Origin of the sequence: Kitasatospora sp. NPDC051984 (assembly GCF_044593455.1) — a bacterium.
In the GTDB taxonomy this organism is placed as follows: domain Bacteria; phylum Actinomycetota; class Actinomycetes; order Streptomycetales; family Streptomycetaceae; genus Kitasatospora.
This window is the reverse complement of sequence record NZ_JBIUCB010000008.1, coordinates 1-49,547: the sequence shown is the minus strand read 5'-3', so window position 1 is coordinate 49,547 and position 49,547 is coordinate 1. Positions and strand designations below refer to the sequence as shown.

General features: G+C 72.2%; 43 protein-coding genes, 1 rRNA gene, 1 pseudogene and 1 riboswitch. Of the genes and pseudogenes, 15 read left to right on the top strand and 30 right to left on the bottom strand.

The genetic code is table 11. From position 1 onward, the window contains the following. Both ACIHEI_RS17790 and ACIHEI_RS17785 read left to right on the top strand, forming a co-directional pair. Positions 1–1,167: hypothetical protein (locus tag ACIHEI_RS17790; RefSeq protein WP_396607281.1), on the top strand; the 1,167-nt coding region annotated here is incomplete at its 5' end. A gap of 27 nt (positions 1,168–1,194) precedes the next feature. After that, a complete protein-coding gene (locus tag ACIHEI_RS17785) occupies positions 1,195–1,791 on the top strand; it encodes a hypothetical protein (protein WP_396607280.1) in 597 nt (198 codons plus the stop codon). 20 nt (positions 1,792–1,811) lie between these two features. On the opposite strand, the gene ACIHEI_RS17780 is transcribed toward ACIHEI_RS17785, so the two are convergent. The 3 genes from ACIHEI_RS17780 to ACIHEI_RS17770 form a co-directional block, all read right to left on the bottom strand. Further along, positions 1,812–2,348 carry an SMI1/KNR4 family protein gene (locus tag ACIHEI_RS17780; protein ID WP_396607279.1) on the bottom strand — a complete coding sequence of 179 codons (537 nt, stop codon included), beginning with the start codon at positions 2,346–2,348 and terminating at the stop codon, positions 1,812–1,814. Between the two features lie 26 nt (positions 2,349–2,374). Then, a complete protein-coding gene (locus ACIHEI_RS17775; RefSeq protein WP_396607278.1) occupies positions 2,375–3,892 on the bottom strand; it encodes a hypothetical protein in 1,518 nt (505 codons plus the stop codon). Positions 3,893–3,988: 96 nt separating this feature from the next. Beyond that, a complete protein-coding gene (locus tag ACIHEI_RS17770) occupies positions 3,989–5,224 on the bottom strand; it encodes an erythromycin esterase family protein (RefSeq protein WP_396607277.1) in 1,236 nt (411 codons plus the stop codon). Positions 5,225–5,303: 79 nt separating this feature from the next. Between ACIHEI_RS17770 and ACIHEI_RS17765 the strand changes: the two genes are divergently transcribed. Beyond that, the gene (locus ACIHEI_RS17765) at positions 5,304–6,050 is read left to right on the top strand and encodes a MerR family transcriptional regulator (protein WP_396607276.1); all 747 of its coding nucleotides are present in this window, start codon (positions 5,304–5,306) and stop codon (positions 6,048–6,050) included. Here ACIHEI_RS17765 and ACIHEI_RS17760 read toward each other — a convergent pair. Continuing rightward, positions 6,017–6,892: pseudogene (locus ACIHEI_RS17760) on the bottom strand (amidohydrolase family protein); the annotation flags it as partial. The gene ACIHEI_RS17765 and the pseudogene ACIHEI_RS17760 overlap by 34 nt on opposite strands. Before the next feature lie 302 nt (positions 6,893–7,194). On the opposite strand from ACIHEI_RS17760, the gene ACIHEI_RS17755 reads away from it, so the two are divergent. Then, the gene (locus ACIHEI_RS17755) at positions 7,195–8,418 is read left to right on the top strand and encodes a beta-ketoacyl-[acyl-carrier-protein] synthase family protein (RefSeq protein WP_396607443.1); all 1,224 of its coding nucleotides are present in this window, start codon (positions 7,195–7,197) and stop codon (positions 8,416–8,418) included. Between the two features lie 7 nt (positions 8,419–8,425). Here ACIHEI_RS17755 and ACIHEI_RS17750 read toward each other — a convergent pair whose 3' ends face one another. Further along, positions 8,426–9,418, bottom strand: coding sequence for an ADP-ribosylglycohydrolase family protein (locus tag ACIHEI_RS17750; RefSeq protein ID WP_396607275.1), 993 nt, complete (start codon positions 9,416–9,418; stop codon positions 8,426–8,428). Between the two features lie 67 nt (positions 9,419–9,485). Here ACIHEI_RS17750 and ACIHEI_RS17745 point away from each other — a divergent pair, with 67 nt between their 5' ends. Both ACIHEI_RS17745 and ACIHEI_RS17740 read left to right on the top strand, forming a co-directional pair. Beyond that, positions 9,486–10,655 carry a methyltransferase gene (locus ACIHEI_RS17745; protein ID WP_396607274.1) on the top strand — a complete coding sequence of 390 codons (1,170 nt, stop codon included), beginning with the start codon at positions 9,486–9,488 and terminating at the stop codon, positions 10,653–10,655. A gap of 174 nt (positions 10,656–10,829) precedes the next feature. Continuing rightward, positions 10,830–11,774 carry a rhomboid family intramembrane serine protease gene (locus ACIHEI_RS17740; RefSeq protein WP_396607273.1) on the top strand — a complete coding sequence of 315 codons (945 nt, stop codon included), beginning with the start codon at positions 10,830–10,832 and terminating at the stop codon, positions 11,772–11,774. A 51-nt stretch (positions 11,775–11,825) separates the two neighbouring features. Here the strand turns inward: ACIHEI_RS17740 and ACIHEI_RS17735 are convergent, their stop codons facing one another. Continuing rightward, a complete protein-coding gene (locus tag ACIHEI_RS17735) occupies positions 11,826–13,286 on the bottom strand; it encodes a PLP-dependent aminotransferase family protein (RefSeq protein ID WP_396607272.1) in 1,461 nt (486 codons plus the stop codon). Positions 13,287–13,510: 224 nt separating this feature from the next. Between ACIHEI_RS17735 and ACIHEI_RS17730 the strand changes: the two genes are divergently transcribed. From ACIHEI_RS17730 to ACIHEI_RS17720, 3 genes are all read left to right on the top strand, one after another. Next, complete coding sequence (locus ACIHEI_RS17730; RefSeq protein WP_396607271.1) at positions 13,511–14,473, top strand: EamA family transporter; 963 nt, start codon at positions 13,511–13,513, stop codon at positions 14,471–14,473. An 82-nt stretch (positions 14,474–14,555) separates the two neighbouring features. Continuing rightward, a complete protein-coding gene (locus tag ACIHEI_RS17725) occupies positions 14,556–15,392 on the top strand; it encodes a polysaccharide deacetylase family protein (protein ID WP_396607270.1) in 837 nt (278 codons plus the stop codon). A gap of 61 nt (positions 15,393–15,453) precedes the next feature. Next, positions 15,454–16,446, top strand: a complete 993-nt coding sequence (locus ACIHEI_RS17720) for a ketopantoate reductase family protein (RefSeq protein WP_396607269.1) — start codon at positions 15,454–15,456, stop codon at positions 16,444–16,446. A 31-nt stretch (positions 16,447–16,477) separates the two neighbouring features. On the opposite strand, the gene ACIHEI_RS17715 is transcribed toward ACIHEI_RS17720, so the two are convergent. After that, positions 16,478–17,296, bottom strand: a complete 819-nt coding sequence (locus ACIHEI_RS17715) for an SDR family NAD(P)-dependent oxidoreductase (RefSeq protein WP_396607268.1) — start codon at positions 17,294–17,296, stop codon at positions 16,478–16,480. A gap of 239 nt (positions 17,297–17,535) precedes the next feature. On the opposite strand from ACIHEI_RS17715, the gene ACIHEI_RS17710 reads away from it, so the two are divergent. After that, a complete protein-coding gene (locus ACIHEI_RS17710; RefSeq protein ID WP_387643003.1) occupies positions 17,536–18,399 on the top strand; it encodes a 3-hydroxybutyryl-CoA dehydrogenase in 864 nt (287 codons plus the stop codon). Between the two features lie 73 nt (positions 18,400–18,472). On the opposite strand, the gene ACIHEI_RS17705 is transcribed toward ACIHEI_RS17710, so the two are convergent. Together ACIHEI_RS17705 and ACIHEI_RS17700 are read right to left on the bottom strand one after the other, a co-directional pair. Then, positions 18,473–18,859, bottom strand: coding sequence for a hypothetical protein (locus ACIHEI_RS17705; RefSeq protein WP_392954903.1), 387 nt, complete (start codon positions 18,857–18,859; stop codon positions 18,473–18,475). A gap of 205 nt (positions 18,860–19,064) precedes the next feature. Further along, positions 19,065–19,889 (bottom strand): chitosanase, encoded by an 825-nt coding sequence (locus ACIHEI_RS17700; RefSeq protein ID WP_392954905.1) that lies wholly within the window; start codon positions 19,887–19,889, stop codon positions 19,065–19,067. A 190-nt stretch (positions 19,890–20,079) separates the two neighbouring features. On the opposite strand from ACIHEI_RS17700, the gene ACIHEI_RS17695 reads away from it, so the two are divergent. Beyond that, positions 20,080–20,568 carry a GNAT family N-acetyltransferase gene (locus tag ACIHEI_RS17695; RefSeq protein ID WP_396607267.1) on the top strand — a complete coding sequence of 163 codons (489 nt, stop codon included), beginning with the start codon at positions 20,080–20,082 and terminating at the stop codon, positions 20,566–20,568. Here the strand turns inward: ACIHEI_RS17695 and ACIHEI_RS17690 are convergent. Beyond that, entirely contained in the window at positions 20,565–21,797 is a 1,233-nt protein-coding gene (locus ACIHEI_RS17690) for an MFS transporter (RefSeq protein ID WP_396607266.1), read from the bottom strand. The genes ACIHEI_RS17695 and ACIHEI_RS17690 overlap by 4 nt on opposite strands. Positions 21,798–21,949: 152 nt before the next feature. Here ACIHEI_RS17690 and ACIHEI_RS17685 point away from each other — a divergent pair, with 152 nt between their 5' ends. Next, complete coding sequence (locus tag ACIHEI_RS17685) at positions 21,950–22,339, top strand: hypothetical protein (RefSeq protein WP_396607265.1); 390 nt, start codon at positions 21,950–21,952, stop codon at positions 22,337–22,339. A 78-nt stretch (positions 22,340–22,417) separates the two neighbouring features. On the opposite strand, the gene pheT is transcribed toward ACIHEI_RS17685, so the two are convergent. From pheT to infC, 7 genes are all read right to left on the bottom strand, one after another. Then, entirely contained in the window at positions 22,418–24,928 is a 2,511-nt protein-coding gene (gene pheT, locus ACIHEI_RS17680; protein WP_396607264.1) for a phenylalanine--tRNA ligase subunit beta, read from the bottom strand. Beyond that, positions 24,928–26,049 (bottom strand): phenylalanine--tRNA ligase subunit alpha, encoded by a 1,122-nt coding sequence (pheS, locus tag ACIHEI_RS17675; RefSeq protein WP_030464253.1) that lies wholly within the window; start codon positions 26,047–26,049, stop codon positions 24,928–24,930. Before pheS ends, pheT begins: the two co-directional genes overlap by 1 nt. A 148-nt stretch (positions 26,050–26,197) precedes the next feature. Continuing rightward, positions 26,198–27,292, bottom strand: coding sequence for an ATP-binding protein (locus ACIHEI_RS17670; protein ID WP_387643010.1), 1,095 nt, complete (start codon positions 27,290–27,292; stop codon positions 26,198–26,200). Between the two features lie 50 nt (positions 27,293–27,342). Next, positions 27,343–28,203 carry a TrmH family RNA methyltransferase gene (locus ACIHEI_RS17665; RefSeq protein WP_396607263.1) on the bottom strand — a complete coding sequence of 287 codons (861 nt, stop codon included), beginning with the start codon at positions 28,201–28,203 and terminating at the stop codon, positions 27,343–27,345. Between the two features lie 117 nt (positions 28,204–28,320). Beyond that, entirely contained in the window at positions 28,321–28,707 is a 387-nt protein-coding gene (gene rplT / locus ACIHEI_RS17660; RefSeq protein WP_387643012.1) for a 50S ribosomal protein L20, read from the bottom strand. 104 nt (positions 28,708–28,811) lie between these two features. Further along, positions 28,812–29,006, bottom strand: coding sequence for a 50S ribosomal protein L35 (gene rpmI, locus ACIHEI_RS17655; protein ID WP_030268653.1), 195 nt, complete (start codon positions 29,004–29,006; stop codon positions 28,812–28,814). A 133-nt stretch (positions 29,007–29,139) separates the two neighbouring features. Beyond that, positions 29,140–29,850: a translation initiation factor IF-3 gene (infC, locus tag ACIHEI_RS17650; RefSeq protein ID WP_387643047.1), complete on the bottom strand. Its 711-nt coding sequence runs from the start codon at positions 29,848–29,850 to the stop codon at positions 29,140–29,142. A gap of 463 nt (positions 29,851–30,313) precedes the next feature. Between infC and ACIHEI_RS17645 the strand changes: the two genes are divergently transcribed. Continuing rightward, on the top strand, positions 30,314–30,688 hold the full coding sequence (locus ACIHEI_RS17645; protein WP_387643013.1) for a DUF1844 domain-containing protein: 375 nt from the start codon (positions 30,314–30,316) through the stop codon (positions 30,686–30,688). Positions 30,689–31,374: 686 nt separating this feature from the next. Here ACIHEI_RS17645 and gcvP read toward each other — a convergent pair. After that, a complete protein-coding gene (gcvP, locus tag ACIHEI_RS17640; RefSeq protein WP_396607262.1) occupies positions 31,375–34,245 on the bottom strand; it encodes an aminomethyl-transferring glycine dehydrogenase in 2,871 nt (956 codons plus the stop codon). 218 nt (positions 34,246–34,463) lie between these two features. Beyond that, positions 34,464–34,570, bottom strand: a riboswitch (glycine riboswitch). Positions 34,571–34,756: 186 nt separating this feature from the next. Here gcvP and ACIHEI_RS17635 point away from each other — a divergent pair. Beyond that, positions 34,757–35,794, top strand: a complete 1,038-nt coding sequence (locus ACIHEI_RS17635; protein WP_396607261.1) for a PRC and DUF2382 domain-containing protein — start codon at positions 34,757–34,759, stop codon at positions 35,792–35,794. 158 nt (positions 35,795–35,952) lie between these two features. After that, entirely contained in the window at positions 35,953–37,428 is a 1,476-nt protein-coding gene (locus ACIHEI_RS17630) for an MFS transporter (RefSeq protein ID WP_396607260.1), read from the top strand. Between the two features lie 543 nt (positions 37,429–37,971). On the opposite strand, the gene ACIHEI_RS17625 is transcribed toward ACIHEI_RS17630, so the two are convergent. The 12 genes from ACIHEI_RS17625 to rrf form a co-directional block, all read right to left on the bottom strand. Continuing rightward, the gene (locus tag ACIHEI_RS17625; protein WP_396607259.1) at positions 37,972–39,354 is read right to left on the bottom strand and encodes a DNA polymerase IV; all 1,383 of its coding nucleotides are present in this window, start codon (positions 39,352–39,354) and stop codon (positions 37,972–37,974) included. Between the two features lie 106 nt (positions 39,355–39,460). Further along, positions 39,461–40,180, bottom strand: a complete 720-nt coding sequence (locus ACIHEI_RS17620; RefSeq protein ID WP_396607258.1) for a vancomycin high temperature exclusion protein — start codon at positions 40,178–40,180, stop codon at positions 39,461–39,463. Positions 40,181–40,234: 54 nt separating this feature from the next. Then, positions 40,235–40,912 carry a MerR family transcriptional regulator gene (locus ACIHEI_RS17615; protein ID WP_387643019.1) on the bottom strand — a complete coding sequence of 226 codons (678 nt, stop codon included), beginning with the start codon at positions 40,910–40,912 and terminating at the stop codon, positions 40,235–40,237. 313 nt (positions 40,913–41,225) lie between these two features. Further along, complete coding sequence (locus tag ACIHEI_RS17610) at positions 41,226–41,699, bottom strand: bifunctional nuclease family protein (RefSeq protein WP_387643020.1); 474 nt, start codon at positions 41,697–41,699, stop codon at positions 41,226–41,228. Between the two features lie 88 nt (positions 41,700–41,787). After that, a complete protein-coding gene (locus tag ACIHEI_RS17605; protein WP_387643048.1) occupies positions 41,788–42,528 on the bottom strand; it encodes a MerR family transcriptional regulator in 741 nt (246 codons plus the stop codon). Positions 42,529–42,593: 65 nt separating this feature from the next. Further along, complete coding sequence (locus ACIHEI_RS17600) at positions 42,594–43,136, bottom strand: FHA domain-containing protein (protein WP_387643021.1); 543 nt, start codon at positions 43,134–43,136, stop codon at positions 42,594–42,596. Between the two features lie 505 nt (positions 43,137–43,641). Next, positions 43,642–44,601, bottom strand: a complete 960-nt coding sequence (locus ACIHEI_RS17595) for a DUF881 domain-containing protein (RefSeq protein ID WP_396607257.1) — start codon at positions 44,599–44,601, stop codon at positions 43,642–43,644. A 10-nt stretch (positions 44,602–44,611) separates the two neighbouring features. Then, a complete protein-coding gene (locus ACIHEI_RS17590; RefSeq protein WP_043908904.1) occupies positions 44,612–44,944 on the bottom strand; it encodes a small basic family protein in 333 nt (110 codons plus the stop codon). Further along, the gene (locus ACIHEI_RS17585; RefSeq protein WP_396607256.1) at positions 44,941–45,927 is read right to left on the bottom strand and encodes a DUF881 domain-containing protein; all 987 of its coding nucleotides are present in this window, start codon (positions 45,925–45,927) and stop codon (positions 44,941–44,943) included. The genes ACIHEI_RS17590 and ACIHEI_RS17585 overlap by 4 nt, the downstream gene beginning before the upstream one ends. A 195-nt stretch (positions 45,928–46,122) precedes the next feature. Further along, positions 46,123–48,618, bottom strand: coding sequence for a sugar phosphate nucleotidyltransferase (locus ACIHEI_RS17580; protein ID WP_387643024.1), 2,496 nt, complete (start codon positions 48,616–48,618; stop codon positions 46,123–46,125). A 125-nt stretch (positions 48,619–48,743) separates the two neighbouring features. Then, positions 48,744–49,355, bottom strand: coding sequence for a CDP-alcohol phosphatidyltransferase family protein (locus tag ACIHEI_RS17575; protein WP_392954928.1), 612 nt, complete (start codon positions 49,353–49,355; stop codon positions 48,744–48,746). Positions 49,356–49,456: 101 nt separating this feature from the next. Next, a 5S ribosomal RNA gene (rrf, locus tag ACIHEI_RS17570) occupies positions 49,457–49,547 on the bottom strand; the annotation flags it as partial.

The following is a 49,547-nucleotide window of genomic DNA, read 5'->3' as shown; positions in this document are numbered from 1 at the left end:
CCGGACGCCGAAGCCAAGTCCGAGCCCGTCTCCATGGCCAAGCCTGAGCCCGAGCCCGCGCCTGTGTCGATGGCAAAGCCTGAGTCCGCGCCAGCGCCCACGCCCGAGGCCATGCCCAAGTCCGCCTCCGAGGCCATGCCCGAGTCCGCCTCCGAGCCCGCGCCCGCCTCCGAGGCCATGGCCGAGCCCGCACCCCCGTCCGCGGACACCCCGCCATCCGCCAACCCGTGGGCCGCACCGAACCCCAACACGGCACCGCCCACGCCGTATCCGGCACCGGCACCGACACCGACGCCGACTCCGGTCCCCGGCCCGGCCCAGGCCCCTGGCGCCACCGGCACGTACTGGCCGCCGTACGCGCCTCCGGCCCCGCAGCCGCGGAACGGCATGGGCGTGACGGCCCTGGTGCTCGGAATCGTCGGGCTCGTGCTCAGCCTGCCGCTGATCCTGTTCTGGCTCGCCTGGCTGCCCGCCCTGCTCGCGGTGATCTTCGGCTTCATCGGCCTGAGCCTGTCGCGCAAGGGCCTCGCCACCAACCGGGCGATGGCTCTCACCGGCACCATTCTCGGCCTCATCGGCGTGGTGGCCTCCCTCTGCGTCGGCGGACTCGCCATCGTCGCCGTGCAGGCCGGCGTCCGCGAGGAACACCGCCGCGTGCAGGAGCAACGGCGCGACGACACCGAGCGGCAGCGCCTCGCGGACGAGCGGGCGAGGCAGCGCGCCACCGAGCAGGAGACGAAGGCCGCGGACGAGCGGGCCCGCCGCCTGTCGTTCGGCGGTTCCTACACGTACCCGGACGGCCTGAAGGTCACCATGTCCGAGCCGACCCTCGTCACTCCGAGCCGGAGCGGCGGCGCGCCGCTCCCGGAGGACGCGACGTTCGTCCAGGTCCGGGTCACCGTCGTCAACACCACCAACGCCCAGCTGTCGCTGTACGGTTCGGGCCTGCTGATCGTCAAGGACTCACACGGCACGCTGCTCCACCCGCTGTACGGCGGCAGCCAGTACAAGGCTCTCCCGCAGAACCTCGACCCCGGCCAGGAGGCCACCGGGCAGGAGACGTACGGGCTGCCGAACGCCTCGGCCAACCCGTTCACTCTCCAGTTCACCCACGGCACCCGGATGGAGCGCAAGGACGTCATCTGGACCGGCGCCCCGCCCCACTGACCCGTCCCGCCAACGGAGTTCACCCGCATGACCGCCATCCACGAGCTCGCCGCCCTCGGCGAGCCCGTCCTCGCCGTCGCCGACCCCGCCCGCCGGCTGCTCGCCGTGGCGTGCGCGGACAAGTACGGCAAGGCCCTGAGGCTCGGCCTGTTCGAGACGGGCGAACGGGCCCGGCTGCTGCGCCGGATCAAGTGCGAGCACCACATCAACGCGCTGGCGTTTCACCCGAGCAGCCCGCTGCTCGCGGTGGGCCTCGGCGAGTACGACGGCGGCTACTTCTTCGAGGGCCAGCTGCTCCTGGTCGGGCTCTACAACAACACCCGGCGGTCGATGTTCGCCCACTCCTGGGGCCGCCAGGTCATCACCGCCGAATGGCTGGACGACACCCGGCTGCGCATGCACCTGGCCCCGCACGACGATGACAACGACGACGACGCCCACCACGAGGCCCACGTGGTCGTCCTGGACCGCCCCGACTGGACGTCCGCCCTCGGCCGCACCATCCCCGACAAGCACCTCCAGGGCCCGCGCATCCCCTTCCCCCGCCCGGTCCACGACCCGTCCGACGCCCGCCAGTTGGCGACCCGCCTGCTCGACCCGCCGGTCCACCGCCACAACCGCTGACCACCCCTCGGTGCCGCGCGTCAGCGGCAGAGCTCGGCCACGGTGTCGTCGAACTCGGGGAACTCCATGGCCGCTTGCTCGATCACCGCGGTGGGCGACTGCCGCCGCTCCCCGGCGAACTGCTCGGCAACTGCCAGCAGTTCGGGCCTCGGCCGGGCCGTCCACTCGCGGCGCCGCGACGGGTCGGCGGCCTCGCCCGGGCCGTACCCGCCGGCCAGCAGCCACAGGAACGCGCCCAAGTCGCGGGCCACGACGCCGGTTTCGCCCTCCGAGCCGAGGAACACCACGGGCTGCTCGACGACCGGACGACCCGGCCTGACCAGCCAGAACGCCGCGTGCCCGCCGCTGCCGTCCTGGCCGAACACCCGGAACTCGTCACCGTCCAGTTCGGCGTTCCCGGTCCAGGCCCGGAACCAGGACGTGGTGTCGTCGGCGCACTCGAAAGCCGGGAAGGGCTCGAAGTCGATCCCGCCGTCACCGTCGTAGTCGCAGTCGAGGACGAGCGCCAGCGCGGCGGCGAGAGCGGCGGGGAACTGTCGGTCATCGGTGTGGTTCACGTGGGCGAGGCTAGTAATACGGCCCGTCAGCTCACCCCGTCCGGCGGCATCAGCCGCAGCATCTCGGCCACCGGCAGCACCGGATTCGCGGCGGCGCCCTGGACGGTCGCCGGGTCCGAGTCGTCCAGCAGGGGCAGGAGTTGGGCGAGCGGCAGCGCCGGATGGGCGGCGGCCTTGCGGCGGGCGCGCCGGTCGCGGAGGCAGGCGGTGAGGGTGGGGCCGTCGGCGGCGGGGTGGTCGGCCAGGGCGCGCAGGGTGGCGACGTTGTGGTCGGCGCGGACGAGTTCGGCCAGCAGCGCCGTACTCGCGTCGGGGTTGGCCGCGATTCCGGCCCCGACGGCGCGGCCGTGGCGCCGGTGCATTGCTCTCAACTGCCCTTCGCCCAGGCCGGGATGGGGCGCGACGGCGGCAGCGACCTTGGCCACGGCGTCGTCGGCGAGCCGGTCGCGGACGGGGGCGGGCAGGTCGCGGCGGAGTGCGGTCAGGCGGCGCAGTTCGGGGTTGGCGGAGCCGGCGAGCGCGTCCAGTTCGGCGGGCGTGGCGGCGGCGATCCGCGGCAGCAGCAGCGGACCGAGCCAGTCGGTGGCGCACAGCCGGCCCAGGACGTCCAACGGGAGCAGCGGGTGCTGGGCGGCGCTGCGGCGCACCTCCACGGACGGGTCCTCGGCGAGGTGCCGGAGCAGTTCCTCCCCGATCGCGGGGTTGCTCGCCAGCGGCTCCCGCACCCAGATCTCCGGAGCGGCGGCGAGCACGGCGTACGCGGACGCGGGGAGGTCGGTGCGCGAGGCGAGTTGCTCGCGCAGGAACGGCGACGGGGCGTCCAGGTACCGCATCACCTCGGCGACGGGCGCGGCCGGATTCCCGAGCGCGGTCCGCAGAATCGTGTGCCGCGCGTACTGGTGACTCCCGTCGCAGGCCGCCCCGCCGGGCAGGGTGCACTCCGGGTCCGGGCAGTCCGGCGGATGGACCCATGGGACCGCGTGGCGCACACATACGTCACAACTGACCAGCGGCGGACGGTCGTTGATCAGGTCGGCGAGGACGGCGGGCGGCACGTCCCGGTTGAAGCCGAGTTCCGCCCGGACGTGCTGCGACGGGTGCGCGGCCAGCAGGGCGGCGATCTCCGGGTCGTCCGTCTCCTCGGCGAGCGCGAGCGGGACGGCAGGATCGGAGTCGCCCGCCAGCCGCCGCGCCACCTCGCGCGGCAGCGCGCGGCATCCGGCCAACTCCTCACGCAGCTCGGCCCGTTCGCCCAGCACGTGCGCCCACTCGACCGGCGCGAGCCCGGCCCGCAGCAGAGCGAGCGCGGCGACCGGCTGTTGCACCGGGTCGATCCGCTCCACAGCCAACTGCCCACTCTCAACGGGGCCCCCCGCGACCGCGACACCCCGCTCGGCAAGGACCACCACCTGACGCTCCGTCAGATCAGTGCGTTCCGCGAGCTCCAGCGACAGGTCCGGCTCGCGCATCACCAACAGCCGGTCCACCGCCTCGACCGGCAGCAACGGATTCTCGGCCAGCCCGGCCCACACATGACGACGCATCCCGGCATCCTCCCCGAATCGCCCGCACCCCGCCGCGAATTACGCCCCGCCCCCGACCAAGCCGCAGCCTGCTCGCCGCAAGCCGATCGCCCCGCCTCACCCGCCCCCGAACACCCCTGCCTGCCGCGGGATCTCCCGCACGAACACCACCCCGTCCAGCAACTCCAGCGCCTCCGGATCCAGCCCGAAGTACGTGTGATCAGCCGGAACCCGCCGCTTCACCCGACCGGCCGTCGCGGCGGCCAGCAGCCCGGGGTCCAGGACCGAACGGGCCTCGGGCAGGGTGGCGAGGTGGCCCTCGAGGGTCTCGGGGGCGGGGTGGTCGTCGGCGGCGCGATGGCCGAAGGCAGTGGCGACGAAGGCATAACCCTCGCCGAGGCGGGCGGCGAGGAGGGAACCGGCGCTCCAGCTGAGCAGGTGGTGGGTGCCGAGCGGGATGCGGGCGGCCTCGCGCTGGAGGTGGAGGTTGTGGGCGAAGACCAGTGTCGGACCGCGCCGCGCCTCGCGGCGTGTGATCGCTTCGAGGTTATCGGCCATCATCAGCCCCCGTTGCCGCATCAGCGCGTTGAACCGGTCCGGCCCGGTGTCCGCCATCGCGGCGTGGAATCGCAGCAACCCGCTCGCGGTCCGCGCGTCCAACTGCGCCCGCCAGTACGTCTCGGGGTCCGCCTCGGCCGCGAACTGCGGCCCGTGCGCTGCGAGCAGCGCCGCCAGATCGTCGGCGACCAGCCGTAGTTGCTCGGCCTCGGCCGTCCGCCCGACGGACCGCTCGGGCTCGAACGCCGCCGCCGGGTCGGTCCACCTCTCGTCCGGCCCGCACAGCCGCCGCAACTCGCCCTCCGGCAGCACGAGTTCGGCCGGAAGATGCGCGGCCAGGAAGTCGCGCAACCGGACCAGCGAGGGCCCGGGCGCCGCCGCTCCCGTCGTCTCCAGCGGCCCGTCCGCGCCGTAGAACCGCAGCCGCTCCTCCCCCTCCCCCAGCCCATCGTTGAACTCCCGCATCCAGCGCACCAGTTCAAGGTTCCCGGCGAACTCGCCGAAACCGTGGCTGAACCCCTCCCGCACCAGGTCCGCAAGCTCGCCCTCCCCGCCGCCGCCCACGTAGGCGTCCACGGCGAGCGCCGCCAGGCAGTCGCTCTCCACGGCGATCGACCGGTAGCCGTGTTCGGCGACCAGGTGCCGGAAGAGTTCGTTGCGGATGTCGAGGAACGCCTCGACGCCGTGGGTGGGCTCACCCAGTGCCAACACCCGGGTGCCGGGCGGGATCAGGTCGGTGACGGCGGACGGGGAGAAGGGACGGGAAGCGTCCCGGAGCGAAGACCAGAGAGTCATGACTTCCACCGTATCCCTGAATTCTCGTTGTAAAGTTTTCTGCTCTCAGCCCGCGAATCCAGTAGAAAAGTTTCAAATCATGGCGCTGCGGCCGATCGATCTGGCCCGGGAGCACGGCCTGTCCACCCAGGCGGTGCGCAACTACGAGGAGGCGGGCATCCTGCCGCCCGCCGAGCGGTCCCCGTACGGGTACCGGCAGTACGGGGAGCGGCACGCCGTCGCGCTCCGCGCGTTCCTGGCCCTGCTGCCGGGGCACGGCCACCGCGCGGCCGGCGCCATCCTGTGCGCCGTCAACACCGGGGAGCCGGAGGAGGCGCTGCGGCTGATCGACGAGAGCCACGCCCTCCTCGCCGAGGACCGCCGCACCCTGGACGCGGTGCGCACCGCACTCGATCACCTGCCCCCGCGCCAACCGGCCGTCGCCAAACCGGCCCAACCAACCGTCACCCAACCGGCCGTCGCCGAGAGCGAATTCACCCACATCGGCCCGCTCGCCCACCGCCTCGGCCTGCGCCCGGCCACGCTGCGCGAGTGGGAACGCGCGGGGCTGGTCACCCCGTCCCGCGACGCCCGCACGGGCTACCGGACGTACACGCCGGACCAGGTCCGCGAGCTGCTGATCGCCGAGCAACTCCGGCGCGGCGGCCACGGGTTGGCCCGGACGGCCGAGATCCTGCACCGCCTGCGCTCGGCGGGCCACCCGGATGCCGTCCGCCCCACCCTGGCCGCCTGGCAGGACCGTCTCACCGCCCGCGGCCGCGCCCTGCTCTCGGGCGCGGCCGCCCTGGACCTCTACCTCAACCACCCACAAGAACGCGATATCTGACGGCCCGTCACCACGCGACCGGACATGGTCAGCGGCACGGCAGTACCTGCGAACTCATCGGCCGGCGCGCTCAGCGGGTCGAGTGCGAAGGCGGTGAGGTCGGCGCGCAGCCCGAGCACGATGCGGCCGGTGCGGTCGAACTCGCCTGCGGCGCGGGCCGCGTGGGTGGTGTAGCCCTCCAGCGCCACCAGCGGGGTGAGCGCCTGGCGGGGGGCGACGGGCCCGGTGTCGGTGCCGACGTGGCGGCGCAGCTGCGCGTAGGCGAGGACGCCGCGCGGGTCGTGGTGGGCGATGGGCCAGTCGGAGCCGAGGGCGAGGGTCGCGCCGCTGTCGCGCAGGGTGCGGCAGATCCAGGCGCGTTCGGCGCGTTCGACGCCGAGGCGGGTGGACCAGGCGTCGGCGTGGTCGGCCCGGGTGTACGCGGAGTGGGTGGGCTGCATGGACGCGGGGACGCCCAACTCGGCGAAGCGCAGCGCCTGTTCGTCGCTGAGCGTCTCGATGTGCTCAATCCGGTGCCGGCCCCGGGCGGTGTACGGCAGTGCGGCGAGGGTGTCGAGGACGTGCCGCACGCCCGCGTCGCCGATCGCGTGGGTCGCGGTGCGCACCCCGTAGGCGTCCAACTGCCGGACCACATCGGTGTATTCGGCGGGGTCGAGCCAGAGCGCGGCGGCGCCCTCGCCGTGGCAGTCGGGGCGTTCCAGCCAGGCGGAGCCGCCTTCGACGGTGCCGTCCATGAACAGCTTCACCCCGCCGACCAGCCAGTTGCGGCCGGACTCGCCCTGCAGGTCGGCGAGTTGGCGCAGGTCCGCGGCGCTCGCGCCGGGCATGCACCAGGGGGCGATACAGGCCGCCGGGGGCGGCTGCGGCGACCACCTCGCCGTCGCCGTTGGCCCTCGCCGCCCTCCTCACCCGGGCCCGCACCCTGCTCCCCTGAGCCGCTGAGCCCCTGAGCCCCCGGACCCTTCCCGGCGAACCGTCGACTCAATCTGTCCGGTCCCTCCAAATTCGCCGGACGCGAATCAGTCCCGTCCAGTACCCCAACTCCCCATTCCCCCTTGGCAGAGTGGCCATCACCGACCGACCCGGCCGACCGCCGGGGCGGAACTTGTTGTGCCCTCACTACAAAGGGAGCTGCACCGTGCGCATGGAATCCGACAGCGTCACCGACCCCGTTCTGGTCACCGGCCTGGGCGCCACCACCCCGCTCGGCGGCACCGCCCCCGCCACCTGGCAGGCCATGCTGGAGGGCCGCAACGGCATCCGGGCCATCGAGCGGGAGTGGATGGCCGAGATGCCGATCCGGATCGCCGGGCAGCTCGCGGTCGAACCGTCCGAGGTGCTCGACCGCATCGAGGCCCGACGCCTCGACCGCAGCGAGCAGTTGGCGCTGATCGCGGCCCGCGAGGCCTGGGCGGACGCGGGCCGGCCCGAAGTGGAGGGGGAACGTCTGGCGGTGGTGATCGGCACCGGCACCGGCGGCGCGGTCACCATGCTGGAGCAGGACGACGTGCTGGAGCGCTCCGGCGTCCGCAAGGTCTCGCCGCACACCGTGCCGATGCTGATGGCCAACGGTCCGGCCGCCTGGGTGTCGATCGACCTCGGCGCCAAGGCCGGCGCCCACACCCCCGTCAGCGCCTGCGCGTCCGGCGCGGAGGCCGTCGCGCTCGGCCTGGACCTGATCCGCCTCGGCCGCGCCGACGTGGTGATCGCCGGCGGCACCGAGGCCTGCCTGCACCCCCTCCCGCTGGCCGGCTTCGCCCAGGCCCGCGCACACTCCCTGCGCAACGACGACCCGGCCCACGCCTCCCGCCCCTTCGACCTCGACCGGGACGGCTTCGTCATCGGCGAGGGCGCGGCCGTCCTGATCCTGGAACGCGCCTCACTCCGCCCCGGCCGACGCGCCTACGCCACCCTCGCCGGCGCCGCCGTCACCTCCGACGCCCACCACATCACCGCCGGCCACCCTGACGGCCAGAGCCGCGCCATCAGCCGCGCCCTCGCCGAGGCCCGCATCGTCCCGGAACAGATCGGCATGGTGCACGCCCACGCCACCTCCACCCCCAAGGGCGACCTCACCGAAGCCGAAACCCTGGCCCGCGTCTTCGGCCCCCACCGCCCCGCCGTCACCGCCACCAAGTCCATGACCGGCCACCTCTTCGGCGCGGCCGGCGCCCTCGCCGCCCTCGCCACCGCCCGCTCCCTCCACACCCAACTCGTCCCGCCCATCCGGAACTTGACCACCCCCGACCCCGCCGCCGACCTCGACCTGGTCACCACCACCGCCCGCCCCGTCACCACCGCCGCCGCCCTCACCAACGCCTTCGGCTTCGGCGGCCACAACACGAGCCTGATCTTCACCACGTCCTGACGCGTCATCAGGAAGGCGCCCAGCCCGCCATCCGCCGCGCCCTCGCCGAGGCCCGCCCCGCCGCGTCCAGCGCCTCCGCCAGCACCTTCAACTCCCTTGCCCGCAGCACCCGTTCGGTCGGCGGCAGCGGGACGTGCAGCGGCGTCAGCCACCCCTCGGGGATCGCTCCCTCGCCGTACACGGCACCTGCGAGGGCCCCGGTGACGGCGGCGGTGGTGTCGGTGTCGCCGCCGAGGTCGATGACGGCTCGCAGTGCGGCCGGGAAGGCGGTGGTGGTGCGCAGCGCCCAGACGGCCGACCCCAGGCAGGGCCAGGCCGCGCCGTTGCTCTCGGTGGCGAGGGCGGGGTGCCAGTCCTCGGCGAGGACTCCCGCCCAGCGTTCGCGATGCTCGGCCCGGACGGCGGCCAGCGTCAACGGCAGTGCAGCGAGCGGGTCTTCGCCGTCGAGCGCGCGGCGCAGCATCTCGTGCAGGATCGCGGTGCCTTCCCAGGCCGCGCCGTCGCCGTGGGTGAGGGCGGTGATCCGGCGCGCGGCGTCCATGGTGGCGTCACGGCCCAGCGGGGCGAACCGGACGGCGGCGGTGACGGCGCGCATCAGGGCGCCGTTGCCGGCGGCCCGGCCCTCGGTCTGGAAGTGGATCTGCGCGGCGAGGTCCCAGGGCAGGCCATTGCCGAGAACGCATTCGGTGAGGATGCCGATGTCCTTGGGGTCTGCGGCGGCCCATGCCCGGAACCGCTCGAAGATCCCCGGCAGGTCCAGGCCGCCCGCGTCGAGCAGCGCTTCGCCGAGGTGGACGGCCATCTGCGTGTCGTCGGTGGCCTCGCCCGGATCCCAGCCGCCGCCTCCGCACATCGATGCGGTGTACGGAAAACGCTTTCCCTCCCCATCCGGGAAACGTGCTCCGAACGCCCCGGCGGGCCCGAACTCGAACGGCGCCCCCAGAGCGTCACCGACCGCCGACCCGAGAACCGCCCCGACCACCCTGTCCCGCCGCCGCATGCTGCCGTCCCCTCCCCCGCCGTCACCGTCCGGTGACCCTCGCCCCCTCCGATAGCCTGGGGGCACGATGAACAACTCTTTCACCACCGCCTGGGGCACCTTCGAGCTGGCCCGATTCCCGGAGAACCCGCGCGAGCAGCTGCGCGCCTGGGACGCCGCCGACGAGTACCTGCTGCGGTACCTGAAGGAGGGGCCGGAGAACGGCGGCCCGGTGCCGCTGGACGGCGCGGTGGTGGTGCTGGGCGACCGCTGGGGCGGCGTCTCCACGGCACTCGCCGCGACGGCCGGAACGCTGACGGCGATCACCGACTCGTACCTGTCCGGCCGGGCGATCACCGCGAACCTGACCCGCAACGGCCTGGACCCGGCGCTGGTGGACGTCCGCACCACCCAGGACGCACCCCCGTCCCGCATCGACGTCCTGCTCGTCCGGGTGCCCAAGAGCCTGGCGCTGCTGGAGGACCAGCTGCACCGCCTGGCACCCGCCCTGCACGAGGGCACCGTGGTGGTCGGCACCGGAATGGTGACCGAGATCCACACCTCCACCCTCCAGCTGTTCGAACGGATCCTCGGCCCGACCCGCACCTCGCTGGCGGTCCGCAAGGCCCGCCTGATCCACACCACCCCGCAGCCGGAGCTTGCTCGCCCGGCCAACCCGTGGCCGCTGCGCTACCGGCTGCCGGACGGCATCGGCGTGCTCTCGGGCCGCCAAGTCGCCAACCAGGCAGGCGTGTTCTGCGCGGACCGCCTCGACATCGGCACCCGGTTCTTCCTCCAGCACCTGCCCGACCTGCAGGACGCCCGCCGGGTCGTCGACCTCGGCTGCGGCAACGGCATCGTCGGCACCGCGGCCGCACTGACCGCCCCGCACGCCGAACTCCTCTTCGTGGACGAGTCGTTCCAGGCGGTGGCGTCCGCCGAGGAGACCTTCCGCACCGCCCTCGGCCCGGACGCCCGCGCCGAATTCCTGGTCGGCGACGCCCTCGCGGACATCCCGGACGCCTCGGTGGACGTCGTCCTGCTGAACCCGCCGTTCCACTCCCACCAGGCCACCACGGACGCCATCGCCTGGCGGATGTTCACCGGCGCCCGCCGGGTGCTGCGCCCGGGCGGCGAGCTGCGCGTGGTCGGCAACCGGCACCTGGGCTACCACGTCAAGCTCCGCAAGCTGTTCGGCAACTGCCGTACGGTGGCGGGCAGTCCGAAGTTCACCATCCTCAGCGCAACCCGCCGCTAGGACCCGAAACGCCCCCGCCCGAACGCCCTCGCCCGCGCCCGCCCCCGCCGGGAGCCCGGGCAGGGCTGACCTCCCACCCGTCCGGGCCGTGCTCTAGGGTGAGCGCCGATTCGCCGTGGATCATCGCCGTGGACGCCCCGCGGCCGAGCACCACCGCCCAGGGGAGGCCCGTTCATGGACGCCGCAGAACCCGCCCCGGGAGCCCCCGCTCCCGAGGCGCCGTCACCGACCTGCTTCCGGCACGCCGACCGCGAGTCGTACGTCCGCTGCACCCGCTGCGACCGCCACGTCTGCCCGGACTGCCGACGCGACGCCGCGGTCGGCTACCAGTGCGTGGAATGCGTCAAGTCCGGCCACCAGAGCGTCCGTCAGGCCCGCACCGCGTTCGGCGGCCGGATCACCTCCCGGCCCTACGCCACCATCGTGCTGATCGCGCTCAACCTCGCCGCTTACGTCCTCGAACTGGTCCGCCCGGAGACCATCCAGCGGTTCGGCATGCTCGGCTCGGCGCTGATGCTGCGCAACCCGGGCGAGGACCCCACCGACATATCGGCGTTCTACCAGGCCGGCGTGGCCCACGGCGAGTGGTACCGGCTTCTCACCGGCGCCTTCCTGCACCTCTCGCCGACCGCGGACTCCTCCTTCGGCCCGTTCGCGATCGCCCACATCGTCTTCAACATGTACTGGCTCTGGTCACTCGGCTCGGTCATCGAGGACCGCCTCGGCGCCCTCCGCTTCACCGCCCTGTACCTGCTCTCCGCCCTCGGCGGCGACGTCCTGGTCTACCTGATCGCCCCCAACAGCCTCGCCATCGGCGCCTCCGGCGCGATCTTCGGCCTGGCCGGCGGCTACTGGATCCTCAGCCGCCGCCAGGGCTACGACCCCCTCGGCGGCAACCAGATGCTGATCACCATGGTGATCTGGATGGCCGTCTCGGCGAGCTTCACCTCCTGGCAGGGCCACCTCGGCGGCCTCCTCACCGGCCTCGCCTCCGGCGCCGCCATCGCCTACGCCCCCCGCCACCAGCGCGGCGTGGTCCAACTCGTCCTGCTGACCATCGTCCTGCTCGTCCTCGTCTTCGCCGCCGCCGCCAACACCTACCAGCTGCTCACGACCTGACGCTCCGTCAGCTTTGCCGCCGCCGAGGTACAACCCGGCGGCGGCACCCCGTCAACCCACCTCCCTCGCCGCCTCCCCGAGCAGCGCCGCCTCCCCGAGCACCGCCGCCACCTCCCGCGCCGCCTCCCCGAGCAGCGCCGCCGCCTCCCACAGCCGCTGCTCCGCAACTCCCGCATACCCCAACGCAATTGCCGGCCGTCCGGGCCCCAGCCGCCCCGGCGCGACCGTCGCCACCCGCACCCCGCGCCGCAGCGCGGCACCCGCCACCGCACCCTCCTCCACGCCGTCCGGCAGATCCGCGTACAGGTGCAACCCGGCGGCGACGCCCCGCAGTTCGGCCTGCGGAAGGTGCTGCCTCAGCGCGGCCGCCAAGGCATCGCGGCGGGCCCGGTAGCGGGGGCGGACGGAGCGCAGGTGACGGTCGTAGCCGCCGCTCTCCAGCAGGGCGGCGAAAGCGAGTTGGTCGATCGCACCGGTCCCGAGATCCGCGTACCGCTTGGCGTCCGCGAACTCCTCCACCAGGTACTCCGGCAGCACCGCCCAACCGAGCCGCAGTCCGGGCGCCAAGGTCTTGCTGAGCGAACCCAGATACACCGTCCGCTCCGGCGCCAACCCCTGGACGGCGCCCAGCGGTTCACGGTCGTAGCGGAACTCCGCGTCGTAGTCGTCCTCGATCACCAGCCCGCCGGCCCGCGCCCACGCGGCGAGTTCACTCCGCCGACGCGCCGACAGCACCACCCCGGTCGGATACTGGTGCGCCGGGGTGACCAGCACCGCGTCCGCACCACTGGACGCCAACTCCCGCACCACCAGACCCTCTTCGTCCACCCGCACGCCCACCGGACGCGCCCCGTGCGCCCGCAGCAACTCCAGCGTGCCGGGCGAACCGGGATCCTCCACCGCGATCCGCCGCCGCCCGCCGGCGGCCAGCACCTGCAACAGCAGCGCCAGCCCCTGCCCCACCCCGCTCACCACCGCCACCCGCTCCGGCCGCGCCACCACCGCCCGCACCCGGCCCAGGTACGCCGCCAACTCCCCACGCAGCTGCGGAAGTCCGGCCGGATCGGAGTACCCCAGCTCACTGTTCGCCGCCCCCAGCAACGCCCGCCGTACCGCCGCCGCCCACGCCGCCCGCGGAAACACCCCGAGATCGGGCGTCCCGGGCTTCAGGTCGTACCGCACCTCGGCCGGCGCCGCCCGCTCCACCCACCCCGGCCCGGCCGCCGCCACCCCCGCCGCGACCCGCGTCCCCGACCCGCGCCGCCCCACCAGGTAACCCTCCGCCGCGAGTTGCTCGTACGCCTCCACCACCACCCCCCGCGACACCCCCAACTCCGCCGCCAGCACCCGACTCGCCGGCAACCGCTCCCCCGCCCCCAACCGCCCGTCCCGCACCGCCGCCCGCAACCCCCGCGTCAACCGCCCCGCCAGATCCCCCGCTCCCTCCCCCCACTCGACCAACAACTCCCGCACCCCACCGGAAGACGCCCCCGACCCCACCGAATAACCCATACCCGCCATCATGCGGCAGGCCCCACCAGGGGCCCGTGGGGGCACCTCCCGGCCCGCCAGGGGCTGGGGGAGAACGGCGGGGCCAAGTCTGCCGGCGATCAACGGGGCCGCGAAAAGGCCCCGAAGTTTCTGGTCCCCGTCTCCGACCCGCGCCGAAGTGGTCCTCTCCACCAGCCCACAGGTGGCCCTGGGAACCGGACCACCCCACCCCTAGCGTCACCACCATGCCCACCACCACCGCCCCGGCCGCAACACCCCCGCACACCGCAAGCTCGCGACTGCCGGGTTCCCTCCAAGCCGCCGCCGCCATGACCCTCCTCGGCTGCTCCACCGGCGTCACCGCCGCCCTCTCCTCGTACCCGCTCGCCGCCGGCCAGGCCCTCCGCTACGCCCTCGCCGCCGCCGTCCTCCTCCCTCTCGCCCGCCGCCAGGGCCGCCTCACCAAACGGCTGACGGCACGCGAACTGGCGCTCCTCCTCGCTCTCGCCGCCACCGGCCTCTTCGCCTTCAACCTCCTGATGGTCACCGCGTTGCGCCACACCGACCCGGCAGTGGTCGGCAGCATCGTCGGCTGCACCCCACTGCTGCTGGGCGTCCTCGGACCGCTCCTCGCCCGCCGCCGCCCCGCCGCCCGGCTGCTCGCGGCGGCCGCCCTGGTGGTGGTCGGTGCGGCTCTCACCCAGGGTTTCGGCTCCGGCGACACCGTCGGACTGCTCTGCGCCACCGGCACCTTGCTCTGCGAGGCCGCGTTCTCCCTCCTCGCCGTTCCGCTCCTGCCCCGTCTCGGACCGGTACGCGTCTCGGCGTACACCGTCGCCCTCGCGGTCCCGCTGTTCGCCGCGACGGCCGCCCTCTCCCCCACCTTCCCGCGTCTGCCGACCGGGACCGAGCTGCTCGCCTTCCTCTACCTGTCGCTGCTGATGACGTGCGTCGCCTTCCTGCTCTGGTACTCGGCCCTGACCCGGCTCACCCCGGAGCACGCCGGCCTGTTCGGCGGCCTGATCCCGCTCACGGCCACCCTCTCGGGCGCCGTCCTCACCGCCACCGCCCCCACCCCGCTCCAACTGCTCGGCGCCACCCTGGTCACCGCCGCGCTCCTCCTCGGCCCACCCCGCCCCACGAAGCACTCGCCCACCACCGAGCACCCGGCCACCGAGCACCCGGCCCCCAAGCACCCAACTCCCTGACCCGCCACCCGAAACCGAAACCCCACTCGTCCGGACGGCAGCCGCTGCCACACCCCGAGGGCTCTGCGTAGGGTGGGCCGCGATGACACTCGACCGCCGCAGTGTTCTGCGTTCCTCCGCCCGGCTGGCTGCTCTCACCGCCACCGTCGGCCTCACCGCCACGTGCAGCGCCGGCACCGACGGAAACCGCAACGGAGCCGCCTCCGTCGCGGCCCGCCCGCAGCCCTCCCACCTCGCGGAGGACCCGAGCCCGTCCCCGTCCCCGTCCGCCGAGCCCGAGACCGAAGAGGCCCCCACCCTCCCCCCGCTGGCTCCGGACACCCCGCAGGAAGTGGTCACGGGGCCGCACAGCCGCCCGCAGCTCGCCCTGACGTTCCACGGGCAGGGCGACCCGGCGGTCGCGACGGCGCTGCTTACGGCGGCCGAGCAGCGCGGGGCGCGGCTGACCGTCCTGGTGGTGGGCAGTTGGCTCGACGAGCAGCCGCAGATGGCGCAGCGGATCCTCGACGGCGGCCACGAACTGGGCAACCACACCCAGAACCACCTGGACATATCCGCGATGCGCCCGGACCAGGCCCGCGACGAAATAGCCCAGTGCGCCGAGCGCCTGCAGCGCCTGACGGGGTCGATAGGCCGCTGGTTCCGGCCGTCCGCGGCGCAGTACGCGACGCAGATGGTGAAGGACCAGGCGCAGCAGGTCGGCTACCAGCACGTACTGTCCTTCGACATCGACCCGCTGGACTACACCGACCCGGGCTCGGACATCGTCACGAAGCGCGTCCTGAAGTCGGCGGCGGCCGGTTCGGTGGTCGCCCTGCACATGGGCCACCAGGGCACCGTGACGGCTCTGCCCGCCATCCTCGACGGACTCGACGCCAAGGGCCTGCACGCGGTGACAGCCTCCGAACTCTGCTCGTAGCAGACGCCCCAAAAAGCACCGGGCCTCAACTCCCGCTCCCCGCCCGTGCGATGCTCACCCCATGCGCTATCTCTTCCTGGGCGCCGGCGCGGTCGGCGGCACCATCGGCGGACGTCTGCACCAGAGCGGCCACGACGTGGTCCTGGTCGCCCGCGGCCCGCACCTCACCGCCCTGCGCAAGGACGGCCTGCGCCTGACCACCCCGGACGGCACGCACCACCTGCCCGTCCCGGCGATCGGCGGGCCGGACGAGATCGACCTGATGCCGGACGACGTACTGGTGCTGGCGGTGAAGACCCAGCATTCGACGGAGCTGCTCGACCAGTGGGCGCCCCGCCCGGTCGCCGGCGGCGGCACGGCGGGCGAGCGCCTGCCGCTGGTGTGCGCGCAGAACGGGGTGGAGAACGAACGGATCGCGCTGCGCCGCTTCGCCCGGGTGTACGGGATGTGCGTGTGGCTGCCGTCCACGCACCTGGAGCCGGGCCGGGTCTCGGCGGCGGGCTCGCCGCGCTCGGGCATGCTGCACCTGGGCCGCTACCCGCAGGGAACCGACGGCCTCGCCGACCGGATCGCCGCCGATCTCACCGCCTCGTTCTTCGACGCGCCGGTGACCGACCGGGTGATGGAGTGGAAGTACGCGAAGCTGCTGGGCAATCTCGGCAACGCACTGGAGGCGGTGGCCGGACCGATCGACGGCGAGCTGCGCGAGCAGGTGTGGCAGCGCGTCCAGGCGGAGGGCCGGGCGGTGCTGGCGGCCGCCGGGATCACCCACCCGTCCTCGGACGAACAGCGGGCCACCCGCGCCGACCGCGTGACGCTGGTGCCGCTCAACGGCGAGCAGCGCGGCGGCGGCTCCTCCTGGCAGAGCCTGATGCGCGGCACCGGCGACATCGAGGCGGACTGGCTGAACGGCGAGATCGTCCTGCTCGGCCGCCTGCACAACATCCCGACCCCGGTCAACGCGGCCCTCCAGCAGCTCGCCGGCGCCTTCGCCCGCGAGGGCCGCCCGGCCGGCTCACTCCCGGACGCCGACTTGGCCGCACTCCTCCTCTAAAACGTCCTCCTCTAAAACGCTCAGCACACCGTCACGCCATCGGATCATCAGGCCCGTACGGCCGCAGCCGCAGCGTCCGCGCGTCCGCCTCCCGCATCGCCTCGGCGGACGCGACCAGCGTCTCCAGGTTGTCCCGCCCGGCGTGCAGGAAGCGTCCGTGCAGCGCGTCGAAGCGCCCGCGGGCGGCGTCCACCGTGACGGCCACCATGTAGGGGATGGAGCCCCACTCGCTCCGGTCCCGGAACATCGGCATGTCGGCGGTCATGTCCGTCCGGACGGCCCCGGGGCTGATGTCCAGCACCACGATGCCGTGCTGCCCGACCGAGTCGGCGATGTTGTCGGACAGTTGCAGCAGCGCACCCTTGGAGGTGGCGTAGGCGGTGTAGTTGCCGTCGGGGCGCAGCGCGAATCCGCTGTTGAGGTTGACGACCCGGCCGCGGCCGCGTTCCACCATTCCCGGCAGGACGTGGCGCAGCAGGTTGTAGGGGCCACGCAGGTTGGTCTCGACGACCTGCCACCACTGCGCGGGGTCGGTCTCCCAGATCGGCACTTCGTCGCGGTCGACCTGCCCGGCGTTGTTGACCAGCAGGTCGACGGGGCCGAGGTCGTGTTCGACGGCGCGGACGGCTTCGCGGACGGCGCCGGGGTGGCTGACATCGGCGACGACGGCGACGCCGCGCGATCCGTGCCGGACGCACTCCTTGAGCGTGGCGATCAGCGTCTCCTGGGTGCGGCCGATCAAGCCGACGGCCATGCCCTCGGCGGCGAGGCCGATGGCGATCTCCCGTCCGATGCCGCGCCCGGCACCGGTGACCAGCCCGACCTGCCCGGCAAGTGATCCGGTTCCCATCTGCCTGCTCCCTCCTACGGCTGAACGTTCGCATTCTGGTGCCCGGCCGCGAAGCGCGAACGGGCGCACCGCCGATGCTCACCCGTTCGGAAGAGCGAAGCCGGGCACAGGTCCGGGGTGAACGAGCGTTAAGCCAGGTAGTACCGTCGTCCGGGCGGACTCGCCGGGCCCCGACCGGGGCGCGGTGGCCGTGACACCACCGGCTGGGTGACCCCCAGCTCCACGTGAAGGGCATCTGAGTGAGTGACATCGCGCGTGTCGGAGTAGTCGGCTGCGGCCTCATGGGGTCGGGCATCGCCGAGGTCTTCGCCCGTTCGGGCCTGGACGTGCTGGTCTCGGAGGCCAGTGGCGAGGCGCTGGAGCTGGGCCGGACCCGGCTGACCAACTCCCTGGAGACCGCGGTTCGGCGCGGCAAGCTGACCGAGGAGCAGCGCGACGAGGCGCTGTCGCGGCTGGCGTTCACCACCGAGCTGGCGGACTTCCACGACCGGGACCTGGTGGTCGAGGCGGTCGCGGAGCGCGAGGACATCAAGATCAAGATCTTCCAGACGCTGGACCAGGTGGTGAGCCGCCGGGACGCGATCCTGGCTTCGAACACCTCCTCGATCCCGATCGTGAAGCTTGCTGCGGCGACCAGCCGCCCCGAGCAGGTGATCGGCCTGCACTTCTTCAACCCGGCGCCGGTGCAGAAGCTGGTCGAGGTCATCCCGACGCTGACCACCTCGGCGGAGACCACCACCCGGGCCGAGCAGTTCGCCGTCGAGGCGCTCGGCAAGGAGCCGATCCGCGCCCGCGACCGGGCCGGTTTCGTGGTCAACGCACTGCTGGTGCCGTACCTGCTGTCCGCGGTGCGGATGTTCGAGTCCGGCGTGGCCACGGCGGCGGACATCGACAAGGGCATGGAGGCCGGCTGCGCCCACCCGATGGGCCCGCTGCGCCTGTGCGACCTGATCGGCCTGGACACCATCGTCTCGATCGCCGAGTCGATGTACGACGAATACAAGGAGCCGCTGTACGCGGCCCCGCCGCTGCTGTCGCGGATGGTGGACGCGGGCCTGCTGGGCCGCAAGTCCGGCCGCGGCTTCTACGACTACACCGCATAACTCCGACCGCCCCCTTCGGCCGCCCCTTCTGCGAACCAGCAGGGGCGGCCGAAGGCGTTTCAGTGCGCGGCTCTCAGGGCGTGGCGTAGCGGGCGATGTCCACGACCCGGCAGCTGACCGGGCCTTTCGGGTCCGCGGTTCCCTGGGCCTGCTCGACGGCGTCCTGCGCGGGGGCGAGGGAGCTGGCGGCGGCGACGCCCTCGGTGATCTGGCGGCCGGCGTTGTCCAGGAAGGCGATCTGCACCACGTAGTTGCTGATGGTGGCGGTGTGATTGGTGATCCGGACGGTGGCGGCGGGCCAGTGCAGTTCGTCGTCGACGGCGCAGGCGGTCAGCTCGACGTCGCCGGTGCCCCGGTCGATCTCGTAAGCGAGTCCGGGCCCGCCACGGGCCGGTGCGCAGCCGCTCGCCGCGAGAACGACGGCCAGGCAGGCGGCGGTGACGGTCGCTCGGATGCGCATGGCTCCCCCTCGGAAACGGGCGCGGGTCGAGGCCGACGCTACCGACCGACCGGGGCACGGCGTCCCAGTTGTGTCCGAGTTGTAATAACCGTGCGCACCAAGTGTGTTGACGAACCATCGACAACACCCTCGACAGCACCCGACGGCCCGGCCCCCGCAGCACCGCACGGAAGCCGGGCTGTCAACAGCCGCCCCTACGACCCGATCAGCTGTTGATCTGGTACGAGTCGCCGTACACCTTCCACTTCAGCGGCGGGTTGAGGTCGAAGTTCTTGGCGTTCAGGAACACCCGCTGCTCGGTGTCGACCCGGCTGGTGTCGGCGTGCGCCTCCTCCTGCTTCATGATCACCTTGCGGACGTCCAGGAAGGCGTTCAGGTAGGTCGCCTCGTCGCCGCCCTGGGCGGGCGTCTTGGCCTTCTTCATCGCTGCGGCGCGGATCCCGCCGAAGGAGTCGGAGCTGCTGCCGGGGCCGTGCATCACGATGGCGTCGTAGTAGATGAACTGGCCGAGCGCCCGCAGCCCGTCGGACTTGGCCTGCTTCACCGAGGGGTTGAAGTACACCCGGTCGCGCTCGTCGTTCTGCGCGGTCTGGAAGACGGTGTCCTTGGCGGCGGTCTTCCAGTCGTTGACGAAGGCGGTGCCGAGGCCGGAGTGCGAGGAGCTGCCGTTGACCTTCTTCAGCGCGGGCAGGTACTTCGCCAGCACGTTGCCGGACTTCAGGTCGGTGTAGTGCTGCACCAGTTCCAGCATGTCGCCGGTGCCGGAGCAGAAGCCGATGATCCCGGCGGTGTAGCCGCGGCCGTCGCCGATGTCCTCGATGTACTGGTACTGGGCCTTCCAGTCCAGCGAGGAGTTCTCCGCCGAGGAGACCAGCTGCATGGCGATCTCCTTCTTGTGCGCGTCGTCCAGCCCCACGGACGCCGCGGCGGCGGTGCCCGCCCCGGCGGTGGCCAGGGTGAGCGGGATGGCGGCGAACAGGACCGCGAGGGCGGCGCGGGTGGTGCGGTGCTTGGTCTGCATCTGACGCATCTGACACTCCGTCGGCCGGCTGCGGGCATGGGAGGACCCACAGGAGAGGGTTAGGAAAGTTTCCTAACAGGGATTGAAGCGTCCACCTCGCGACCCCGCAAGACGTCCGGCAGCATCTGACGGGTACTCGCCAAAGAATGCGGCGGAAAACCGCTCGCCACCGCCAGCAAGCACCGCCATGCTGGCCCGAATGATGATCCGCGACGCCAACTCCGAGGACTGGCCGGCCATCTGGCCGTTCTTCCACCGCATCGTCCGCGCCGGCGAGACGTTCACCTACCCGGTCGACCTCACCGCCGACACCGCCCGCGACTGGTGGATGCTGACCGCGCCGAACCGCACCGTCGTCGCCGTCGACGACGACGGCACGGTCCTCGGCACCGCCAAGATGAACAACAACCAGTGGGGCAACGGCGCGCACATCGCCAGCGCCAGCTTCATGGTCGACCCCGACCACGCCGGCCGCGGCACCGGCCGCGCCCTGTGCGAGCACACCCTCGACTGGGCCCGCCAACAGGGCTACCGCGCCATGCAGTTCAACGCCGTCGTCGCCAGCAACACCCCCGCCGTGCACCTGTACGAGTCACTCGGGTTCACCGTCCTCGGCACCGTCCCCGAGGGCTTCCGCCACCCCACCCTCGGCCTCGTCGGCCTGCACATCATGCACCGCCCGCTCTAGGGCCTGTCCGCCGCAGCCGCCGCCTCCCGCCGCACCGCCCGGCGGGAGGCCACCGTCACCACCAGCGAGAGCGCGGCCAGCAGCCCGATCGCCCACCCCGGCTCCACCACCTGCGCGAGCGCGCCCCCGACGGCCGCGCCGATGCCCTGCCAGGTGATCCGCCCGGCCGACTCCACGCCCTGCACCTGCCCGCGCTCCGCGTCCGGCGTCAACGCCAGCAGCCGTTCCTGCAACGGCAGCGTCGCCGCGAACCCCACCCCGGCCACACCCACCGCGAGCACCGCCACCGCCACCGGCGGGCGCGGCGCCAGCAGCAGGAACGGCCCCGCCAGCAGCAGCCGCAGCGGATACGCCCACCGCGCCCGCCCGGCCTCGTCCAGCAGCCGGCCCACCACCAGGTCGCCCAGCAGCATCCCGGCCGAACCCGCCGCCAGCAGCAGACCGGCCGAGGCGGGCGCGTACGGCAGGAACAGCGCCTCGCAGCCCACCACCAGCCCGTTCGGCACCCACAGGTTCAGCAGCAGCGCCCGCCGCCCCGGACGGCCCAGCAGCGCCACGTTGCCCTGCCAGGTCTCCCGCAGGCCCGGCCGGCGCGCCGTCCGCACCGAACGCTCCCGCACCGTCCCCGCCACCACCGCCGTCGCCAGCGCCGCCAACACCCCGGCCGGCACGAACACTTGGGACGGGCTCAGCACCGCCAGCAGCGCCCCGCCGAGCGCGAACCCGAGCACCGACGCGCCGCCCGCCGTGAGGTTCATCAGCGACCGGGCCGGCGCGTAGCCGGAGGCCGGCACGATCTCCGCCAGCAGCCCCATCCGCGCTCCCGTGCCCAGCGACTGGAAGAACCCCACCACCAGCAGCAGCCCGAACCGCGCCACCAGCGGCAGCCCGGGCACGGCCTGCGCCGCCACCGCCACCAGCGACAGGCCGTGCAGCGCCACCAGCGTCCGCCGCGGCCGCCCGCCGTCCGCGACCGACATCAGCGTCAACGCGCCCGCCACCGCCGCGAACGACGACCCGAACATGCTCAGCGCCGTCAGCAACGGCGACCCGGTCCGCGCCTGCACCAGCGAGCCCAGCGCGAAACCCGACAGCGTCCCCGACGCCGCCGTCAGCGAGAAACTCGCGTACAGCCCGGCGAACTCGCGCTGCCGCAGCAGCGCCAAGTACCCCACCGGACCGGACGATTCAGCGGCACTCCCCGTACCCCACACCGTGTCAGAAGTCATGAAAAAAGCCTCCGCCGCTGCCGCGGGGGCGCGTTCGAAGGCTGTCAGGGGGAACATAGCAGCCCGGCCGGCCGGTTCGTCAACCGTGTTGTCCCGCACACCTTTTCGGTACCGGCCGCGCCCCGCGCCGCTGTTCTGGCACAGTGTCCCCCATGCGATCCGTCATCACCCGAACCGCCCTTGGCTGCCTGGCCCTCGGCGTCGCCCTCACTCTCACCTCGTGCGACTTCCCGGGCTCCAAGAGCAGCGACAAGAAGCCCGCCGCCGCCGCGTCCCCCTCGGACGACAACTGGGACCAGGCCGTCGACGCCGAGATCAACATGCTCAGCGGGCTGAAGGATCTCGACCCGGACCTGATCAAGGACCAGCAGACGGCGATCGACGCCGCCGGCGAGGTCTGCAAGGAGATCAAGAAGTCCAAGGGCAACGACGCCGGCCTCGGCCAGGTCGCCGCCACCAAGTTCGCCGAGGCGAAGAGCGGCCTCACCGCCGCCGAGGGCGACAAGATCGTCACCGTGCTGAAGGACACCACCTGCAAGTAGCGCACACACGACGGAGCCCCGCCGCGCCGCGACCCGAAGGTCCCGGCCCGGCGGGGCTCCCGTCCGTAGCGGTAGCCGTCAGGCCCCGCGCAGCACCGCGCCGGTGCGCTCCGCGGCCACCGTGACCGCCGACTCGCGGGCCGCCGACGCCTCGTCCGCGGTCAGCGTCCGGTCCGCGGCACGGAACCGCAGCGTGTACGCCAGCGACTTCTTGCCCGCACCGGCCTGCTCGCCCGTGAACACGTCGAACAGCCGCAGCGACTCCAGCAGTTCGCCCGCGCCCTCGCGCAGCGCCGACTCCACGTCCGCCGCGTGCACGCCCGCGTCCACGATCAGCGCCACGTCCTGCGTCGCCACCGGGTACGCCGAGACCGGCGGGCCGGACACCCGGCGGCCGTCCTCGAACACCAGGTCCAGGTCGATCTCCATCGCGCTGGTGCGCTCCGGCAGGTGCAGCGCCTTGATGACCCGCGGGTGCAGCTCACCGGCGTGGCCGACGACCTCGTCACCGACCAGCAGCTCGGCGCAGCGGCCCGGGTGCCACGGCGCGTACTGCGCCTGGCGGACCGTCAGCTCCACACCGGCCGCCGCGGCGACCGTGCGGGCCGCCTCGATGGCGTCCGCCCAGCCGGACGGCGCGCCCTTGCCCCACCAGCCCGACGGCAGCCGCTCACCGGTCAGCGCGACGGCGACCCGGCGAGGCTGGTCCGGCAGCGCCGCGTTCAGCTCGGCGAGCTGTTCCTCGGTCGGACGGCGGTCCACCGGCAGCCGCGGCGCGACCTTCGGCTCGGCCTTCGGCAGGAACACCGTGCCGGTCTCGAACAGCGCCAGGTCGGTGTTGCCGCGGCCCACGTTGCGGCGCAGCGCGCCCAGCAGACCCGGCAGCAGCGTGGTGCGCAGGGCCGGCTCGGCGTCGTTCAGCGGGTTGACCAGCTTGACGGTGCGACGGCGCGCGTCGTCCTTGTCCAGGCCGAGGCCGTCGAACGCGGCGTCGCCGACGAACGGGTACGCGTTGATCTCCACGTAGCCGGCCCCGGCCAGTGCCACGCCGACCCGGCGGTGGAAGCGCTGCGCCTCGCTCAGGCCGCGGCCCGGCGGGACGACCGGCATCCGGGCGGGGACGTTGTCGTAGCCCTCGAGCCGGACGACCTCCTCGACCAGGTCGTACGGGTCGGTCAGGTCGGGCCGCCAGGACGGCGGGGTGACCTCCAGGACGTCCGCTCCGGCGACGCCGCAGCCGACCTCCTGCAGGCGGCGGGTGACGGTCTCGCGGCCGTACTCGGCGCCGGCCACCCGGTCGGGCAGGTCGGCGTCGATGGTGATGGTGCGCACCGGGCGCGGGGCGGCGATGTCGGTGACACCGGCCTCGGCGGTGCCGCCGGCGATCAGCACCAGCAGGTCCACGGCGCGCTGCGCGGCGGCCCGGGTGGCCTCGGGGTCGACGCCGCGCTCGAAGCGCTTGGACGCCTCGGAGGGCAGCTTGTGGCGCTTGGCGGCGCGGGCGATCGCGACCGGCTCGAAGTGCGCGGCCTCGATGATGATCTCGGTGGTGCCGGTGACGGCGCCGGTCTCCGGGTCGGTGACCGGCTCGAGGATCTCGGTGGCCGCCCCGCCCATCACACCGGCCAGGCCGATCGGGCCGGAGTTGTCGCAGATCAGCACGTCCTCGGCGGACAGCTTGCGCTTGACGCCGTCCAGCGTGGTCAGCGTCTCGCCCTCGGCGGCGCGGCGGACCTGGATCGGCCCGTCCACCCGCTCGCGGTCGTACGCGTGCAGCGGCTGGCCGACCTCCAGCATCACGTAGTTGGTGATGTCCACGGCCAGCGAGATCGGGCGGATCCCGGACTTCTGCAGGCGGCGCTGCAGCCAGATCGGCGACTTCGCGGCCGGGTCGACGCCGGTGACGGTGCGCGCCACGAAGCGGTCGCAGCCGATCGGGTCGGCGACCTTCACCAGGTAGCCGTAGGAGTTGGCCGGCGGCACGTCCAGCAGCGCCGGGTCGGCCAGCGGCAGGCCGTACGCGGCGGCGGCCTCACGGGCCACGCCGCGCATCGACAGGCAGTAGCCGCGGTCCGGGGTGACGGCGATGTCGAGGACCTCGTCGGCGAGCTGGAGCAGCTCGATCGCGTCGGTGCCGGCCTCGTACTCGGGCGGCAGCACGATGATGCCGTCGTGGTCCTCGCCCATGCCGAGCTCGCGGGCGGAGCAGATCATGCCGGCCGAGGTGTGGCCGTAGGTCTGCCGGGCGGAGATCGGGAACGGGCCGGGCAGCACGCCGCCGGGCAGGATCACCACGACCTTGTCGCCGACCTGGAAGTTGGTCGCGCCGCAGACGATCTCCTGCGGCTCGCCGGTGCCGTTGGCGTTGCCCACGTTGACGAAGCAGTGCCGGATCGGCTTCTTGAAGCCGGACAGTTCCTCGATGGAGAGGACCTCGCCGACCACCAGCGGGCCCTTGATGTCGGTGCCGAGCTGCTCGACCGTCTCGACCTCGAGACCCGCGCGGACCAGCCGGGCCGCGACGTCGCGTCCGGTCTCACCCGCCGGCAGGTCGACGTACTCACGCAGCCAGGAAAGCGGGACGCGCATCAGATCTCCATCCCGAACGGGAGGGTGAAGCGGACGTCACCCTCGACCATGTCGCGCATGTCGGCGACGTTGTGACGGTTCATCAGGATCCGCTCCAGGCCCAGGCCGAACGCGAATCCGCTGTAGCGGTTCGGGTCGATGCCCGCGGCGACCAGCACCCGGGGGTTGACCACGCCGCAGCCGCCCAGCTCGATCCAGCCCTCCGAGGAGCAGGTCCGGCACGGGCGGTCGGGGTTGCCCACCGAGGCGCCGCGGCACACGAAGCACTGCAGGTCGATCTCGGCGCTCGGCTCGGTGAACGGGAAGTACGAGGGCCGCCAGCGCAGCTCCAGGCCGCCGCCGATCAGCTTCTCCACCAGCACCTCGATGGTGCCCTTCAGGTGGCCGAAGGTCAGGCCCTCGTCCACCGCGATCGCCTCGACCTGGCGGAACACCGGGGTGTGCGTGGCGTCCAGCTCGTCGGTCCGGTACACCCGGCCCGGGCTGACCGCGTACAGCGGCGGCTCGCCGGCCAGCATCGCCCGGATCTGCACCGGCGAGGTCTGGGTGCGCAGCACCATGCCGGAGTCGGCGGTGCCGTCGGGGGCCTCGACGAAGAAGGTGTCCTGCATCGAGCGGGCCGGGTGGTCGGCGTGCAGGTTGAGGGCGTCGAAGTTCAGCCACTCCGCCTCGACCTCGGGGCCGGACGCCACCTGGTAGCCCATCGCGACGAAGGTGTCCTCGATGCGCTCGGCGAGCGTGGTCAGCGGGTGCCGGGCACCGCGCGGGACGCGGCCGTAGGGCAGCGTGACGTCCACTGCCTCCTCGACCAGCACCCGGGCGTCGCGCTCCGCCTCCAGCTCGACCTGCCGCTTGGCGAGGGCCTGGTTGACCGCTCCGCGGGCCTGGCCGATCAGCTTGCCCGCCGCGGCCTTGGCCTGCGGGGGCAGCGCGCCGATCTCACGGTTGGCGAGCGAGAGCGGGGAACGGTCGCCGGTGTGCGCGACCTTCGCCTGCTTGAGCTCGTCGAGGTCGGCGGCGGCGGCGAAGGCGGCGATCGCCTCGTCCCGGGCCTGTTCCACCACCTCGGGCTTGAGGGCCTCGACCTCGACCGGGTCGTACGACTTGTTGGGTGCCGACATCTCTATGCTTCCCGTGCTCCTGCTCGTGATCAGGTCTGCTGCCTCGCCGGGCGTCCGCGAGAACGCCAAGGGTCGAGTGTAGTCGCAGGCCGCGACCGACTACGCTGGGCGACCGCGGGGTGGGCCCCCTCGACGCAGGAAAACGGGGTCAGAGCATGAAGTCGGGAATCCCCGCGGGCAGCACGAACCGGAACCTGGCCCCGCCGCCCTCCGCCCGGCTGATCCGGATCACCCCGCCGTGCGCCTCCACGATGCCCTTCACGATGTACAGCCCGAGGCCCGTCCCGCCCCGCTTGGAGCCCCGCCAGAACCGGGTGAACACCCGCGGCATCGCCTCCTCCGCGATGCCCGCGCCCTGGTCGCTGACGGTGACGGCGGTGCCCTCGATCATCCGCGGCGGCGAACCGGCCGCCTCCACCACGTCGTTGGCCGGCCCCAGCTCGATCGTCACGGTGCCCTCGCCGTGCCGCACCGCGTTCTCCAGCAGGTTCGCCAGCACCTGGTCGATCTTGTCGGGGTCGCCCCACTGCTCGCCCAGCGGCGCCGCCACCCGGATGTCGAACCGCTCCTCGGGGATGCCCGCCGCGACCTTCCCCTCCACGTGCCGGCGCACCGCCGCCGCCAGGTCCAGGCGCTGGCGGCGGATCTCGAGCCGGCCGGCGTCGATCCGCGAGATGTCCAGCAGCTCCGCGATCAACCGGGTCACCCGGTCCGCGTCCGCGTCGACGGTCTCCAGCATCACCCGCTTCTGGCCGTCGTTGAAGCGCTCCCACTTCGCCAGCAGCGTCGCCGTGAACCCCTTCACGCTGGTCAGCGGCGACCGCAGCTCGTGCGCGACGGTCGCGATCAGCTCGGCGTGACTGCGTTCGGTGCGCCGCCGCGCCTCGGTGCCGCGCAGCGTCACCACCACCCGCCGCACCGGCCCGCCCGGCCGCTCCCGCAGGTAGCGGGCGCACACCAGCACCTCGCGGCCCCCGGGCAGCAGCAGGTTGCGCTCCGGCTGCCCGCTGCGCACCGCCAGGCCCCCGTACGGGTCGGTCAGCTGCCACCAGCGCCGGCCGTCCAGGTCCTCCAGCGGCAGTGCCTGTTCCAGCGCCACGCCGATCGCGCAGTGCGCGGAGCGGCCGGTGATCCGTTCGGCGGCCCGGTTGAAGACCACCACCCGGCCCTGTGCGTCCGCGACCACCAACCCGTCCGGCAGGTCGTCCGGTTCCAGGGTCGCCAAGCCGTCGTCGCCGCCCATGGGTGTCCTCCCCCGCCCCGCACCGGCTATGGGGATCGACCCTAGCGCGCTCAGGCCGTGCCGCGACACCCGCCGGGGGAGCGCTGGGCGCGCGCGGAGGCGTACAGGCACACGGCGGCGGCCGTGGCGAGATTCAAGCTCTCCGCGTGCCCGTGGATCGGGACGCGCACCACCTCGTCCGCCAGCGCCCGGGTCTCCTCCGGCAGCCCCCACGCCTCGTTGCCGAACACCCAGGCGCACGGCCCCTCGAGGGTGCCCTCGTCCAGCTCCTGGTCGAGGTCGCGCTGCCCGGCCCCGTCCGCGGCCAGCACCCGCACCCCGGCCTCCCGCAGCCGCGCCACCGCCTCCTCCACCGGCACCCCGGTCGCGAACGGCAGGTGGAACAGGCTGCCCACGGACGCCCGCACCGCCTTCGGGTTGTACGGGTCCACCGACGCGTCGGTCAGCACCACCGCGTCCGCACCCGCCGCGTCGGCGGTGCGCAGCACGGTGCCCGCGTTCCCGGGGTCGCGCACGTGCGCGAGCACGGCGACCAGCTTCGGCCGGGACGCCAGCACCTGATCGAACGGGGTGTCGATGAACCGGCACAGCGCGACGATGCCCTGCGGGGTGACGGTGTCGCAGATCTCCGCGATCACTTCCTCGGTGGCGGTCAGCACCGGCAGGCCCTCGGCGTGCGCGGAGGCCACGATCTCGGCGTGCCGCTCGGCGGCCTCCCGGGTCACGTACACCTCCACCACGGCGTGCTCCCCGCCGGGCAGCCGCCCGAACGCCACGGCCTCCCGCACGGCCTGCGGGCCCTCGGCCAGGAAACGCCGGTCCTTGCTCCGCTGGTTGCGCTTGGCCAGCCGGCGGGCGGCGACGACGCGCGGGGAGCGCAGGGAGGTCAGCAGGGGGGTCTCGGTGCTCATGCTCACGTTCTTCGTCACGGAGGGGCGGGCGGACAAGGGCCTGTCCGGAGGCACAACGCACGGACCCGCAGGCCGGGCGGCCTGCGGGTCCGGGAAAGCATCAGGGCACGGCCTGGATCAGGCGGCGACCTTGGGGGCGTTGACGTCCTCCGGCAGCGCCTTCTGGGCAACCTCGACCAGCGCGCGGAACGCGACGGTGTCGTTGACCGCGAGCTCGGCGAGCATCTTGCGGTCGATCTCGACGCCGGCGGCCTTCAGGCCCTGCACGAAGCGGTTGTAGGTCATGCCGTTGTTGCGGGCAGCGGCGTTGATGCGCTGGATCCACAGCTGACGGAAGTCGCCCTTGCGCTTCTTGCGGTCGTTGAAGTTGTAAACGAGCGAGTGGGTGACCTGCTCCTTGGCCTTGCGGTACAGGCGCGAGCGCTGGCCACGGTAGCCGGAGGCGCGCTCCAGGATGACCCGGCGCTTCTTGTGGGCGTTCACTGCCCGCTTGACGCGTGCCACTTCATTACTCCTTGGTTCCGGACCCCCGGTTCGTGCCGCCGGTCCGTTATTCGATTCGGTCGGAAAGGATCAGCTGTGCCCGCAGCCTGGCCGCGGGCGGGCGATCACTTGCCGAGAAGCTTCTTGATCTTCTTGGCGTCGCCGGGAGCCATCTCGGCGTTGCCGGCCAGCTTGCGGGTCAGCGTCGAGGGCTTGTGCTCAAGCAGGTGGCGACGGCCGGCACGCTCGCGCAGCACCTTCCCGGAACCAGTGATCTTGAAGCGCTTGCTGGCGCCGCTGTGCGTCTTCTGCTTCGGCATGTCGCCGTATCTCCTCGTCGGTCCGTTCGCGGCCCGCACCCCGGGGGTGCGGGCCGGAACTGGATGGATCTCGTCTCCGGGACGGACGCCCCGGAACCGGTGCCGATCCCGCCCGGAATCTGAACCCGAAGGCTCAGGCGTCCTGGGCGGTCTCGGCGGGCTGCTCGACCTCGGCGGTCTCGGCAGCGGGCTCGACCTCGGCGGTCTCGGTCTCCTCGACCTGCTCCACCTCGTCGACCTCGTCGTCCGCCTGCTCCGCGGCCGGGCCGCGGCCGAGCCGCTCCGCCTTGCGGGCGTCAGCGGCGGCGCGGGCCTCGGCCATCGCCTCGGTCTTCTTCTTGTGCGGGCCGAGAACCATGATCATGTTTCGGCCGTCCTGCTTGGCCGCGGACTCCACGAAGCCGAGCTCCTGGACGTCCTCCGCGAGCCGCTGCAGCAGTCGGAAGCCCAGCTCGGGGCGGGACTGCTCACGACCGCGGAACATGATCGTGATCTTGACCTTGTCGCCCTGCTTGAGGAACCGGACGACGTGACCCTTCTTGGTGTCATAGTCGTGCGGGTCGATCTTCGGCCGGAGCTTCATCTCCTTGATGACCGTGTGCGCCTGGTTCTTGCGCGCCTCACGGGCCTTCATGGCCGACTCGTACTTGAACTTGCCGTAGTCCATGAGCTTGCACACCGGCGGACGCGCCGTGGCGGCGACCTCGACCAGGTCCAGGTCGTACTCCTGGGCAAGCTCCAGCGCCTTCGCGAGCGGGACGATGCCGACCTGCTCGCCGCTGGGACCGACGAGTCGCACCTCGGGGACGCGAATCCGGTCGTTGATGCGGGGCTCGGTGCTGATGGGGCCTCCTCGGTTGCACCTTCTTCGATGCGGCCGTCGGACGGCGGTCGCACGTAGTGGCTTTCGACCACTGGGCGGGGCTTCATTCATGCTTCGCTGCCCCTCTGCCGTCTGGCAGAAGCACCGAACGCACGAAAAAAGCCCCGCACGGTACAGGCGGGGCTCCACACGTTCCGGGATGCCCTGTCGGACACCACTGGCAGCGAGCATTCCTTGCGGCGCTCGCCACGGACCGGACCCGTCGGCCCTTCGGCCGCTCGGGTGGGAGACTGTCGCGGTTGCCCTCTCGGGCCTCCTGAAGTGGAGCCTCCACTTGCTGGCCTGGCTCCCGAATCGGGTTCCTGGCCGGTCAGTCTCGAAGCATACCAGCGTTCCGGGGCCGACCGGTATTCCGGTCCGCCTCCGCCCGCCTTGTACCCTCCCTTTGTACTGCGCTTTCGCACCAGCATCCCGGAGTGACACCGTGACCACCCAGCCCGACCACTCGCCCGAGTCCGACGAGGCCCTCGGCTTCGACGACCTGACCCGCGACATCGCCGAGGTCCCCGCCGTCGAGGTGATCACCACCGTCGCCGTCCACCTGATGAGCGCCGCCGCCGTCAAGTGCGGCCTGGCCGAGGGCGGCGAGGCCGACAAGGACCTCGACGAGGCCCGCAAGCTGATCACCGCCCTGGCCGGCCTGGTCACCGCCGGAGCCCCCGAAATCTCCAACTTCCACGCCGCCCCCCTCCGCGACGGCCTCCGCTCCCTCCAGCTCGCCTTCCGCGAAGCCTCCCTCATCCCCGACGCCCCCGGCTCCGGCCCCGGCGAGAAGTTCACCGGCCCGGTCTACTCCTGACCCCAGGCCCACCCGAAGGCGCCTCCCGTACCCCCCTGCCGGAGGCGCCTTCGCCTTCCTCCCACCCCCTCTCCCTCCCGCCCCTTCCCCGCGCCCCGCCAGGGGCGCGGGGAACTGCGCGCAGCGGAAAACCCCAACACCAAAGCCGCCCACCAAGGGAACTCCCCCCGACGAGCGGCCTTCGCTATGCCCCGCCGAAGGCGCCCTCTCCTCCCTCCCACCCTCCCTCTCCCCCGCCCCGCCAGGGGCGCGGGGAACTGCGCGAGGCGGAAGGTCCCTACCCCAAAGCCGCCCACCAGCAGAACTCCCCCAACAGGCGGCCTTCGCTATACGCCCCCGCCGAAGGCACCCTCTTCTCCCTCTCCCCCGCCCCGCCAGGGGCGCGAGGAACTGCGCGCAGCGGAAGACCCCAACACCAAAGCCGCCCACCAGCAGAACTCCCCCAACAGGCGGCCTTCGCTATACGCCCCCCGCCGAAGGCACCCTCTCCTCCCTCTCCCCCGCCCCGCCAGGGGCGCGAGGAACTGCGCGCAGCGGAAGACCCCAACACCAAAGCCGCCCACCAAGAGAACTCCCCCCACTGGCGGCTTTCGCTATGCCTTCCGGCCCCTGCCGCAGGCGCCCACGCAAAAGCCGCCCGCCGAGGAGAACTCCCCCGACAGGCGGCTTCGCCGTGCAACTGCAAACTACGCGTCGTACTCGTCCAGCGGCGGGCACGAGCACACCAGGTTCCGGTCCCCGTACGCCCCGTCGATGCGTCGCACCGCCGGCCAGTACTTGTCCGCCGGGTTGACGCCCGCCGGGAAGACCGCCTCTTCGCGGGTGTAGGGGTGCGCCCACTCCCCGGCCATCATCGCCGCGGTGTGCGGCGCGTTGCGCAGCGGGTTGTCGTCCGCCGCCCACTCGCCCACGCCGACCTTCTCGATCTCCCGGCGGATAGCGATCATCGCCTCGCAGAAGCGGTCGATCTCGTGCAGGTCCTCGGACTCCGTCGGCTCGATCATCAGCGTGCCGGCGACCGGGAACGACATGGTCGGCGCGTGGAAGCCGTAGTCGATGAGTCGCTTGGCGATGTCGTCGACGCTGACGCCCGTCTCCTTACTGAGCGGACGCAGGTCGATGATGCACTCGTGCGCGACCAGCCCGCCGGGGCCGGTGTAGAGCACGGGGAAGTGCGGGGAGAGCCGCTTGGCGATGTAGTTGGCGTTCAGCACGGCCACCTGGGTGGCGCGCTTGAGGCCCTCGCCGCCCATCAGGCGGACGTACGACCAGGAGATCGGCAGGATCGCGGCGGAGCCCCACGGCGCGGCCGAGATCGGTCCGACGCCGGTCGCGGGGCCGGCCTCGGCCTGCAGCGGGTGGTTGGGCAGGTACGGCGCGAGGTGCTCGCGCACCGCGACCGGGCCGACGCCGGGGCCGCCGCCGCCGTGCGGGATGCAGAAGGTCTTGTGCAGGTTCAGGTGCGAGACGTCCGCGCCGAACTTGCCGGGCTTGGCGAGGCCGACCAGCGCGTTCAGGTTGGCGCCGTCGACGTACACCTGGCCGCCGGCCTCGTGGACGAGGGCGCAGATGTCGGTGATCTGGGTCTCGAACACGCCGTGGGTGGACGGGTAGGTGACCATCAGCACGGCCAGCTGCTCGCGGTGCTGCTCGATCTTGGCCTTGAGGTCTTCGACGTCCACGTCACCGTCGGCCAGGGTCTTCACGACCACGACCCGCATGCCGGCCATCGCCGCCGAGGCCGCGTTGGTGCCGTGCGCCGAGGACGGGATCAGACACACGTCGCGCTGGGTGTCGCCGTTCGCCCGGTGGTACGCCCGGACGGCCAGCAGACCGGCCAGCTCGCCCTGCGAGCCCGCGTTCGGCTGGATCGACACGGCGTCGTAGCCGGTGACCTCGACCAGCTGCTGCTCCAGCCCGCGGATCAGCGTCAGGAAGCCCTCGGCCTGGTCGACCGGCGCGAACGGGTGCAGCTGGCCGAACTCGGGCCAGGTGATCGGCTCCATCTCGGTGGTCGCGTTGAGCTTCATGGTGCAGGAGCCCAGCGGGATCATGCCGCGGTCGAGCGCGTAGTCGCGGTCCGACAGGCGGCGCAGGTAGCGCAGCATGGCGGTCTCGGAGCGGTGGCTGTGGAAGACCGGGTGGGTGAGGTACTCGTCCTCACGCAGCAGCCCGGCGGGCAGCGCGTCCGCGTCCTCGACCACCTCTGCCGTCACACCGAACGCGGCGAACACGGCCGCCAGGTGCTCACGGGTCGTCGTCTCGTCACAAGAGACCGAGACCTGGTCCGCGTCCACCCGGAACACGTTCACGCCACCGGCCAGCGCCGCGGCGACAACCTCGTCCGCACGCCCCGGAACAACAGCGGTCACGGTGTCGAAGAACGCCTCGTGGGCGAGCTCGACGCCGCCCGCGCGCAGGCCGGCGGCGAGCGCGGCAGCGTAGCGGTGGGTGCGGCGGGCGATGTCGGCGAGGCCGTCGGGGCCGTGGTAGACGGCGTACATGGAGGCCATCACGGCGAGCAGCACCTGGGCGGTGCAGATGTTGGAGGTGGCCTTCTCGCGGCGGATGTGCTGCTCGCGGGTCTGCAGGGCCAGCCGGTACGCGCGGTTGCCGTCGGCGTCGACGGAGACGCCGACCAGGCGGCCGGGCAGGTTGCGGGCGTACTCGGCGCGCACGGCGAGGTAGCCGGCGTGCGGGCCGCCGAAGCCCATCGGGACGCCGAAGCGCTGCGAGGTGCCGCAGGCGATGTCGGCGCCGAGCTCGCCGGGCGAGCGCAGCAGGGTGAGGGCGAGCAGGTCGGCGGCGACGGCGACGACCGCGCCGAGCTGGTGGGCCTGCTCGATGACGGGCTTGATGTCCCGCACCGCGCCGGACGCGCCGGGGTACTGGATCAGCATGCCGAAGACGCCGCGTTCGGCGATCTCGGCGGGGATGCCGTTCGACAGGTCCGCGGTGACGACCTCGACGCCGGTCGGTTCGGCGCGGGTCTCGATCACGGCGAGGGTCTGCGGCAGGGTGTCGGCGTCGACCAGGAAGACGCCGCCCTTGACCTTGGTGACGCGCCGCGTCAGGGCCATCGCCTCGGCGGCGGCGGTGCCCTCGTCGAGCAGCGAGGATCCGGAGGTGGCCAGGCCGGTCAGGTCGGCGACCATGGTCTGGAAGTTGAGCAGGGCCTCCAGGCGGCCCTGGGAGATCTCCGGCTGGTACGGGGTGTATGCGGTGTACCAGGCGGGGTTCTCGAGGACGTTGCGCAGGATGACCGGCGGCGTGAAGGTGCCGTAGTAGCCGAGGCCGATCATCGAGGTGAGGACCTGGTTGCGGCCGGCGAGCTCGCGCAGTTCGGCGAGCACCTGGGCCTCGCTGCGGCCGGCGGGCAGGCCGAGCGCGGTGAGGCTGCGGATGGCGTCGGGGACGGCCGCGTCGGACAGTTCGTCCAGCGAGGTGTAGCCGACCTGGGCCAGCATCTTCTGCTGGGCGTCGCTGTCGGGGCCGATGTGGCGGTGCTCGAAGGGGCTGGCCTGCTCAAGCTCGGTGAGCGTCGGCTGGGCGTTCATGGGGGTCAAGCCTCCTGGTCGCGGACCGGCGGTGGGACGCACGCCGGCCGGCCGCTGTGGAAGCGTCCGGGCGTACGAACCCGTCAGCCTCCCCCTCTGTCATCGGTACCTGAGAGCTTCGCGCGCCCGGGGTGGTTCCCGGTCGGCTTGCACCGTCGGCGAGGACAGCGTCCGGCGGCTTCGGTGCCGACGGTCCTGCCCTGCTTTCCAGAGTGACCTGATCCCGTTCGGTACGGATGCCTGAGAGATTCCGGGGAGGGGTTGCTCCTTCGGCGTCCCGCATCCCCGCTTTCCAACGGGTCCGGGACTCTCCCGAGCGGGCTCGGCGGTCGCCGCCCAGGGTACCAGCGCCGACCTGGACGATCACCGCTGCGGCCGCACGATCCGCCCCGGACGGAGGCACCCGGAGTGACACCGTCCGGAACGTGCCTTTTGGTGTGAAACAGCGGCCCGGCACGCTCCTCCGACCGCTCCCCCGACGTTCCCTCAGGAGCAGCAGCTGGAGGACAGCGTGCAGACCGATATCGATCCGCGCGACCTGATCGGACACAAGGCGGTCGACCGGAACGGTGACAAGATCGGCACGGTCGACGAGGTTTACCTGGACGACACCACCGGCAGACCCGAGTGGGCGGCCGTCCGGACCGGGATCTTCGGCCGGGACGCCTTCGTCCCGCTGACCACCAGCGACTTCACCGGCGACGAGCTGCACGTCCCGTACGACAAGTCGCTGATCAAGGAGTCCCCGGACTTCGGGGTGGGCCAGCACCTCTCCCCCGAACAGGAACTCGAGCTCTACCGCTACTACGGCCTCGACACGGCGAGCCCCGACGAGTCCGTCCGGTTCATCTCCGAACGCACCCCGGCGCGCAGCAAGCCACCCATCGACCACGACTTCGGCACCCCCGCCCCCTCCTCCGGCCCCGTCCACGGCCCGGCCCCCGCGCCCCCGGGCTTCACCGCCCCGCAGGCCGCCCCCGAGCCACCGGCCCGCCCCGCCGAGCCGCCGACCGCCCGGGCGGACCGGGCAGACCAGGCGGACCGGGCAGACCGGGCGGACCGGGCGGACCGGGCGGACCGGGGGGACCGGGCGGACCGGGGGGACCGGCAGAAGCCGGTGGAGATCACCTGCCGCGAGGAGCGCCTGGACATCACCACCCAGTGGCACAACATCGGCACCACCCGGCTGCGCAAGTACGTGACCACCGAGGCGGTCGTGCGGCGGGTGCCAGTGGTGCGCGAGCGCGTGCGGGTGGAGCGGATCCCGGTGTCGGAGGCGGAGCGGGCGGCGCTGAGCGACCAGGAGATCGCCGAGGCGGTGGAGGAGGTCACGCTGCGCGAGGAACGCCCGGTGGTCCGCAAGTACCTGGTACCGGTGGAGCGGGTGCGGCTGGTGGTGGAGCAGTACACCGAGGAGCAGGTGGTCCGCGAGGAGCTGCGCCGCGAGCAGGTGGAGGTGCACGGCGCGACCACCGGCGCGGACGGCGAGGCCTCGCAGCGGCAGCCGTGGGACTCTCATCCGCAGTCCCCGGCCGCCTCTCCGGTCTGACGATCCGACAACTCCCGGCCCCGGTCCGCCTCCGCGGACCGGGGCTTCGACTTTGCCAAAGTTTCACCTTTCGATATTTGACATAGTGAAGCATCTCCCGACATCGTTACTTCAGTTCCTGCACTATCGCCCCGCCTGAAGCAACCCGGAGGATTCCCGTGAGTGAGGCACCACAGCCCACCGCCGCGGCCGCCAAGCCCACAAGCGCCAGGGTTCTGCCCGCGCTGATCCTCGCCATGCTGGCCTACAGCGTGGTACAGACCGCGGTCGTCCCGATCCTTCCGAGCCTGGCCGCCGAGCTGAAGGTGTCGGGCTCCGACATCACCTGGCTGATGACCGCCAACCTGCTCTCCGCAGCGGTCCTCACCCCGCTGCTGGGCCGCTTCGGCGACCTGCGCGGCCGCAAGCCCGTGCTGCTGATCTCGCTGGCCGGCCTGGTGCTCGGCTCCGGCCTCGCGGTGTGCACCCACTCCTTCGGCCTGCTGGTCGTCGCCCGGGTGCTCCAGGGCGCGGGCGGCGGCGTGCTGCCGCTGGCGATCGCCATCGTCCGTGACGAACTGCCCAAGCAGAAGGTCACCGCCGGCGTCGCCGCCATCTCCGCCTCGATGGGCGTCGGCTCCGGCCTCGGCCTGGTCGCCACCGGCCTGCTGCTGGAGCACTGGGACTACAAGTCGATCTTCTGGATGGGCCTGATCTTCGGCCTGGCCGCCGTCGCGCTGGTGATCCTGCGAGTGCCCAGCGACCCGGTCGTCGACAAGAACGGCGGCGCCGACCCGCTCGGCGCAATCACCCTGGCCGGCTGGCTCTCCGCCCTGCTGATCGCCGTCAGCCGCGGCAACGAGTGGGGCTGGGGCTCCACCCGTACCCTCGGCCTGTTCGCCGTCGCCGCGGTCGTCGCCCTGCTCTGGCTGCTGGTCGAGTCCAAGGTCGCCCACCCGCTGGTCGACCTGAAGATGATGGCCCGCCCCGCCGTCGCCTTCACCAACATCTCCGGCCTGCTCATCGGCTTCGGCATGTACGGCTCGTTCATGGTGATCAGCAACTTCGCGCAGACCCCGGAGAAGCTCACCCACTACGGCTTCACCGCCACCGTCCTGCACGCCGGCATCATGCTGCTGCCCTCCGCGATCGGCTCCATGGTCGCCGCCCCCGTCGGCGCCCTGCTCATCGCCCGCCGCGGCCCCCGCCTCCCGCTGGTCCTCGGCGGCCTGCTCGGCGCCGTCGCCATGGCCTACCTGGCGCTGCGTCACGACGCCGAGTTCGACATCTACCTCTCCTCCGCCGTCTTCGGCCTCGGCGTCGGCCTCGCCTACGCCGCCATGCCCGCCTACATCAACGGCGCCGTCCCCGCCGAGCAGTCCGGCATCGCCAACGGCATGAACGCCGTCCTGCGCACCGTCGGCGGCGCCATCGGCACCGCCGTGATGGCCGCGATCCTCACCGGCGACACCCTCAAGCTCCCCATCCCGGTCCACCTCCCCACCCTGAACGCCTACCAGCACGCCTTCTGGGTCGCCGGCGCCATGTGCCTGGTCGCCGCCGTCGTCCCCTTCGCCATCCGCCACACCAAGACCCCCACCACCCCCACCGAGCAGCCCGCCCCCCAGCCGGCCCGCACCAAGACCGACGCCTAACGGCGTCCCCCCTCGCGTACTGGACACACGCGAGTCACTCCGGACACCCCCCGCCACGGGCATCGGCGGGGGGTGTCCGTCATTTGACCCAGGCGGGTGCGAACCCAAGCGGGCGCGAACCCAGGCGGGTGCGAACCCAGGCGGGCGCGAAACCAAGCGGGCGCGAACCCAAGCGGGCGCGAACCCAAGCGGGCGCGAACCCAAGCGGGCGCGAAACCAAGCGGGCGCGAAACCAGGGGCGCGAGGAACTGCGCGAAACGGAAGGCACCCCACCCCAAGATCGCGCCCCCTCCGAAACCCCACCCCACAAAGCGCCCCGCGCTAAAACGGCCACCCAGCCAGGGGCGCGAGGAACTGCGCGCCCAACCACTCCCACCCCCAAACTCGCACCCCGCGCCCAACCCCCACCCCACCCAGCGCGCCCCGCGCCAAAACGGCCACCCAGCCAGGGGCGCGAGGAACTGCGCGCCCAACCACCCCCACCCCCAAACTCGCACCCCGCGCCCAACCCCCACCCCACCCAGCGCGCCCCAGCAGCGTGGCCTACCCCTCAACCGCCGGAGGCCTGAGCGGGAGCGCCCCCGAAGCCACCAACCCCTCGTCGTCCACCGAAAACGTCCGCACCCGCCCGGGCCCCGAGTACGGCGTCTCGAACCGCACCGTGACCCGCCCCACCCCGCTGCCCTGCACCCACCCGGGCCCGAACTCCGAGTGCGTCACGTCCTGCCCGGGCCACCACCGCCGAGCCACCGGCTCAACGGCCGCCTCAGCCGCCTCAACCACACCCTCCCTCTCCCCCTCCCCAAACTCCCCTTCCTCCGCCTCCCGCTCCGCCTGCGCGAACAGATCCTCCTGCGTGTAGTCGGCCAGCTGAGCAACGCCCACACCCAGCAACCGCACACCCCCCGTGGTGTCCACCTGCTGCGCCAGCCGCCGCGCCGTCGCCGCGATCACCGCAGGATCATCCGTCGGCCCACCCAACGTCTCGGACCGGGTCAGCGTCGAAAAGTCGAACCGCCGTACCTTCAGCACCACCGTCCGCCCCGAGCGCCCCGCCGCCCGCAACCGCCGCACGCACCGCGCGGCCAGCTGGTCGACCTCACGCAGAATGCGCTCCCGATCGGCCAGGTCGACCTCGAACGTGTCCTCCACCGACACCGATTTGGCATCCCGATCCGGCACCACGGGCCGCTCGTCCCACCCCAGCGCCATCTGGAACACGCCAGCGCCGTGCGCCTTCCCGAGCAGCCCGACCAGCTCCTCGAACCCGGCCTCCGCAAGATCCGCAACACTCGTCAGCCCGGCCCGTCGCAGCGCCTGCTCCGTCGCGGGCCCGATGCCGGGCAGCGCCCGCACCGGCATCGGCGCCAGCACGGCCCGCTCCGAGCCTGGTTCGATCAGCACCAACCCGTCCGGTTTGGCCTGCTCGGAGCCGATCTTCGCCATCAACTTCGAAGCCGCGGCACCCACCGACGCGGTCAGCCCGGTGCGTTCCACGATGTCCGCCCGCAGGTCCTCGGCGAGCGCCAGCACCAGCTGCGCTCCTTCGGCGGGCGTCGCGGCGGCCAGCGCCGGCCCGTACGGCCCGGCCTCCAGGTCGACGAACGCCTCGTCCAGGCTGAGCGGTTCGACCAGTGGGGAGCGTTCCCGCAGCAGGCCCATGACGATCTCACTGTTGGCCCGGTACGCCTCGAACCGGCCGGTCAGGAACGCCGCGTTCGGGCACAGCCGGCGCGCCTGCGCCATCGGCATCGCCGAGTGCACACCGAACTTCCGCGCCTCGTAGGACGCGGTGGAGACCACCCCACGCCCGCCGAGCCCGCCGACGATGACGGGCTTTCCGCGCAAGCTCGGCTTCGACGCCTGCTCCACCGCCGCGAAGAAGGCGTCCATGTCGAGGTGAATGATGCTCGGCACCGATCGCACGCCCCATCTTCCCGCGCACCACCGACAATCCCCACTCCCCCTACCGGGGACCCGCAGACAGCCCTCACCCCCACCCCCGCGCCCCCAGGGGGCCTCGCGGCAGCCCTCACCCCCGCGCCGCGTCGGCCAGCGCCCGCTCCACTCCGTCCTCGTGCCGGCCGAGCAGCGTCGGATCTGGCCGCACCAGCACGTTCAGGAACGCCTTCGCCGCGCTGCCGATCTCCCGCACCTCGCCGTAGTGCCAGGTGGTGTCGTGCCACTCCTCCACGCCGACCCCGGACGACTCGATCCCGGCGGCCCGGCACAGCGCCAGCGCCCGCCGCACATGGAAGGTCTGGCTGATCAACACCGCCTTGTCGACGCCGAAGATCCGGTGCGCGCGGGTACAGGAGTCCCAGGTGTCGAAGCCCGCGTAGTCGCCGACCACCCGGATCTCCGGCACGCCGCGCTCGATCAAGTAGGTACGCATCGCGTCGGTCTCGTCGTACTCGACGGTGCCGTTGTCGCCGGTCACCAGGATCGCCTGCACCTTGTTCGCCCGGTACAGCTCCAGCGCGGCGTCCAGCCGGTGCGCGAGGTACGGGGAGGGCTTGCCGTTCATCAGACCGGCTCCGAACACGATGGCGACCGGCGAGGCCGGCACGCTCTGCACGGTGCCGATCTTGTGGGACTGCGTCACGAACAGCCAGGCGTTCGGGGTCAGCGCCAGCACCGAGCACGCCAACAGCGCCTGGAACCAGCGCCGTTGCCCACGCCGACTGCCCCACCCGGGCGGCCGCCGCTTCAGCAGCCACCGCCCGCGCCGCCCGAGCCCCTGCATGATCATTCGCACACGGGAGTGGACGAAACGCCCGCCCGGCCGGTTCCCGCGGGGAGATCGTCAGACGGCGCGGTTGCGGCGCTGCGCCAGCTCGTCCCCCGGGTCGTGGCCGACCAGCGTCTCGCCGGTGTCGGTGCGCTCGCCGTGCAGCCGGCCGAGGGTGGCCTCCAGCTCCTGCCACACCGCGCCGACCGCGATGCCGAACACGCCCTGGCCGCCGTTCAGCAGATCGACGACCTGCTGCGGGGAGGTGCACTCGTAGACCGTCGCGCCGTCGCACATCAGGGTCAGCCCGGTCAGGCCGGCCTGATCGGCGGACTGCAGGTGCGTGACGGCGACCCGGATGTTCTGCAGCGAGACTCCGGCGTCCAGCAGCCGCTTGACGATCTTCAGCAGCAGGATGTCCCGGAAGCTGTACAGCCGCTGCGCACCGGCCGGATAAGTGGAGCGCACCGAGGGCTCCAGCAGCCCGGTGCGGGCCCAGTAGTCGAGCTGGCGGTAGGTGATGCCGGCGGCGGCGCAGGCCGTGGGGCCGCGGTAGCCAACCAGGGCCGAGGTGGGGGTGAGCCGTTCGATCGCGGGCTGCCCGGGCTGGACAGCCGGGAACCGGCCGAGTCGGGGCAGCTCCTCACCGTCCGGTTCGGGCCGCCAGGGCCGCCCGATCGGACCGCGGCCGGCGCGCGGCACGTGCACCGCGCACAGGGCTCCGGAACGCGTCTCGTCGCCGGTGCCGCTCATCGCCAACCTCCGTCCATTCCGCCTCAAGGCCCCCGTGGCCCCGCACGGACCCGACGGGCCCAGGCTGCGGACGGCCCGTCCGGCGGGCCATCACCTGACGGTAGGCAGTCGCCCAAGCACCGTCAACGATCGCCACGCCGGGGCCTCGCACAAACTTCACCCCATCGAGTGGTTATTCGTGCCCCATGCGCGGGTAGCGAAATGGATTTCTACCACAGCCGAGTTGCGGCCCACGGCCCGCCCCGCTAGCAGAGCGTCCGCCCCAGGTGACCGACCGCCACCGAAGAGCGCCATCAACCGCCGCAATTACGGCCTACTGCGGACCACCGCCGAAGTCCTCCGGCGAGACCTGGTCCAGGAACTCCCGGAACTTCTCGACCTCGTCCTCCTGCTCGTCCGGGATCGAGATACCGGCCTCGGCCAGCACCTCCTCGGTCCCGAAGATCGGCGTGCCGGTGCGCAGCGCCAGCGCTATCGCGTCGGAGGGGCGCGCACTCACCTCGGCACCCCCGGAGAACACCAGGTCGGCGTAGAACACCCCGTCCCGCAGGTCGTTGATCCGCACCTCGGTCAGCTGCTGGCCGAGCGCTTCCAGCACGTCCTTGAACAGGTCGTGCGTCAACGGCCGCACCGGAGTCATGCCCTGCTGGGCGAAAGCGATCGCGGTGGCCTCCCCCGGCCCGATCCAGATCGGCAGGTAGCGGTCCCCGCCGACCTCCCGCAGCAGCACGATCGGCTGGTTGGAGGGCATCTCCACCCGGACACCCACGACGTCGAGCTCATTCACACCAGCAACCCTATGGCGCGAGCCCCCGATAGGAAAGCGCAGCAGGCAGCGGCCACCGTGATCCGGACGCCGCCCACCGCCCACCCGCTCAGGACCGGGCCCGCAGCCCGGCCTGAACCATCGCCGCGTGCAACCGCACCGACAGCGTCGCCAGCTCCCGGGCCGTCGCCTCCGCGTGCGCCCTGGTCTGCGGATTGCGGTGCCGCCTCAGCGGCGCCACCACCTGCTCCACCAGCGAAACCTCGCGGTCCGCCGCCGCCTTCATCGCCCGCAGGTGCCGAGGCTCCAGGCCGAACCGGCCCAGCTCCGCCACCAGCCGCGCGATCTGCAGCGCCTCCCCGTCGTACCCGCCGTCCGGCCCTGCCTGCACCAGGCCGTACGACTCCCACTCGACGAGCTCCCGCTCCTGGGCCTCCGCCGCCGCGATCAGCTCGGCCCGGCCCAGCCGCACCCCGCCCACCGCCGATGACCCCGCCAGCTCCCGGTCCGCCTCCTCCAGCGGCCCCGGACGGGCCTCCGCCGCCGGAAGCGCCGGCGGCTGCTCGCCGCGCTCGATCGCGTCCAGGTGCTCGCGGATCACCCGCAACGGCAGATAGTGGTCGCGCTGCATCCGCAGCACGTACGCCAGCCGCTCCACGTCCGCCGCCGAGAACTTCCGGTAGCCGGACGGAGTGCGCTGCGGCTCGACCAGGCCCTCCGCCTCCAGGAAGCGGATCTTCGAGATCGTCACCTCCGGGAAGTCGTCCCGCAGGAAGGCCAGCACCGCGCCGATGGACAGCAGTTCGTCACCCCGCCGGCGCGCCTCGCCCGCGCGGCGCGAAGCCGGCACGGGCGAGGACCCGAGGGACGGGGTCGGAGTCTGTGGGGTCACTCGGGCTCCAAACGGAGAAGTGGTCAGTACCCCCGGTGGTGACTGGCGAAGAACACCAGCCGGTACTTACCGATCTGCACCTCGTCGCCGTTGTTCAGCAGCACCTCGTCGATCCGCTCCCGGTTCACGTAGGTGCCGTTCAGGCTGCCCACGTCCGCGACCGAGAAGCCACCGTCGGGCTGCCGGCGGAACTCCACGTGCCGACGCGACACCGTCACGTCGTCCAGGAAGATGTCCCCCTGCGGGTGGCGACCCGCCGTGGTCACGTCCGAGTCCAGCAGGAACCGGCTCCCCGAGTTCGGGCCGCGCTGCACGATCAGCAGTGCCGAGCCCGGCGGCAGCGCGTCGATCGCCGCCATCACCTCGGCCGACAGCGCCGGAGTGGCGCCCGTCGACGTCGCGGTCGGGTCGTACGACTCGATGCCGGAGATCGAAATGGTCGACGTGGTCTCCACCGCGCCCTCCGGGAAACCGCCGCCACGCAGCTGAGTACCGCAGTTCGAGCAGAACCGGGCCTGCGCCGGGTTCTGGTTCCCGCACCGCGGGCACGGGCTGGTGCCAGCCATGTTCACAGCCTCCTGGCGCGGCGCACCCGACTGGGGGTGCCCGGCGTAGGTGTCCGGGGCAAACCCTCCACCGGAGGTTGAGGGTCCTGCCGGGAAACCTATGCGCGGCCCGCCCGACGAATCAACCGACGCGCCGTAGCCCGCGTCAATCTGCCCGGTCGGCACGCCAGCCCCCTGGGTCACGTCCTCCCGGTACAGCGGACGCTGCCCGTCCGGCGCCGGACGGGCCGACGGCACCCCGCCGTCCTCCTGCCGGTACCGGGCGGTCGGTGCCTCCGCCGCCGCCTGCTTGTTACGGCCGAAAAGCTTCGAGAAAAAACTCACGGGCGAATCCCCTTGCGTGTGACAGAACCGCCCGCGGGGCAGGGTTCAGGGCTCGGTGTGGCGGTAAGCCCGGCATCCGGCCGGAAACTGACGATCGACAAAACCAAGTGTCGCCGACCCCCTGCGGGCACCCACCACCGGGGGCGACCCGCAGCTGACGAACCGTACGGAGCGCGCCCCGTCACTTCGCCGCCGGCTTGCCGTACTGCAACGGCCGCGGGGTGGCCAACACGTCCACCACCACCTTCGGCTGCGGGACGATGGTCGCCCGCGCCTGCTGCTTCTCCAAGCTGCGCACCACACCGCCGGGAATGTTCAGTGCCGGAGTCAGATCCTGCGGGTTTCCCACCACGGTGAAACGAAACGGCTGCGACACGTTCTTCCCGTCGATCCGCACACCGCCGCCCGACGCGTTGTCGGTGAAATACGTCCCGGCCACCACGCGCACGTCGTTGATCTGAATCGCCTCCGCCCCCGCCGCTCGGAGTTCCTGCAGGGTGTCCAGCAGCATATCCGCCTTCACCTGCCCTTGGGGATCATCGATCGTCAGCACGATCCCCGGGCCGGTCGCCTTCTCCGTCCCCGCCAGCACGCCCAGCTCGCCGGCCTTCTTCCTGGTCTGCTCCTGCGCCTCCTTGGCCTGGTTGGACGAGTTCTCCAACTGCGCCAAGGACTGCTCCAGCTGCGTCTTCTCGAACTGAAGACGCTGCTGGCGGCCGTCCAGTTCGTCCAGGATCCGCACCAGGTCCTCCTGCCGCGCCCCGCGCAGCTGGCTGTGGTCGTTCGTCGACCGCACCTGGATCGCCAGCGCCAGCCCCAGCGCGAACAGCAGCAGCGCCACCACGAACTGGCCGCGCGACACCCGCGGCGGCCACAGCGCCGCCTTCAACCGGGTCCGCCCGTCCGACGGCAACGCCACCGGCACCGGCGCGGCCTGCCGCGCCACCACCGGCTCCTCCGGCACCGGCTCGACCTCGGGCTCCGCCACCGGCTCGACCTCGACCTCGGGCTCCGCCGCCGGGGCCTCCTCGACCTCCGACTCCGGCTTCTCGACCGGCTCCTTCGGCTTCTTCGGCTCCGCCTTCGGCTCCTCCGCCGCGGCCGGCTGCTCCGGGCCCTTCGGCTCCTTCTCCTCGCTCACAACCGCTCCCCTAGGCCCTGAACACGTGCCGACGGATCGCCGCCGCGTTCGAGAAGATCCGGATGCCCAGCACCACCACCACGCCGGTGGACAGCTGCGAGCCCACGCCCAGCTGGTCGCCCAGGAACACGATCAGCGCCGCCACCACCACGTTCGACAGGAACGACACCACGAAGACCTTGTCGTCGAAGATCCCGTCCAGCATCGCCCGCACGCCGCCGAACACCGCGTCCAGCGCCGCCACCACCGCGATCGGCAGATACGGCACCACCGCGTTCGGCACCTCCGGCTGCACGAACACGCCGACGACCACGCCGATCACGAGTCCCAGTACGGCAATCACGGTGTAGCTGCTCCTGTTCCGGAGGGAGTGGACTTCACGGTCGAACCCGTCGGCCTGGACGGCCCCGACGAGGACGGCGACTTCGGCTTCGCGGTCGGCGACGACGGCGGCTGCGACGACGAATGCGGTGCGGACGACTGCGACGGCGCGGGCGACGGCGTCGGAGACTCCGTCCCGGCCACCCGCAGCGTCACGCCCAGCGCGGCCGGCAGCGTCAACGACTTCTGCGCGGACACCGTCGAACGGATCCCGTAGCTGTCCTGGATGACCTTCAGGTAGTGGCCGCCCTCGTTGTCCTGGAACGCCTGCGCCAGCCGCGGCCCGTCCCCGATCGCCAGCAGCGTGTACGGCGGCACCAACGGCCGGTTGTCCACCAGGATCGCGTCACCGGCGGCCCGGATCGCCGACAGCGCGGTCAGCCGCTGCCCGTTCACGGACACCGCCTCCGCGCCCGCCAGCCACAGGCCGTTCACCGCGTACTGCAGGTCGTGGTCCTGGACCCGGCCCTTGTTGCCGAAGCCCTCCGCGTTCCGCGGATCGCTCACATTGCCGCCGCCACCGCTGCCGGACGCTTCCTCGATCACCAGCTTCACGCCCGGACCGGTTATCTCCCCGGTCCCGGCCTGCGCCGCCAGCCGGGCCAGCCCGCCGTCGTCCCCGGACTGCAGCGCCTGCGCCTGTGCGTCCTCGACCCTGTCGCGGTCCTGCTCGACCTGCCGCTGCAACGCGTCCGCCGCCTTGTTGGCGTCGTTCACCCGGCTCACCAGGGCGTCCCGCTCCTTCGCCAGGACCGGCGCCGCCTCCTGCGTGTTCACCGCCCCGACCGTCACCACCGTCGCCGCCAGCGCCAGCCCCAGGGCCAGCACCAGCCGACCCTTCGCCGTCGCCGGCAGCCGCGACCGGCCCTCCGCCCCGCGCGCCCGGGCCGCCTCCGCGTACCCGTCGTCCAGCGAGTGGTCCATCACCGTGGTCAGCAGGGACATCGATGCGTCCGGACGGCGGAATCGCCCGTCCGGGTCATTCGGCGTCGACGTTGCTGGCATGCGCCACATCGTTTCACGACCATGACACGGCCCACGACCAGCCCCCGGGCCCGCAGGACGGTATCGGCACAGGATCGTGACAAACGCCCGGAGGGGACGGACCCGAAGGCCCGCCCCCACCAGAACATCTCCGCATTACCTCCCGGCACCGTCCACGACTGCGGCCCATTCGTCCAACAACCGCTCCGTCGCCTCGTCGTCCGGGCCCTCCGCCCACAGGTGCGTCACGGCCTCCGCCGGGTCCGGCAGCACCAGCGTCCACCGGCCGTCCGCCTCGACCACCCGCACCCCGTCCGTGGTGTCCAGCTTGCGGTTGCCCGCCGCCTCCACCACCGAGCGCATCACCATGCCCTTCGCGGCCCACGGCGTCGCGATGTCCCGCTTCTGGATGTGCGCCTGCGGGATCCGCGCATCGATCTGGCTCAGCGTCAGCTGCGTCCGCGCCACCAGACCCACCAGCCGCACGAACGCCGCCGCGCCGTCCAGCACCCCGGAGAACTCGGGCACCACGAAACCGCCGCGCCCGTCACCACCGAAGATCGTGCCGTCCGCCGCCGCGGCCTTCGCCAGGTCGTCCGGCGTGGTCGTGGTCCAGATCACCTGGGTGCCGTGGTACGCCGCCACCTGCTCGGCGATCCGGGTCGTCGTCACCGGCAGCGCCACCTGCCCGGCCCGGCGCTCCGCCGCGACCAGGTCCAGCAGCACCAGCAGCGCCCGGTCGTCCTCGATCACCCTGCCCTGCTCGTCCACGAAGGACACCCGCTCGCCGACCGGGTCGAACCGCACCCCGAACGCGGCCCGCGAGGACGCCACCAGCTCACCCAGCCTGGCCAGCGCCGCCCGTCGCTCGTCCGCGCCCTCGGTCGGCCGCGCCTCGTCCAGGCCGCCGGCCACCGTCAGCGTCTCCACCCCGAGCCGGCCCAGGATGCTCGGCAGCACCAGCCCCGCACTACCGTGCGCGGCATCCACCACCACCTTCAGCCCCGCCTCCCGCACCCCGCTGGTGTCGACCGCCCGCAGCAGGTTCGTCGCGTACGAGTCGAACACGCTCGCCGGGTGCAGCAGGTCGCCGATCTCGCCCGGGAACGCCCGCCGGAACTCCTGCCGGGCGTACACCCGGTCCAGCTTCCGCTGCCCGGCCTGCGACAGGTCCGCGCCGCGCTCGTCGAAGAACAGGATGTCCAGCGAGTCCGGCACCCCCGGCGTGGTCCGCAGGAAGATCCCGCCCGCACTCCCCCGCGCCGTCGCCTGCCGGGCCACCGGCATCGGCACGTTCTCCAAGTCCCGGACGTCGATCGCACTGGTCTGCAACGCCGAGATCATCGCCCGCTTCAACGCCCGCGCACCCCGCGAGTGATCACGCGCGATGGTGACGGTGGCCCCCTTCTTCAGCGTCGTCGCGTACGCCCCCGCCAGCCGCACCGCCAGCTCCGGCGTGATCTCCACGTTCAGGATCCCCGACACGCCCCGCACCCCGAACAGGTGCTCCTGGCCGCGGGACTCCCAGATCACCGAGGTGTTGACGAACGCGCCGGCCTCGATCGTCTTGAACGGATAGACCCGGACGTTGCCCGCGATGATCGACTCCTCGCCGATCAGACACTCGTCACCGATCACCGCCCCCTCGTCGATCCGCGCCGCCTGCATCACGTCGGTGTTCTTCCCGACCACGCACCCGCGCAGATTCGACTGCGGCCCCACGTACACGTTGTCGTGCACCACCGCCTTGTGCAGGAACGCACCGCGCTTCACGACCACGTTCGAGCCCAGCACGGTGTGCTCACGCAGTTCCACGCCGGCCTCGACCTTGGCGTAGTCACCGATGTACAGCGGCCCCCGCAGCACTGCCTCCGGGTCCACCTCCGCACCTTCGGCCACCCACACGCCCGGCGAGATCTCGAACCCGTCCAGCTCGACCTGGACCTTCCCCTCCAGCACGTCCGCCTGTGCCTTCAGGTAGCTCTCGTGAGTGCCCACGTCCTCCCAGTAGCCCTCGGCGACATAGCCGAACACCGGCTTGCCCTCCTTGAGCAACCGCGGGAACACATCGCTCGACCAGTCGACCGACTCCCCCGCCGCCACGTAGTCGAAGACTTCCGGCTCCATCACGTAGATGCCGGTGTTCACGGTGTCCGAGAACACCTGCCCCCAGGTCGGCTTCTCCAGGAAGCGCTCGACCCTGCCCTCGTCGTCCGTGATGGTGATACCGAATTCCAACGGGTTCGGCACCCGGGTCAGGCACACCGTCACCAGTGCGCCCTTCTCCCGGTGAAAAGCAATCAGCTCGGAAAGATCAAAATCCGTCAGCGCGTCACCGGAGATCACCAGAAACGAATCGTCCCGCAACGCGTCCTCGGCGTTCTTGACGCTGCCGGCCGTCCCCAGTGGTGTTTCCTCGTTGGCATAGGTGAGGTGCATCCCCAGTTCCTCACCGTCGCCGAAGTAGTTCTTCACCAGCGACGCCAGGAACTGCACGGTCACCACGGTGTCATTGAGCCCGTGCCGCTTCAGCAACCGCAGCACGTGCTCCATGATCGGCCGATTGGCGACCGGCAACAGTGGCTTGGGCATGCTGGAAGTCATCGGGCGGAGTCGAGTGCCCTCCCCGCCCGCCATCACAACGGCTTTCATTACGGGTGCGTCCTCCTTCGCGGTGGTGAACCCCTGCGGGTCCATCAAACCGGTCCGACGCATGTCTACCCGGAAGAAATGATCCGACTCACCGTGGAGGCCGTGTGAAACGTCTCAGGCTGATCTCAAACAGCAGCCGGACGCTCCGCCTGCAGGATCTGCCGGGCCTGCACGGCATACAACGCGCCGGCCCACCAGTACAGCGTCGTCCCCCACCAGATGAACGCCCAACTCACCGCCTCCGCAACCTGGTGCACCCACCCGTCACCGACACCCAGCAGCAGAAGGGGAAACGCGTACATCAGATTGAACGTGGCAGCCTTCCCCAGAAAACTCACGTTCAACGGCCCGTAGCCCGCCCGGTTGAGCCGCAACAGCACCACCCCGACGAACGCCTCCCGGGCCACCAGCAACGCCGTCAGCCACCACGGCAGAATCTCCCGCCACGTCAGCCCCACCAGCGTCGACACGATGTACAGCCGGTCCGCCGCCGGATCCAGCAACTGCCCCAGCCGGCTGATCTGCCCCCACCGCCGAGCCAGCTTCCCGTCCAGATAATCGCTGACCCCACTCAGCATCAGAATGACGATCGCCCACCCGTCATTCTTCGGCCCCCCGAAGACCGGCCACAACACCAACCAGAGGAAGATCGGTACGCCCACCAGCCGAGCCATGCTCAGCAGATTGGGGATCGTAAAGATCCGGTCGGTCTGGACGCGCGTCTCCTGAACCTCCACTGTGCGGAGCCTCCTGTGGTACCAACGACAAAGTGTGCGGAATTGACCCTACAACAGAAAAGCCCCCTGACATCCCGTCAGGGGGCTTCTCCAGAAGAATTGTTCGGCGGCGTCCTACTCTCCCACAGGGTCCCCCCTGCAGTACCATCGGCGCTGTGAGGCTTAGCTTCCGGGTTCGGAATGTAACCGGGC

Excerpts from the sequence above, each read along its gene's own strand:
- ACIHEI_RS17785 (WP_396607280.1), top strand. The coding sequence starts at position 1,195 with ATGACCGCCATCCACGAGCTCGCCGCCCTCGGCGAGCCCGTCCTCGCC.
- pheS (WP_030464253.1), bottom strand. The coding sequence starts at position 26,049 with ATGTCGGCACCCAACAAGTCGTACGACCCGGTCGAGGTCGAGGCCCTC.
- rpmI (WP_030268653.1), bottom strand. The coding sequence starts at position 29,006 with ATGCCGAAGCAGAAGACGCACAGCGGCGCCAGCAAGCGCTTCAAGATC.
- ACIHEI_RS17580 (WP_387643024.1), bottom strand. The coding sequence starts at position 48,618 with ATGAAAGCCGTTGTGATGGCGGGCGGGGAGGGCACTCGACTCCGCCCG.
- ACIHEI_RS17685 (WP_396607265.1), top strand. The coding sequence starts at position 21,950 with ATGCGATCCGTCATCACCCGAACCGCCCTTGGCTGCCTGGCCCTCGGC.
- ACIHEI_RS17730 (WP_396607271.1), top strand. The coding sequence starts at position 13,511 with ATGCCCACCACCACCGCCCCGGCCGCAACACCCCCGCACACCGCAAGC.
- ACIHEI_RS17715 (WP_396607268.1), bottom strand. The coding sequence starts at position 17,296 with ATGGGAACCGGATCACTTGCCGGGCAGGTCGGGCTGGTCACCGGTGCC.
- ACIHEI_RS17700 (WP_392954905.1), bottom strand. The coding sequence starts at position 19,889 with ATGCGTCAGATGCAGACCAAGCACCGCACCACCCGCGCCGCCCTCGCG.
- ACIHEI_RS17745 (WP_396607274.1), top strand. The coding sequence starts at position 9,486 with ATGAACAACTCTTTCACCACCGCCTGGGGCACCTTCGAGCTGGCCCGA.
- pheT (WP_396607264.1), bottom strand. The coding sequence starts at position 24,928 with ATGCGCGTCCCGCTTTCCTGGCTGCGTGAGTACGTCGACCTGCCGGCG.
- ACIHEI_RS17620 (WP_396607258.1), bottom strand. The coding sequence starts at position 40,180 with ATGATCATGCAGGGGCTCGGGCGGCGCGGGCGGTGGCTGCTGAAGCGG.
- ACIHEI_RS17665 (WP_396607263.1), bottom strand. The coding sequence starts at position 28,203 with ATGAGCACCGAGACCCCCCTGCTGACCTCCCTGCGCTCCCCGCGCGTC.
- ACIHEI_RS17750 (WP_396607275.1), bottom strand. The coding sequence starts at position 9,418 with ATGCGGCGGCGGGACAGGGTGGTCGGGGCGGTTCTCGGGTCGGCGGTC.
- ACIHEI_RS17775 (WP_396607278.1), bottom strand. The coding sequence starts at position 3,892 with ATGCGTCGTCATGTGTGGGCCGGGCTGGCCGAGAATCCGTTGCTGCCG.
- ACIHEI_RS17600 (WP_387643021.1), bottom strand. The coding sequence starts at position 43,136 with ATGGCTGGCACCAGCCCGTGCCCGCGGTGCGGGAACCAGAACCCGGCG.
- ACIHEI_RS17720 (WP_396607269.1), top strand. The coding sequence starts at position 15,454 with ATGCGCTATCTCTTCCTGGGCGCCGGCGCGGTCGGCGGCACCATCGGC.
- ACIHEI_RS17615 (WP_387643019.1), bottom strand. The coding sequence starts at position 40,912 with ATGAGCGGCACCGGCGACGAGACGCGTTCCGGAGCCCTGTGCGCGGTG.
- ACIHEI_RS17735 (WP_396607272.1), bottom strand. The coding sequence starts at position 13,286 with ATGGGTTATTCGGTGGGGTCGGGGGCGTCTTCCGGTGGGGTGCGGGAG.
- ACIHEI_RS17705 (WP_392954903.1), bottom strand. The coding sequence starts at position 18,859 with ATGCGCATCCGAGCGACCGTCACCGCCGCCTGCCTGGCCGTCGTTCTC.
- ACIHEI_RS17765 (WP_396607276.1), top strand. The coding sequence starts at position 5,304 with ATGGCGCTGCGGCCGATCGATCTGGCCCGGGAGCACGGCCTGTCCACC.
- gcvP (WP_396607262.1), bottom strand. The coding sequence starts at position 34,245 with ATGAACGCCCAGCCGACGCTCACCGAGCTTGAGCAGGCCAGCCCCTTC.
- ACIHEI_RS17725 (WP_396607270.1), top strand. The coding sequence starts at position 14,556 with ATGACACTCGACCGCCGCAGTGTTCTGCGTTCCTCCGCCCGGCTGGCT.
- ACIHEI_RS17690 (WP_396607266.1), bottom strand. The coding sequence starts at position 21,797 with ATGACTTCTGACACGGTGTGGGGTACGGGGAGTGCCGCTGAATCGTCC.
- ACIHEI_RS17740 (WP_396607273.1), top strand. The coding sequence starts at position 10,830 with ATGGACGCCGCAGAACCCGCCCCGGGAGCCCCCGCTCCCGAGGCGCCG.
- ACIHEI_RS17755 (WP_396607443.1), top strand. The coding sequence starts at position 7,195 with ATGGAATCCGACAGCGTCACCGACCCCGTTCTGGTCACCGGCCTGGGC.
- ACIHEI_RS17770 (WP_396607277.1), bottom strand. The coding sequence starts at position 5,224 with ATGACTCTCTGGTCTTCGCTCCGGGACGCTTCCCGTCCCTTCTCCCCG.
- ACIHEI_RS17670 (WP_387643010.1), bottom strand. The coding sequence starts at position 27,292 with ATGGGCGGCGACGACGGCTTGGCGACCCTGGAACCGGACGACCTGCCG.
- ACIHEI_RS17585 (WP_396607256.1), bottom strand. The coding sequence starts at position 45,927 with ATGTCCCTGCTGACCACGGTGATGGACCACTCGCTGGACGACGGGTAC.
- ACIHEI_RS17695 (WP_396607267.1), top strand. The coding sequence starts at position 20,080 with ATGATGATCCGCGACGCCAACTCCGAGGACTGGCCGGCCATCTGGCCG.